This window comes from Prosthecobacter sp. (assembly GCF_044222345.1).
Taxonomy (GTDB): domain Bacteria; phylum Verrucomicrobiota; class Verrucomicrobiia; order Verrucomicrobiales; family Verrucomicrobiaceae; genus Prosthecobacter.
Genome location: NZ_JBGANL010000024.1, coordinates 1 through 57,671, shown reverse-complemented (window position 1 = coordinate 57,671; position 57,671 = coordinate 1). Strand labels below are relative to the sequence as shown.

Here is a 57,671-nt window from a genome sequence, read left to right as displayed (position 1 = left end):
GCAACCACTCACGCAGACGTGCGGCACAGGTGGCTTGATCGGAAAAATGTTCGGATGCCACGGCCTTCGAGGCTTCGGTGATCCATGCGGCTTCGTGGCCGCCCACACTGAAAACAGCGTCCAGCTTGAGCGAACCGGCAAACTCGCCCACACGGCGGTGCTCCGCTTCCGCTATCGCCCCCAGCTCGCCCATGCGGCCCAGCACCGCCACCCGGCGGCTCGTGCCGCTTCCCAGCGTGCTGAGCGTGCGCAATCCGGCGATCATGCTGTCTGGATTTGCGTTGTAGGAATCATCAATGAACTGGACACCTTTCACCACCTTCGGCTCCACGCGCCCTCCAGTGAGTTTCGCCTGGTTCAGCGCATCGGCGATGTCCGCCGGCGCTATGCCCTGCCTCCAGCCCATGCAGGCTGCCAGCGCGGCATTGCCCACCATGTGCTCTCCGAGAATCGGCAGACGCGTTTCCACCTTCTCACCGCCAAAGTCGAGCGTGAAGGTCGTGCCGGTCGCATCCGCGCGCAGATTGGAGGCCGCCACATCGCCGCAGCCCACACCCGCCATCGAGACACTGCCCTGGCAGTGACGCGCGATGACCGCGCTGTACTTGTCATTTGCATTCAGCACCACCACACCGCCGGCGCGCACATTCGCTGCCAGCGTGCCCTTCTCCCAGGCGATCGCATCCTGCGTGCCCATGTATTCGATGTGCGCCATGCCGACGTTCGTGATGATCCCGGCATCCGGTTTGGCGATGTCTGTGAGCACTTTGATCTCACCCGCATGGTTCATGCCCATCTCCGTCACGCAGCATTGGTCCCCTTCGCGCAGCGAAAGCAGCGTCAGCGGCAGACCGATGTGATTGTTCAGATTGCCAAAGGTCGCACGCGTCTGGCATTTGCGCGCCATGATGACCGCCGTGAGGTCCTTGGTCGATGTCTTGCCGTTGCTGCCGGTCAGGCCGATGATCAGCGGCGCATGATGCTCACGGTAGCCGCGCGCCATGTTTTGCAGCGCCAGCAGGGTGTCTCCCGTTTCGATCACCGCGCAGGGCAGTCCCCCCCAGGCTGGATCAATCCTGCTGACCACCACGGCAGCCGCACCGGCCGCCGCCACCTGCGGGATGAAATCGTGCGCATCAAATCTGTCCCCCACCAGTGCCACAAAGACCTCTCCAGCGGTGATCTTGCGTGAGTCGGTGTTCACATTCGTCACCAGACGCGCACCAGCACCGCGCAGGGTCCCTGCGGCGAACTGGGCGAGCGTCTGGAGTGAAATGGGAATCATCGATTGAATCTGTCAGGTCGGTCAGGGCCAGGTCGATCGGGGCGGTCAAACCCGCCACGCATGGCCTCGCGTTCAGCCTCTTTTTCTTCGCGCTCGGCAGCACGTTCAGCTTTGAGCTGGTTAAGGAAGTAGCGGGCGATTTTGCGATCATCGAATGGATGCTTTTTACCCTGAATGTCCTGGTAGTCCTCGTGACCCTTGCCTGCAATCAGCACCAGATCGCCGTCCCACGCATTCTGCAGCGCAGTCTGGATCGCCTCACGGCGGTCCATAATGACGGCGTGTTTTTGCGGGCGGGCGAAGCCGGCCTTCGCATCGTTCAAAATTTGCTGCGGATCTTCAGTCCGCGGATTGTCGGAGGTCAGCACGCAGATATCGCTGCCGGCTTCTGCCGCGGCGGCCATCTTCGGGCGCTTCGAGCGGTCGCGGTCGCCTCCGCAGCCAAACACCGTGATCAAACGGCGCGGACGCAGCGCACGCGCGGTGCGCAGGGCATTCTCCAAACCGTCTGGCGTATGCGCGTAATCAACGAAGACCTGGAAGCGTGAATTTTCGGACACCCGCTCCATGCGCCCCGGCACCTGCGGTGCGTTCTGCAGGCTCTTGATGGCTTCCCGCAGGTTCAAACCGACACCCTGGGCCGCCGCAAGCGCACCGAGCGCGTTGTACACATTGAAGTCGCCGATGAGCGGCAGGCGCACCAGGAAACTGCGGCCTTTCGCTTCGAGTTCAAACGTCGTGCCGTTCATGTCGTAGCGCACATTGATGGCACGGTACTCACAACCAACCCCGAACCCGAACCGCACAACGCGGCCGGTGTGCTCGAAACGCTGCACAAGTTTGCGTCCCCACGAGTCGTCACCGTTGATGATCAGGGCCGAGCGCTTCGATGAATCCGCAGTGATTTGAAACAGCTTCACCTTGGCCTCGAAGTACTTCTCCATCGTCCCATGGTAGTCCAGATGGTCCTGCGTCAGGTTCGTGAAAATCGCAGCCGCAAACGGCAGGCCATGGATGCGGTCCTGATCCAGCGCGTGGGAGGACACCTCCATGACGCAGGCGCGACAGCCGTTGCCGCGCATCCCTGCCAGCAGTCCCTGGATTTCCAGTGATTCGGGCGTGGTGTGTGAGGCAGGCACGTGCTCACCGTCGCCAAGTTCGTAAAATACCGTGCCCAGCAATCCGCTGCGCATCTGCGCGGAATTGAACAGATGGTGCAGCAGAAACGCCGTGGTGGTCTTGCCATTCGTTCCTGTGATGCCGGCAATGGTGAGACCCTTGGCCGGGAAGCCGTTCAGCGTCGCAGCAGCCTGCGCAAGAGCGATGCGCGACTGCCGCACATGCACCCACGGCACCGTGCAGTCATCCGCCGGAGCCTGCTCGGCAATGATCGCCGCCGCGCCGAGTTCGATCGCCTTGCCAATGAAGGAATGACCATCCACATGCGTGCCACGAATCGCCACGAAGGCGATGCCCGGGCCGACCAGACGCGAGTCGTACGCGAAGCCGGTGATGTCAGTGTCGAGACTGCCGGAAACCGCCGGCTTGTCGAGATAGGGAATTATGTCGCGAAGTATCATTGAACGCCTCCTTTAGCTGCCACCTTTATGGGGCGTTCGTTGCGGATGGCCAGATGATCCAGCGTCTCCCGCACCACTTCAGAAAAAATGGGGGCCGCAACACGGCCGCCACGCACCATGGCGGAACTCTCGGCCTTCGGATCGTCAAGCATCACCAGGCAGACCAGCTTGGGGTTGTCGATCGGAGCCATGCCGACAAACGAAGTCAGGTAGGAGCCGTCAATGTAGCGCCTCTTTTCAGGGTCGTAACGGCGGGTGGTGCCCGTTTTACCCCCGACGCGCACCTCAGGCAGCGCCGCACGCTTGCCGGTGCCTTCGATGACGACGCCTTCCAGAAAATCGCGCAGGGTGGCGGCGGTCTTCGCCGTGCAAACCTGCCAGACCGGCTGCGGCGGCATGATTTCGGTGTCGCCATTCGGCTTGACGATGCGGTCGATGAGCCGCGGCTTCATGAGCACGCCGCCGTTGGCAATGGCTCCATAGGCCATGCACATCTGCAGCGGGGTGACTGATACTTCATATCCAATAGGCATGCGTGAATAGGTGGTGTTGCTCCACTTGCCGGTATTGAGGTAGCCGGCTTTTTCGCCGAGAAGACCGATGCCGGTGGGAGAACCAAATCCAAACCTTGTGGCATAATCGAGCATCATGTCCTGTCCAACACGTTTGCTGATTTTGTACATGCCGATGTTGCTCGAATGCACCAGCACTCCCTTGACTGTTTGCATCCCCAAAGGTTCGTCATCACTGAGTTTCACCTTCCGCACCGGATCTTCGTAATGCATGTTGCCGCAGTCGATCTTCTCGCCGGGCGAGATTTTGTGATTGTCGAGCCCCGCCGCCAGCGTGACCACCTTGAAAATCGAGCCCGGTTCATAAGGCTCCGCGATGACGTGATTGGTCCAGGTGCTGACATCCGGGTTGCTCAGATCACGATGCGGACGCGCCGCCATGGCCAGCACAGTACCCGTGGAGGGCTCCGTGACGACGATCACCACCCGGCGGGCGTTGTGCGCCTTCCAGGCCCGCTCGCAAATCGCCTCGACATTGTCCTGCAGCTGCATGTCGATGGTGAGATGCGCATCGCTACCATGCTGTGGATCAATGACTTGACTGCGATAGGAGGGCAGCTCGTGCCCCGACTTGTCACGCTCGATCAACTGCTCCCCGGCTACCCCGGTGAGCTTGGCATCCATGAGCTTTTCGACCCCCCAGCGGCCTTTGTTGCTGACGTCAGTGTCGCCCAGCACCAGCGAGAGCCGATCCTGCGCCGGAAAACGGCGTGCCACCATCGGGCGCGTGTAGATGCCGAAAATGTGCTTTTCCTTGAACAGAGTGGTCCACTGCTTCGCCGTTTCATCATCCACCAGCTTCGCGAGGACGACTTCCGGTTTGTCTGAGTCAATCTGGCTGCGGATTTCCTTCTCAGACTGCGGCAGGATGCCCGCCAGCACCTTGGCCACATGCTCATGGTAGGCGGCAATCGTTTCCGCGTCGCTCAGCTGTTCACGCAGTTCCACGACCTTCACTCCGCGGATCGCCGCCAGCTGATGCCGCACCGTGATCACCTCACGCAGATGCGTGCGGTCCGTGTACAACTCTTTCACGTCCTCATCATGCGCCAGGTATTCGCCGCTCAGATCCTTGATGGCTCCACGGTGCGCAGGCAGCACGATGTGCCGCTGGTATTTCCTCGCCGCCAGCACCACCAGACGCGGCGATTCCTTGATCTGGATGACCGCCAGCCGCCACGTCACCAGCGAAAAACCCGCCAGCAGCACAAACAGCAGCAGCAGCATGCGGCGGCACACCGGACGGTCCCGACGGAGCTGGATTTGATTTGGCAGGGGCTGACTCACGGGGCCTTGGGCATGTTTTGGGCGACAGACGGGTCCGCAGCCGGTGCCGCGACTTTCGCCGCCGGCTCAGGCAGGGGTTTGAGAAGAAGAATTCCGTGCTTCGTGATCGGCCGCAGCAGCGTCCCCGCATTGGTGAGGCGCGGCTGCACTCGGTCGCGGGTCAGCATCGTTTCAATGCGGTTGTTCAGGGCCAGAATCTCCGCATTCAGCAGCCGCATCTCGGCTTCCACCTTGCGCTGCTCCTCGCCGATCGCACGCACCCGGTTCTTGCTCACCACAATCCCCAGCCCCACCAGCGCGAGCGAGGCGACAACAATCAAGATCGCCGTGATCGTGGAAAGACCAAGGCTGTTGCGGTAGCGGTTGCGCGGGCGTGGTTTCATTCGGGCAGTCGTTCGGCGACGCGCAGCACCGCGCTGCGCGCACGTGGGTTCAGTTCGATCTCTTGCTCCGTGGCCTGCACGGGCTTCCGCGTGATCAGCTTCAGCACGCAGTCCGGGTTTTTGCGCGCCTCAGGCCACTCAGGCCGGTCAATGAACGGCGCTGAAAGGTGCTGCAGCGTCTGTTTGACGATGCGGTCCTCCAGCGAGTGAAAGGAAATAACAGCCAGCCGGCCGCCGGGCTTCAGCCAGCGCGGCGCTGCGGCAAGAAAATCGTGCAACGCAGCCAGCTCATCATTCACCGCGATGCGCAGCGCCTGAAACACCAGCGTCGCCGGATGCCGCTTCCCACGCTTCGGCGCCGCGATGGAGACGATCTCGGCCAGCTGGAAGGTCGTGCGGATGGGCTTTGCAGTACGCGCTTTGACGATCGCCCGTGCAATGCGCCGGGCGTTGGGCTCCTCGCCATATTCAAAGAAGAGGCGCACGAGTTCCGCCTCATCCTCGGTGTTCACCAGGTCTGCGGCCGTACGCGGAGATTCCGTGTCCATCCGCAGATCCAGCGGACCGTCTCTCATGAAAGAAAAACCACGTGCCGCATCATCCAGTTGATGGCTCGACACCCCAATATCCACCAGCATCCCGTCAAAACCGGATACCCCCGTCTCATCGACGATCTGCGGAAAGTTGCGGAAGTTACCGCGCAAGGCACAGAACTGCGCCGCATACGGTTTCAGCCGTTCAGTGGCATGTTTCAGCGCATTCAGATCCTGGTCCATCGCCACCACCCGCGCCCCATGCTGGAGCAGCGCCTCCGAATGCCCGCCACCACCGAGGGTGCCATCGAAAAATAGCTTGCCCGGTGCAGGCTGCAGCATGGCCACCACCTCCGCCAGCAGCACCGGCGCATGGTAAAAAGGCAGGTTTCTCATCGCAGCTTCAGATGGAGGAGGCTCTGGCGCATCCCCCCCACCCCCGGCACCCTGTCGTGTCACCAGCGTCCCGCGCCCCCACGGCATCAGATCATCCATTGCGTCGGTGGCACCAAACCAAGCCCACCCTCCCACCTGAGAAAATTCAATCAGTCTGGAAATCCCAGCAAACCATTCCCCCACGAACGACCGCTTCCGTCGGGCTGGCCGAGGGAAGAGTCGCCACAAAGGGAAACCTGTTGTTGAGAGCGCGTTCATCAAAGAAGCGGAATATCGGTGCTGTCGAATGTTCGAAGCGTGACAGAAAAGTCGTAAACCTAAAATTCTAACTAATCCTTATAATCGACAGACCTCATTCTTGGCAATCGTCTATTTTCAGAATTTTCACCTTCTGATAGAATGCTGAGAATACTGTTCATTCGATCAGCCAGAAGTTTTAGAGATACCCTTAATTGCACATTGCCCCTAGCTCAGTGCTTCTCAATGACAGACTTCACCAACCCCTGCGTTTCCGCTCTAGTCGAGGAAGCGCCTATCCTCGAAACCGTCTTAAACTTTTTTCGACATCTTAATATTTACGTCTTCGTCCCAAGAGGAATCTCGACAGAAGGGCCGCAGTATTGCTAGCCTCGCGGAAATTGAAACAATTCTGACCCACGAACCATTATGGCGAAAAAACCTGCTCCGAAGAAGGCCCCTGTTAAAAAGCCTGCAGCATCCAAAAAGTCGGCCGTGGCTAAGAAGAAGCCCGCACCGCTGAAAAAGGCAGTCCCGGCCAAGAAAAAAGCGGAAGCAGTGAAACCCAAGGCCGCCGCCAAACCAGCGCCAGCTCCCATCGTCAAAAAAGCTGAGCCAGCTCCCGTCTTTAAACCTGTCTTTGAAACACCTGCGCCGAAGCCCGCAGCCCCATCCCCTGCACCCGCTTCCAGGCTGGTCATGAAAACCGGCGCAGGCGGTGCTGTGGCCCTGACCATTGCAGCCCAGGCCTCCGCCGGTGCCGCCGCCAATGGCAATTCCCATCCCGCCAACATCCTCGTGCTCGTCAGCAGCAGTGGCTGGCCCGTCACCGATCTCACCAAAGATCACTTCACCTTGATGGAGTACTTCGAAGTTCCCGGCCAGCAGGCCCCCTTCAGCAACAACATCACCTCCTTTCGCAACGTCGGCACCGGCGCCTACCTCCTTCAGGTCAAGCCCATCAACGGCGCCCCCTGGCGCACCGGCCATCACCTCGCTCAAATCCTCGTCTCCTCCTCCGACGACCGCCAGGGCCAGGGTGCCGTAAAACTCATCATCCGCTAGCACCCCCGACGAGTAAATCCTACTCGTCCTCCTACTCCTACTCGTCCTCGATCAAAGCGCCGAGTTTCAAGTTTAAAGTCTCAAGCCACAAGCCGCCTCCGCACCCGCGCCAGCCACTTCGTTCGCAGTTCGGGATCGTAGCCAGTTCTGCATTCGACCTTCCTCGGCTTGGTTCTGAACCTCATCTCTGCGGTCTTCGAATCTCTCGCGGTGCTAAATCAGTGTTTCCCCATCGACAGCCCCCCCGCCTCCGCTAGCATGCCCCGCATGAACCGCCGCTCCTTCCTCGCGCAATCCCTCGCCGCCACCGCAGCCGCCTCCCTCTCCCAGGCAGCCACCGGCTCCAAACTTGCCCTCGGCCTCGATCATTTCGCCGTCCGCGCCACCGGCTGGAAAGCCGCGCAGTTCATCGATTACGCCGCGTCCCTGAAGCTCGACACCATGTTCATCTCCGAACTCCATGTGTTCGAAAACTTCGAAGAAGCCTATCTCAAAAGCCTCAAAGAACAGGCCGACCGCGCCGGACTCAAACTCTACGTCGGCACCGGCTGCGTCTGCAAAACCGCCAACCGCTGGAAGGACACTTACGGCACCCCGGAGGAGCATCTCGGTCTCACCATCCGCATCGCCAAGGCCCTCGGCTCGCCCGTCGCACGCTGCTACCTGGGCGATCAAAAGGATCGCAGCGGCGATGGCGGCATCCAGAAACACATCGAATCGATGGTTAAAACCATCAAAGCCTGCCAGTCCAAAGCCGAAGGCGAAGGCATCAAGATCGCCGTCGAAAATCACGCCGGCGACATGCAGTCCCACGAGCTCAAAGCCCTCATCGAAGCCGCAGGCAAAGGCTACGTCGGCGCCAACATCGATCCCGGCAACGCCGTCTGGGCCCTCGAAGAACCCCTCCTCCACCTCGAAACCCTCGGCCCCCTCACCATCTGCAGCAGCGTCCGCGACAGCATGCTCTGGGAAACCGAGGACGGCGCCATGGTCCAGTGGACCGCCGTCGGCGAAGGCCTCGTCGATTTCAAAGCCTACGCCCAGCGCTTCGCCCAGCTCGCCCCCGGCGTCCCCCTCCAGGTCGAAACCATCTCCGGCTTCGCCCGCCCCTTCGCCTGGAAGAAAGACGAATTCTGGAAAATCTTCCCCAATCACCGCGACACCCCCATGTTCAAAGCCTGGCTCGACATGGCCAAACGCGGCCACAAGATCGACACCTTCAAAGCCCCCGACGGCCCCGCCAAAAAAGACGCCGAGATCGCCTACCAAAAAGGCGAAGCCGAACGCAGCTTTGCCTGGCTCCGCGCCAATGCTTGATCAGCGTTGAATCAGAGCAGTCTTCTTCAGCCTCCTCTTCCTTTCTCGGCTTGGGTTTGAGGTCTTCACTGCGGTTTCCTAAACTCTGCGGTGCGCTGCCATGTTCAGCACTTCCTTGGGAGCATATAAAAAAACATCTCCGGGCAAGGCAGGTGTAAATCGCCTGCCTTGCCATGGAGATGAGGGGAAACGAAGCGCGGACCTTTCGAATTCCGATTACTTCTTGCCACTCGCCACGGCCGCTGCAGCGATGGCCTGTTGGGCTTTGAGCTGTTCGATCTGCGCATCCAGCACCTGGTGCTTGAGGCTGGTGCCGCTCTTCTTGGCGTACCACAGCACCAGCGGGGAGGCGATGAAGATGGAGGAGTAGGTGCCGAGCAGCACGCCGATGGTGATCGGCATGGCAAACTCAAGCATGGCGGGATTGCCGAGGAAGAGCAGCACGACCATCGGTGCCAGGGCTGTTGGGCCAGTGAGGAGCGTACGGGAGAGGGTCTTGCAGATGGCCTCGTTCATCATGTCGCGCATGCTGCCGCCCGTGCCCTTCTGAATGGTTTCACGGATACGGTCAAACACCACGATGGTGTCATTGATGGAGTAGCCGGCGATGGTGAGCAGCGCGCCCACGTGGATGATGCTGAGCTCCTGGCCAAACAGCACGCAGAGGCCGGGCACCATGAGCACGTCATGGAACAGGGCGACGATGGCGCCGATGGCGAAGGCCACTTCGTAGCGCATCAGAAGGTACACAAAGATCGCGATCAGCGCGGCGAACATGGCCCACATGGACTGCTTGGCGAGTTCGGAACCGATCACGGAACCCACGGTGGCAATGCTGGTTCCCGCCACGGTGTCCTTGTTCCATTTGCTGGTGATCGCATGCTGGATCACCGTCCCGCTGAGTTCTTCGCAGCGGATGCTCAGATTTTCCACGCCGCCGGCGCTTTTGCGCTGGATGTAGAAGCTGCCGAGGGGTTTGCCACCATCCTGTTTGAGTCCTGCGAACAGGTCCTCAAATTCCTTGTCAGTGATGTTCTTGTCCTTGGCCAGCGTCACGTCCACGCGGCTGCCGCCGCGGAAGTCGATGCCGAAACCTGCGCTGCCCTTGTAAGCCAGCGTGCCAAACGATATCGCCGTCACGACGAGCGAGGCAATGATGAACTTCGGAGCCGAAGACAGAATGTCGAAGACCTTGTCAGGGATGATTCTGGTCGTGTGAATCTTCTTCAGGATGTTCTTGTCCACCACCCACATGAAGATCACGCGGGTGACGATCAGCGCGCCGATCATCGAGGAAATCAGACCAATCATGAGCGTGACGGCGAAGCCTTTGACCAGACCACCGGAAATAATGAACAGGATCAGCGCTGAGATGAGCGTGGTGATGTTGGAGTCGGCAATGGCGGAAAAGGCCTTGTCATAAGCGGCTTCCAGCGCAGCAGCGAAGGTCTTGCCCGCTTCCATTTCTTCGCGCAGTCGCTCGTAGATCAGCACGTTCGCATCCACCGCCATGCCAATGGTCAGCACCACACCGGCGATGCCGGGCATGGTGAGCGTGAAGCCAAACAAGGCCATGGCGCCAAACAGGATCGCGATGTTGATGACCAGGCCGACAATCGCCACAAGACCGGCGAGGCGGTAGATGAACATCATGAAGCAGGTGGTGATGATGAGAGCTGCCACGCCGATCCACTTGCCCTGGTCAATCGAGGACTGGCCATAAGCCGATGACACCGAGCTCTCGGTCAGGATCTGCATCGGATTTTGCAGCGGGTTGCTCAGCAGGGTGGCCAGAGTGTCGGCCTCCTGCTGGGAAAAGCCCTTGCCGCCGCCGCCGGAGATTTCCGCCCTGCCGCCGTATTGCTTCGCCTGCAGCCGGGGGGCCGAGTGAATCTGGCCGTCCACAATGATGGCCATTTCCTTCTGGTAATGCACTGCGGCCAGCTCATCAAAGAGCTTGGCCCCTTCGCTGTTGAACTGCAGGGCCACTTTGTTGCCTTCGGCATCCACCGTGCGGAAGGCATTGGAGACGTATTTGCCTTCGATGTCAGCCGAATCACGGACGAGTTCGGACCGGTTGATGACCGTGCCATCCTTTGCGGTGGTGGGAGTATAAGGCATCTCGATCCAGCCTGGCTCCTTGATGCCGCCGCGCGCCTTGATCTGCTCCAGCTTCGCCTGGCTGTCCGGGTGCACCCGGCGGAACTCAAGGTGGGCCACGGTCACAATTGTATCCCGCACGGCTTTGATTTCCTCTTCGGTGATGCCTGGCATCTGAATCACGATCCGGTCCGCGCCTTCAGGCTGCAGGGTAAGATCTTTCGAAGCATCAGGATTGAGACGCCGTTCAAGGATCGCGATCGCCTGCTGCACGTCGCTGCTGGTCACTGCTTTGGGGCTGCCGTCATCATTCTTGCCCGGAGCAAGCTTGACGATGAACTCGCTGCCGCCCTGCAGGTCGATGCCCAGCTGGAGTTTCATCGCCTCGATCGTATAGATGGCCGAGAAGGCGGTGAGGATGATGAGGAGCGTGCCCACGCGCCGCTTGGTCGTATGCACGGCAGTGCCGACATAGACGAGCAGCATCATTAGCAGGGAGGCACCGACAAAAAAGGTGGCGAAGGGATTCATGGACAGGTTGGCAGGTAGGTTGGGAAAATCAAAAGGGCCGCTTACGCTTCGGTCGCTTCAACGACGTCGGACTTCTTCGTCACGGCGGCGATCTTGACGCGTTCAAACTCGACTTTGACGTTGTCGGCGATCTTGACCATGACGGTGCGGTCTTTCACGCTGGTGATGATGCCGTGCACGCCGCTTTCCATGATGACATGGTCGCTCACGCCCACGCTGGCGATCAGCTTCTGGTGCTCCTTCATGCGCTTCTGCTGCGGGCGAAAGATGACGAAATACATCACCACGATCATGAGGATCGGCAGCATCATCGGGCTGCCAAGGAGGCCGCCTTGAGGTGCGGCATCTGCAGCGAGAAATAGGGCGTGATTGAGAGATGTAGAGATCATGATTCGGGAGCTGCGGTGGTGGACTTGTATTTCGCGACGACCTCTGCCCGGAACTCGGCGAAACAACCCTGTTCGATCGCTTGACGTGCCCTGGACGTGAGGGACGCGTAGAAATGCAGGTTATGAAGAGAAATCAACCGCAAACCCAGAATCTCCTGTGCCTGAACCAAATGGCGGATGTACGCCCGTGAAAAGCCCTGGCAGAGCGGATGGGTGTCTTCGGAAATGGGGCGGAAATCCTTGGCGTAGCAGGCATTTCGCAGATTCATGAGGCCCTCGTGGGTGAAGGCGGCACCATTCCGCGCCAGGCGGGTGGGCAGCACGCAGTCAAACATGTCGATACCGCGTGCGATCAGCTCGATCACCTGCGGAGGTGTGCCCAGGCCCATGGCGTAGCGGGCCTGATTGGCGGGCAGGTGCGGCGTCGTCCATTCAGCGATGCGCATCATGTCCTCCTCCGGCTCTCCCACGCTGAGTCCGCCGATGGCATAGCCGTCAAAACCCATGGCCACCAGCTCCCGGGCGGATTTTTCACGCAGCTCTTTATAGACACTGCCTTGTACAATACCGAAGTGCTGCTGCGCCCCGCCACCGGTTTGTGGCCGGTGTTCATCAATCCAGGCGCGGCAGCGCTTGGCCCAGCGCAGAGTCAGATCCAGGCTCTTTTCAGCCTCCCTGGCCTCGCAGGGGTAGGGCGTGCATTCATCAAACAGCATCGCCACGTCCGAGCCCAGGGTCGCCTGAATCTCCATGGACGTTTCCGGGCCGATGAACATCGGTGTGCCATCGAGGTGGTTTTGGAAGTGGCAGCCCTCCTCTTTGATTTTCCGCAGTTTTGCCAGCGAGAAGACCTGGAAACCGCCGCTGTCCGTCAAAATCGGCCGGTCCCAGTTCGCGAACTTGTGCAGCCCGCCTGCCGCCTGCATGATTTCCATGCCAGGGCGTACAAAGAGATGGTAGGTGTTGCCCAGAATGATCTGCGAATTCAGCGCCCGCAGTTCCTCCGGATGCATGGCTTTCACCGTGCCCTGTGTGCCCACCGGCATGAAAACCGGCGTCTCCACCACGCCATGGGGCGTCGTCAGCCGCCCGCGGCGGGCGTGGGACGAAGGATCAGTGGCAAGAAGCTCAAAAGACATGGGAGACGGCAAAAAGGGCGCGGAGTCTCGCCGATGTGGCGGAAAGAGCAAGCATGCACACGATGTAGCGGATTCGAGCTTGACCAAATAGGCGCCTATTCATACAAAACCGCCCGCATGTTTTTAAATAAATCATTTATAGCCTGGCTTGCTGTGGCTGGCTGCAGTCTGGCAGGAGCCATTTCCACCATGGCACAAAGCCCCGCCGTGGATCGTTCTGTGGTGGACCAGACCATTCGTGAAGCCCTGCGCACCACGAAACGGGATACTCGCGACCAAAGGGCGGTCTCCCCCGCCAGTCAGGAGGAGCTCAACCTGCTTGACCGTGAGTTTGGCCAGCAAAGCATCAGCGGACTGGTGCGTTCGAAACCGAAACAGTTTCTCATGGCGCTGGAAGCCAGCGGTTTCTTCACCTCCAATGCCGCTCTGGCTCCAACTCCGGAAAGTTCAGACTGGGTGGGCCGCACGGGCCTGCGTGGCGCTTGGTTTCCTCAGCTGACCGACAAAATCAACCTGCTGGCGATGGCTTCCTACTCGCTCTGGCGCTATGCAAACCTGCAGCAGCTCGATTTCGACGATTTCGGCAGTCAGATCGGCGCGCAGTATCACCAAGGACGGGGTGAGCTTGCGGGCGGCATCTCCCGTTTGAATGTATGGGCACAGTATCGCTATCAACGGCTCACTTCCCCGTGGAACTGGGGCGACAGGCTCTATGAAAACCATTTCTTGGAGACAGGTCTGCGCAAAGGCTGGTTGCTCAGCCCCGATATCAGCGTCTGGCTGGGTGGCAATGCCGCGGTGAGTGTTGGGGGAGGACCCTCCGCCTTCCGTCGTCACGAATTCAGCACCCAGGCCGGGGCTGCGTGGCAGATCACGCCGAAGCTGGCGTTCACAACCTTGTATCGGTTCGCCTGGTTTGATTACGTCCAGGTCAGTCGGAATGACCTCAATCACCTGCTGTTTCTCGGCTTGGGCTATCAAGTGACCCATAACCTGACGGCGCAGGTCTACGTCAGCGGCATCTTCAACCACTCCGATGTCAACGCCTTCGACTACAAGGCCCTGAACACCGGCTTGGGACTGGCGCTGTCCCATGTATGGTGACATCAAAATGACATTCCCGCGGCTTTTTTGGCCACGTCTGCGCAAATGGCTTAAATCCACATCCTCTATGAAGCAAGCTTCCGCCCTCCTTCCCCTGATCGTTATGATGCAGACCACGGCTCTGACCGCAGGTTCCATCACCACCTCCAGCGGCAACGTGCAAACGACGGGCAATCAGGTGATCACAGGCAACAATGCCCGTGCTCAAGCCACAGTGGATCAGCGCGGCAGCGTCGTCCGGCTTGGCTCCAATACATCAGCTCAAGTCGGAGATCGTGGTGATGTTTCGCTCTCCAAAGGCGTTGCGCTGATCTCTTCCGGCGATGGTTTTTTGCGTCGTCCGGCCGTCCAGGTCACCACGCCGCAGGGGGATGTCACCGTGCGTGGCTCCGCCATCGTGGCCGTCTTGCCGGACGGCTCGGTGAAAATGACTTGTCTCGAAGGCAGCGTGCGGGGGGATCTGGGCGGGCAGAACACGACTCTGAACCCTGGCCACCTGATCGTGCAGCGTCCTGAAGGCACGCGGGACACCGTGCAGGTAAATCTCAACACCCTCACGCATTCCAGCACGCTGCTCGACAGCGCCAGTTTCAAGCAGCCACTGCCCGCCGCGCCAGAAATTCGTCAGGAAGTGGCACTGCAGGCCCAGTCGCTCGGTGCCACTTTAACGCTGGCGCGCAATGATGGTGCCGGCACTCAGAAGCTCACTCTTGGAAACGCAGCCGAGCTCAAGACGGCTGAGGTGAAAAGCACCGGCCCTGGTCTGCTCACACGCATTTTCGGCATGAGCGTCTCAAACAGCAGGACAGATGCCAGTTCCAATGCCAGCGGGACCACGATGAACGTGTCTGGCGGGAGTCCATCGCAGGCACCAAACACCACCCTTATATCGTCCTCCGGATCCAGCATGGTGAAGGTTTCCGGCGAAGTTTCCGGCAGCAATGTTTTTCTCGCCAGCACGGGCACGGCAGGCGTCATATCCACGAATGCTTCCATCGCATCAGGGTCTGAGGGCCAGACACAGCGGGTCCTGACACTGACTCCCAACGCGACTACCGCCCTCTCCAGCTCCAGTACGCAACTGGTTCTGGCCAACGGCACCACGCAGCAGATCGTCAATCAGGGCAGCCTGACCTTGGCCAGCAATGTGAATGCGATGCCGGGAGCCTCCCTGGTCAAATCCGGCTCCGGCATGCTCACGATCAGCAGTGCGCAGAATTTGCAGACCACCGGGGTCACCGTCAACAGTGGCACCCTTGTGTTGCAAGGCGCGGCCGCCCAGCAGTTCACCAATGGCACTTTGAGCGTCACCGGCCCGGGCGGCGCAACGCTCACGCCCATTGCCGGCACCGGTGGGGTGCTCACCTTTCAGCCGACCGCTGGCGGTACCGCCCCGGCCAGCGCGCCTTGATTTCAGTCGCGATCACAGAACCGGGCTTGCGCTGGCGTGGCATACCGCTAATCTCGCCGCCCTTATGCTCAGAGCCGGTATTGTAGGCCTTCCTAACGTTGGCAAATCCACCCTTTTTAACGCTGTCACCCGCACCCGCAAGGCGGAGGCAGCCAACTATCCATTCTGCACCATCGAGCCGAACACCGGCGTCGTCACCGTGCCGGATGAGCGGCTCGCCGTGCTTTCGAAGATCTCCGGGTCCTCGAAACTGGTCCCCGCCGCCATCGAGTTCGTCGATATCGCCGGTCTCGTCAAAGGCGCGAGCCAGGGTGAAGGCTTGGGCAACAAATTCCTCAGCCACATCCGTGAGGTGGACGCCATCGTGCACGTGGTGCGCTGCTTTGAAGACGGTGACATCACTCATGTCAGCGGCACGATTGACCCCGTGCGCGACATCGAAGTCATCAACACCGAGCTGATCCTCGCCGACATGGACGCCATCCAGCGCCGGAAGGACAAGGCCGAAAAGAATGCGAAAAGAGGCGAAAAAGAGGCGAAGGCCGAACTCGCTATCTGCGAAAGGCTGATCCCGCATTTCGATGCCGGAAAGCCCGCCGTGACGCTCGAAATGACCGAGGAAGAGCGCAAGCTGGTGAAATCCTTCTTCCTGCTCAGCTCGAAGCCCTGCATCTTCGCCTGCAACGTCGCCGAGAACGATCTCGCGACAGCTTCCAATGATCCTGACAACCATCCCTTCGTGGGCAAGGTGCGTGAATACGTAAAGCATGCCCACGAGGCCAGCGCCGTCGTCGTCAGCGCTGCCATCGAAAGCGAGTTGATCGACCTCAGCGACGAAGAAGCCAAAGCCTACCTCTCCGACATCGGTGTGACGGACAGCGGCGTCTCTCGCCTGATCAAGGGCGTCTATGACCTTCTCGGCCTTCAGACCTACCTGACCACCGGCGAGAAAGAAACCCGCGCCTGGACCATCACGAAGGGTATGAAGGCCCCGCAGGCCGCGGGCGTCATCCATGGCGACTTCGAACGCGGCTTCATCGCCGGCGAAATCGTCCATTTCAACGACCTCGTCGAGCTCGGCTCCAATGCGAAGGCAAAGGAAAAGGGCAAATGGCGCATCGAAGGCAAGGAATACGTCATGCGCGACGGCGACGTCGTCGAATGGCGCTTCAATGTTTGATGTGGAGCGGGCGCTCCAACCCGCAGCATGAGTTTCTTGGCGGGCAAGAGCGCCCGCTGTACCTCACTCTCTCCAAATCCGGCCCTGGCCCGTTTCAAACGCGCGTTGCAGACTGCCAAAGAGCAAATTGAGCTTGGCCTCTTCCTTGATGACAAACTCGACCGTATGCGCATGCGTGGACGCCGGATAGTTTTTCACCACTTTCGGGTTGGTCAGATCTGGTGAAACTCGGTTGGCAGCCTGTTCGAACAGACCCTTGGCCCTGTCCATGGCTTGAGTGCCGGCACCCACGGTGTTGCTGCCAGTCTCCGGCTTGTAAGGCTCAAGATAGTAAAAACGCACGACCATGGCGGAGTTGAGCGTCAGGTTCACCTCCACCACACGGGCCACGCCATCGGATATGTACTCATGCTTGGAAAGCGCGATGATGGCGTTGCAGCGCACGATGTAGTTGCCTCCGTTGAATTTCCCCTGCCACAGACCGTCCAGCGTGACAGCATCCTGAGGTGTGGTCTGGCCGCTGGGCGCGGCGGTTTGCGCTTGAAGTGAAATGGTAAGAAACAACGAGAGGATGATGAGAAGAGCTTTCATGGGAAGGTTAGGAGGTAAGACTAGCACGACAGAGGCATAAAAGAACAACCCTTTATTCGCTGGAATGTTTCCGGCTAAAGAATCCGGGGGGCCGGAAAGGCCCATCTTCGAAAGCGGCATCATCCATTCAGTTTCAGCTTCGGACTGCGTATTAGTAAACAGTTCAACCCCCACGCGCACCATGTTCAAGTTCTCCGGTCAAGGCTCCATCACCAATTGCGACGGCATCTCGCGTCGTGATTTCCTGCAGGCAGGCGCCCTCGGCGCGATCGGGCTGACGATGCCCGGCTTCGCCAAATTGAAGGCCGAGGGCAAGGTGGACTCCAAAAAGAGCAACAAGGCCTGCATCATGATCTTCAACCTCGGCGCGCCGAGCCAGCAGGATCTGTGGGACATGAAGCCCGATGCGCCGAGCGAGATTCGCGGCCCGTTCAAGCCCATCCGCACCAAAAGCAATGCCTTCGAGATCTCCGAAATCCTGCCGCTGCACGCCAAGATCGCCGACAAGTTCAGCCTCGTCCGCTCCTGCTACCACACTGCCGCCGCTGTGCATGACACGGGGCATCAGATGATGCAGACGGGCCGCCTTTTCACCGGCGGGGTCAATACTCCCCACGTCGGCAGCGCCCTTGAGTTCCTGCAAGGCCGCCGCAGCGACTTGCCCGCGCATGTCATTCTGCCGGAATCCATGGGGCCTACCGGTGGCAACATGCCGCATGGCCAGGACGCCGGATTCCTCGGCAAAGCCTACGATCCCTTCGTGTTGAATGCCGATCCTGCCGTCAAAGACTTCAAAGTGCCCGATCTCCTGCCGCCAAAGGAAATCGGCGAAGTGCGCCTCGAACGCCGCCGCGAACTGCGTGAACTGGTGGACAGCAGCGTACGCAATTTCGAGTACAGCGAGCAGGCGAAACTCATGGACTCGAACTTCGAGTCCGCCTACCGCATCATGACCAGCACGCAGGCCCGCGAGGCCTTCGACCTCACCAAGGAGCCGCTGAAGGTCCGCGAACGCTACGGCCTGAACCGTTTCGGCCAGAGCTGCCTGCTCGCACGCCGCCTCGTCGAGCGCGGCGTCCGTTTCGTCACCGTGAACACCTTCATCACCGTGTTTGGTGAGATCACCTGGGACATCCACGGCTCGAAGCCGTTCACCAGCATCGAAGGCATGCGCGACATCGTCGCCCCCATGTATGACCAGGGCTACAGCGCCCTCATCGAGGACCTGTTCCAGCGCGGCATGCTGGACGACACCATGGTCACCTGCCTCGCCGAATTCGGCCGCACGCCCAAGATCAATCCCGCCGGTGGTCGCGACCACTGGCCCAACTGCTGGACCATCAATTTTGCCGGCGGCGGCATCAAAGGCGGCGAAGTCATCGGCAAATCCGACGACATCGGCGGCTATCCCACCGAGCGCCCCGTCGCCCCGAAAGAAATCGTCGCCACCATCTACCAGGCCCTCGGCATCGATCTCACCACCGAACTCCCTGGCCCGCAGGGGAGGCCGTATCCCGTTGTCGATTTCGGCACGCAGGCCATCAAAGAGCTGTTTGCGTAGAACGAGTGTCGCCTCCCGCCACCCCTCATCGCGTGTCATTCATGATGTTTCGTTCCTTCATCGCCCTCGCGGCTCTCACTTCGGCATCCGCCGCTGAAGCCCCATCCTTCCGCAACACCATCCAGCCCATCCTCACGCGCTACGGCTGCGCCATGGGCGCGTGTCACGGTGCCGCCGCAGGACAGGGAGGATTTCGTCTCTCTTTGCGTGGGTTCGATGACGAGGGTGACTGGATCTCCGTCACGCGCAGCGCAAACGGTCGCCGCCTCACCATGGAAGATCCGGCGCGCAGCTTGTTGTTGCTCAAGGCCGTCAAAGCGGTGCCGCACAAGGGAGACAAACGCTTTGAGGTGGATTCGCCGGAATACAAGGCCATCGCCGACTGGATCGCCGCCGGTGCTCCGGGGCCGAAGGCGAGCGATCCGCTCATCGTCGCTCTTGATGTGGAGCCGAAGCAGGTGGTGACGAAGCCCGGGGTCACGCTGCCGCTCAAAGTCACCGCGAAATTCAGCGACGGCCACAGCGAGGATGTGACGCGCTGGGCCAAATACAACGGCGTGAACGCCAGCGTCGCCACCGTGGATGAGCAGGGTGTCATCAAAACGACCGGACGCGGTGAGACGGTCATCAGCGCATGGTATCTCAGCCGCCTCGCTGTTTCCACCCTGGTGGTGCCGAGCGATGCTGCCGTTGATCAGGCGGCATTTGCCCAGATGAAGCCGCGCAATTTCATCGACGAGCATGTGCTGACCAAGCTGCGCGCGCTGAACATCCCGCCTTCCGGACCTGCGGAAGATCACGAATTCCTGCGCCGTGCCTTTCTCGACACCATCGGCGTTTTGCCCTCCCTGGAGGAAACCCGCTCCTTCCTCGCGAACAAAGCAACCGACAAACGCGACCGCCTCATCGAGTCACTGCTTCAACGTCCCGAGTTCGTCGATTACTGGTCACACCGCTGGAGCGATCTGCTGCTCGTCAATGGCGACAAACTCATGCCCCAGGCCATGTGGTCCTACTATAACTGGATCCGCCGCAACGTCGCTGCGAACACTCCATGGGACGTCATGGTGCGTGAGCTCCTCACTGCCACCGGCAGCACGCTGGAAAACGGCGCGGGCAATTTCTTCATCCTGAACGACGAGCCCACCAAATGCGCCGAAACCATCAGCGTCGCCTTCCTCGGCACCTCCATCGCCTGCGCCAAGTGCCACAACCACCCGATGGAAAAGTGGACGAACAACGAGTACTTCGCCTTTGCCAACATGCTCTCCCGCGTTCGCACGAAAAACGGCGCACAGGCGGATGAACGCGTCCTGTTCTCCGCCGCCGATGGCGAACTCGTGCAGCCGCTCACCGGCAAGCCGCAAGCACCTCACCCGCTGGATGTCACCACGGCTGTCTCGATGACCTCCACCGAAGACCGTCGCGTACCACTCGCGAAATGGCTCACTAGCGCCGACAATAAGCTCTTCCAGCGCGCCATCGTAAACCGCGTGTGGGCGAACTTCTTTGGCTCCGGCCTCGTCGAAGCGGTGGATGACCTCCGTGTCACCAATCCCGCCAGCAATGAGCCTCTCTTCGCCGTCGCCTGCGAGCATTTGGTGAAACAGAAGTTCGATCTGAAGGCCCTCATGCGCACCATCCTGCAAAGCGAGACCTACCAGCGCAGCAGCATCACCCTGCCCGAAAACATCACCGACCTCCGCTACGGCTCGCACTACGTGCCACGCCGCTTGAAAGCCGAAGTTCTGCTCGACACCGTGTCCCAGGTCACCGCTGCACCCACCACCTTCAAGATCGACCGCCGCAATGCCAATCGCGGCACTGCCGACAGCTACCCCATGGGCTTCCGCGCTTTGCAACTGCCGGACAGCAACATCGCCAGCTACTTCTTGAAGAGTTTCGGCCGTGCCGACCGCGTCGCCACCTGCGAATGCGAACGCACCAATGAACCCAGCATGGCCCAGGCCCTGCACATCGCCAATGGCGACACGCTCAACCAGAAGCTCGCCCAAAAAGACAACCGCCTCGATGCGCTGCTCGCCAGCAAGCTCGGCAATGAGAAGATCATCGAGGAGGCCTACCTCATCGCACTCGCCCGCCTCCCCACCGAACGCGAAACCACCAAGGCCGCCGCGATGCTAGCCACCGCCAGACCCGAAGATCGCCGCACCACCCTGGAGGACATCTTCTGGGGCCTGATGAGCTCGAAGGAGTTTTTGTTCAATCACTAACAAGGAACACTGCATGATCCCTTTCCGTTCCATCCTTCTCCTCGCTTTTTTCTCGGTCGTCACCCACGCCCAGACCGTGGACTACACGAAGCAGATCGTCCCACTGTGGGACACCTACTGCATCGACTGCCATGACGACACCGATGCGGATGGTGAGTTCCGTTTGGACACCTTTGCGAACCTGATGAAGGGCGGTAAGGAGGGCGTGGCCATCATCGCAGGCAAAGCGAATGAGTCGATGCTGGTGAAGTTCCTCGAAGGTCATTCGGGGCGTGGCGGGAAGAACGAATTCATGCCGCCGGGCAAGCGCGAGAAGCTGAAGCCCGAGGAGATCGCCCTGATCAAAACCTGGATCGACACCGGGGCGAAAGGGCCGGCGATGGCTGAGGCCAAGCCGATGCCGCGCGAGGTCATCACGCCGAAAATCATGCCGACGGTGCCGCCGAAGCATGCGATCCAGGCAGTGGCGTTTTCGCCGAAAGTGCAGCTTATCGCGGTAGGCCGTTACGGCGAGGTCGAGCTGCTCAATCCGGTCACGCGCGCCTTGGTGCGCAAGCTCACCGGCTTCAAGGGCAAGGCCAATGCGGTCGCGTTTTCACCCGATGGCGCTACCGTGTATGCCGCCGGTGGCGAGGCAGGAATCGTGGGCATTGTGCAGAACTGGAAAACCAGCGATGGCACACTGCTGCATTCGTTTGAAGGTCATCTCGATGCCGCCTATGCGCTCGCTGTTTCACCCGATGGCAAAATGATCGCCACAGGAGCCTACGATCAAAAAATCCGCTTGTGGGATACAGCCACAGGCAAGGAACTCGCTCTGCTCAAAGGTCACAACGGCGCTGTGAACGCCCTTTCATTCCGCCCAGATGGCAAAGTGCTCGCAAGCGCCAGCGCCGACCGCACGGTGAAGCTCTGGAGCATTCCGGCAGGCCAGCGGCTCGACACGCTTTCCCAGCCGACGAAGGAGCAAACCAGTGTCGTCTTCAGCGCCGATGGCAGGCACCTCTTCGCCGCCGGTGGCGATAACCGCATCCGCCAATGGCAGATCAGCGCCGATGCCAAGGAGGGCACCAACAAGATCATCACCAGCCGCTTCGCCCATGAAGGTGGCATCCTGAATCTTGCGCTGTCTGGCGACGGCCGGTTGCTCGCCTCCACCTCGACCGATAAATCGCTCAAGATATGGAACACCGCCGATCTCACGGAAAAGATCCCGCTGGAAAAACAGCCCGACTGGTCCTCCGCCCTCGCCTTCACTGATAAAGCCCAGCTTGTCGCGGGTCGCGTGGATGGCAGCCTCAGCGTCTATGATTCGACCACCGGCAAGACCGTGATGGCTCCTGCGCCTGCGAAGCCTGCCATGGTCGCAAAGCCCGAACTCACACGCATTACGCCGCGTGCCGCACACATCGGCGGCGAGCTGATGGTGACCCTCACCGGCAAGGGCCTCACCGCAGACACTCAGGTTCTGGCTTCGCATCCTGGCTTGAAAGTGCAGCTCGCCAAGAGCTCGGTCAAACCCACCACGGCACGCCTGAAAATCACCGCTGCAGCTGATGTGCCACGTGGTGCCTACGAGGTCTGGCTCAAGAGCACCGCCGGAGAATCTGCACGGATGAAGATCTATGCCGATGATCTTGCGCCTACCCTTACCCAGGCGGCTGATTTTAAAGTAGCCCCTGTCAGCATCCCGTCTTTGCCCGCCAGCCTCTGGGGCACCCTCACCGAGATCGGCCAGCACGACGCATATCGTTTCAAAGCCAAAGCGGGCGAGGAACTCGTGTTCGATCTCGCCGTCGCGCAGGTCGGCAGCACGGCGAAATCGCCCACGCTGGAGATCATGGACACAAACCGCACGGTGCTCGCGGTGAATCGCGGACTCGACAGCGGCAGCGATCCCTTCCTTGCCTGGAAAGCGCCTGCGGACGGTGACTACATCGTGCTCGTGAGCAACACCACCATGGATGGCAGCGCGGATCATGCTTATCGTCTTACCCTTGGCGCAGTGCCTTATGTCACCGCATGGTCGCCGCTCTTTGCCCAGATCGGCAAAGAGACGAAAGTCACCCTCATCGGCCATCATCTCGGCGACAAAGCTGCGGTGATGCTGAAGCCCGAGAAGGAAGGCATGATCAACGTGCCACTGGATGCCAAAGTCTTGCGCTTCCGTTCCATGCCCGCGCTGCGCGTCAGCGGATTGGTGCAAACCGAAGAAGTGGAAAACAACGACGACATCGCCAAGGCGCAAAACGTCACCGTGCCCGCCACGGTGAATGCCCTTCTCGCCAAAGCCGGCGACACCGATTGCTTCGCCTTCGATGCCAAAAAAGGGCAGTCATGGATCATCGAAACACTCGCCGATCTGGCAGGCTCCCCTGCCGACACCAAGATCGAAGTCCTGCATGCCGATGGCAAACCCGTGCAGCGCATGCTGCTCCAAGCCGTGCGCGACAGCTACAACAACTTCCGCAGCGTGGATGCCAACAATCCCGACATCCGCCTGCAAAACTGGGAGGAGATGGAGCTCAACGAGTTCGCCTATTTCAATGGCGACGTGATGAAGATCATCCGCATGCCACGCGGCCCGGATGGCGGCTGCTTCTTCTACACCTCTGGTGGCAAACGGCGCGCCTACTTTGACACCACGGCGAATTCACACTCGCTCGACGAACCCTGCTACATCGTCGAGCCTAAGCCCATCGGCAGCCACATCGTGCCGAATGGTCTGCCCGTCTTCACCCTGAACTACACCAACGACGACAGCGGAGATCGCAAGCTCGGCAGCGACTCGCGCCTCACCTTCGCTGCACCCACAGATGGTCGTTACATCATCAGAGTCACCGACACCCGTGCCTGGGGTGGCGAACGCTACGTTTACGCGCTTTCCATTCGTCAGCCGATGCCCGACTTCAGCGTCAAGCTCGCCGGCATGAACCCCACGGTCATGCCCGGTGCGTCCATCGGCTTTTCCTTCCGTGCAGAGCGGGTGGATGGTTTTGATGATCCCATCCAGATCGACATCGCCGGCCTTCCCGCCGGTTATTACGCCTCCTCACCGATCCTCATCGAAGCCGGGCATGATCTCATCAGCGGCAGCCTGCATGCAGCCCCGGATGCCGCTGCAAATGCCGACTGGAGCAAGCTCAAGATCACCGCGAAATCCAAAGCCCTCGTGCATGACGCCGGAAGCTTCGGCAAAGTCACGCTCGGTGCCGCGCCGAAGTTCATCATCGTCATGGAGCCGGATGCTGGAGGCAAACCGGTGATGCGGGAAATCAAAGACGAGACCAAGCCCCTCGAAATCACCCTCGTGCCAGGTCAGACCGTGAAGGCCTGGATCCGCGCCGTGCGCATGGGCAACGAAGGCATCCTCAACCTCGACGTGCATGGCCTGCCCCACGGCGTCATCGTCGATGACATCGGCCTCAACGGCGTGCAGATCCGTGAGAAGGAAAACGAGCGCCCCATTTTCTTCCGCGCCGCCAACTGGGTCAAAGACCAGGACAAACTCATCCACGCCGCTCTCAGTTCCGCGCGCAACGAACACGACAGCGCCGGACTACAGACCAGCTTTCCGATCCTGATGAAGATCCGCAAGCCGGCAGGTGTGGCGGAGAGGTGAGGCTGGATGAGCGCGAGAGCGTCCTGGAACCGGAGCACAGCGAATCAATGCGCCGGTCCTCCAGCGCTGCTGACAGAGTGCCATCTGTATTCACGTTCCTACCTCTTATGAACCGCCGCCATTTTCTCAAGCAATCCCTCGCCGCCACAGCCTCCCTTTCCGCTCCCGCCATTCTGAGCGCGCGTTCCCCGAATTCGATGTTTCAGGTCGCATCGATTGGTGTGGGTGGCATGGGCGGAAACACGATGATGAGCGTCCTGCAGCACTCCAAAGTCCGGCTGGTCGGCATGTGTGATGTGGATGCGAAAACGCTGGAGCTCGCCCGTGGTGGCAATGCGACACGACGCAAGGAACTGCAGGACCCCGATGCAGCCAAGCGGCTGGAGGACGCGGCTCCGTTTCGTGATTACCGCGAGATGATTGCCAAACTCGGCGACAGCATCGACGCGGTGACGATCGGCACGCCGGACCACATGCATGCCGCCATGGCGGTGACGGCGCTGCGGGCGAAGAAGCACGTTTACCTGCAGAAGCCCCTGACGCACCACATCCATGAGGCACGAATTCTGGGCGCGGAGGCGGCCAAGGCCGGAGTGACCACCCAGATGGGTACACAGGGGCATTCCACCATCGAGACCCTGCTGGCGGTCGATCTCATCAAGAGTGGCGCCATTGGCAAGGTGAAGGAGGTCATCTGCTGGGAGAACAAAAAGGCAAACTGGTGGCCCAAGGTGACCGAGCGCAAGACTCAGGCTGATCCGGTGCCTGAGAATCTGGACTGGAACCTGTGGCTGGGAGTCGCCAATGAAGTGCCGTTTTTAAACGGGGCCTATCATCCTTCCATGTGGCGCTCCTGGGTGGATTTTGGCGTGGGCATGCTGGGTGACATGGGCTGCCATTATTTCGATGTCGTTTCCTCCTGTCTCGGTCTCATGGCGCCCTCGCGTGTGCGGTGCCTGGATGAGGGCAGCAAAGGGGATCTGTATGCGCAGAAGCGGCATCTTGAATTTGAATTTCCCGGCACGGCTCTGACATCGGGCGACAAAATCAAGATGACCTGGACCGACGGCGGCTATCCGTATGACTCTCGTGTGATCAAGCCTTCCGTCCTCACCAAGGACACGCCCAGCGGCATCTTTTTCATCGGCGAAAACGGCGGCATCTTCAAACCGCACAGCCAGCGCCCCTGGCTGGTGCCGGAGGAAAAGTTCACCGGCTTCGCCTATCCGAAGACCCGCATCGCCAACCACTACACCGACTGGGTGGACGCCTGCATGAAGGGGGAGAAGGCCGCCGCCGACCTGCCCACCTACGGCTGCCCGCTGACGGAGGCCGTGCTCCTCGGGGTGCTGGCGGAGCGCAATCCGGGTGGCTGGATCGAGTGGGACGCTGCAGCAGGCCAGGTGACCAACCGTCCGGAACTGAACGCCCAGCTGGTGCGCAAATACCGCGATGGCTGGAGCGTGCCAGGGCTGGGCTGAAAAGTGCCAGGCGCCTGCAACGCAAGCACAAAAAAGGATGTAAGTTGTTTATCAGCGGCGTTGCACTCGTCCAATGTCGTCGTAGCATCGTATCCAAGATTTAATGAGCGCGCACGATCACAAACCAGACTCCCGCCTGAAACAGGCTGAGAAGATCGCCACGCATCCGGAGCAGTACAAGGTCTGTGAAGGGTGCGGCTCCATCGTGGTCACGCGCGCCATCACCTGCCCCAGCTGCCATGCCTACCTCTTTGACGCCACCTCCGTGCGCGTGATCGCGCAGGCCAAGGAGCTCGCGCTGCGTGCCGCGAATTCGGTGCTGGCCTCGGACTTGTCGTAAGCCGCCTCAGCGCTTGGGCATTGCCTCCCCTGTCTCACCACGTAGCAGTTTGCCCAGCATTCCAGTGAGCCAGAGATAGTGATCGTTCGGCAGATCCGGTTCAGCAAGGAAGCGGCTCTCACCCACGGGCGGATGATTGTCGGTTTTGAAAATGGCCGTTCCTTCATCCAATTCGTCAAACATGGCCACGTAGAGCATTTGCGCCCCCGCCCGCTTGGCTGCGGTCGCCTGTGACCAAAGGAACTGACCGCCAAGACGTGGGATCGCGTCAAACTTCGCCTCCTGGTTGCGTGATTTCGAGAGGTTCGTCCAGCTAAAGCCGGGGAAGAGGACGGGCAGGTAATCCACCTTGTGTTCGGTACACCACGCGATGTCCGGCTTCAAAATTTTCTCCCTGCGGCTGGCGGCATCCTGCGGCGTACCGAGCCGTCCCACCGCCCATGGGCTCACAATGTCCGCACGGGCAATGAGCGCATGCAGCTGAGGATCTTGGATGCAGTCATGGTCCAGTGTGCGCCAGTAATAGGGCACTCCCAGCATGATGGTACAGCCGCCGAATTCGGGATCGTCACGCAGAAAGGTGATCAGGCGCGACCACTCGTCGAGCATCGGCGCGCGGTCGTTGAATCCCAGCCCCCACAGGGCCACAAGCGGTTTGCCGTGATGTTTGAAATAAGCAGGGCCTGCGCGGTCCAGACGTCTCTCGGTGACAAGGCGCTTCCAGTCATCGATCACCAGTTGAATGCCGTCCTCCTTGATGCCGCTGAGATCATACATCAGCGTCAGTCCGCGCCCGTTGGCGGTGGCGGCGGCCTGGCAGTGGGCCAGCACCTGATCCATCGGCTCCCGGAAACGTTTGTCCCGCGTGGTGGCAGCAAAGCGCTGCACAAAGACTCCGTCGATGCCATGGTCGCGCATCCATTTGAAATGAAGCTGCACCACGGCTGGATGGACCGAGCTGAAGACTTCAGCCGTGCGGCCATCGGCATGCTTGAACGGCGTCGTCACTCGTGCCTCCTTCGGCAGTTCGCTCACATCCGGCCACAGCTCGATGTGCGAGTGCCCCGGCTCGAAGGTTTTCCCTGCGGCGTAATGGTGCCAGCCATTGTTGCTGCCATCTCCCTCACAACGGAACCACCCCTGGTAGCCGCAGACGACTTTGCCTGTGAGCGTGCTGGTATCCACGGTCTGGGCATGGGCGCTGAGGGCGAAAAAGGCAGTCAGAATGAGAAGCCGGAGCATCGGGGATGTTTTCATTGACGGCGGCGAAGCGTCAAGGTGTGATGTCAGCCGCATGAAACGACGCGCCTTTGTGAGTTCGCTGGCCGCATGGCCCATGGCTGCTGCTGCGGCACCCACATCCCCGGAGGGAAAGATCCGCGCCATCGCCGAAGCATTTCTGCGTGAGCATGGCATCCAGGGCATGAGCATCGCCTATGGCAGAGAGGGCAAGATCGACTTCGAGGCCGGCTATGGCTTTGCCGATGCAGATGGCACTGAGGTCGTCACCCCGCAGCACTGCTTTCGCATCGCCAGCATCTCCAAACCGATCACAGCCACAGCGGTGATGATGTGCATCGAGAAAGGACTGCTACAGCCCGACAGCAAGGTCTTCGGCCCTCAGAGCATTCTGGGCGGAGATTACAGCGGAGACGTAGCGGCCATCACCGTGGATCACCTGCTCACCCACACCAGCGGCGGCTGGGCGAACGACAAGGACGACCCCATGTTTAAAAATCCACGGATGAATCACGCGGAGCTCATCGCTTGGGCGCTGACGAACCAAAAACAAAGCCACAAGCCCGGAGCTCACTTCGCCTATTCAAATTTCGGCTACTGCGTACTGGGCCGGGTGCTGGAAAAGGTGCTGAAGCTGCCTTACGAAAAACTGATCACGCAGCAGGTGCTGTCAAAATGCGGCATCACCAGCATGCAGATCGCAGGCAATACCCTGGCTGAACGTCAGCCGCAGGAGGTGATGTATCTCACCGCCAAAGCGGGTGCCGCTTACAGCATGAATGTCACCCGCATGGACTCGCACGGCGGTTGGATCGCCACCGCCAGCGATCTGGTGCGCTTCGCCTCCCAGCTCCCTCTGTTGCTCAGCCCTGATTCCATTCATGCCATGACCACGCATGGAATCAGCGAGGGTTACGCACGCGGCTGGAACGTGAACAAAGTTCCCAACTGGTGGCACACCGGATCGCTGCCAGGCACCACCACCATCATGGTCCACACCGCGAGGGGCTTCTGTTGGGCCGGTTTGCTCAATGGTCGCAGCGAAGGCCTGGGTCTCGCCTTGGACAAACTGATGTGGCAGATGGGCGGAGTGCTGAAGGCTTGAGGGGCGTGATTTCAAGTGTTTGCCAGTTTTCGTTTTCCCAGTTCGTATTTTGCGTTCACTTCTCACCTCCACCATGACACCCCAGCAAAAAGCAGAATCCCTCGGCCTCGTTTTCACCAAGCAGCCTCCCGCCTACCTGAACCTCTGCATCCGCAGTGGCAATCAGCTCCTCACCTCCGGCCACGTCAGCGACCTGAAGGGCAAGCTCGGCGCCGGTGTTTCCACGGAAGACGGCTACAAGGCCGCCAAGAATTGTGCGGAAAAGGTGCTGCGCTCGGTCTGGGACACCCACGGCACGCTGGACGGCCTCAAAGTCCTCAAAGTCCTCGGCTGCGTAAACTCCACCCTGGAATACACCGACCAGCATCTCGTCATCAACGGCTGCTCCGACCTGCTCCATGAGATTTTCGGCAAGGAAGGCGACGGCTACCACGCCCGCAGCGCCTTGGGCTTCGCCCAGCTCCCCACCGGCGCAGCCGTGGAAGTCGAGGCGATCTTTGAGATCAAGGCCTGACCCGGCATGGCCAAAGCGCCTTGAGGTTGTCTTTTGGCCGGGGCTGGGTATTCTCCCAGCCCCCCAATGCCACGCGTCCACATCAAAACCTACGGCTGCCAGATGAACGAACGCGACACCGAACAGGTGTCGCAGATGTTCGTCGAGCGCGGCTACACCATGACAGCGCGGGATGAAGACGCGGACGTGGTGCTCATCAACACCTGCTCCGTGCGTGATCAGGCGGAGCAGAAGGCCCTGGGCAAAATGGGAATGGTGCGGCGGCGGCGCACACCTCTTGTCACCGGCTTCATGGGCTGCATGGCGCAGAGCCGCGGCAGCGAGCTGGTGAACAAGGCGAACGTGGACCTCGTCGTCGGCACGCAGAAGTACCATCGCGTGGTGGACTACGTGGACGAGATCATCCGCGCCAAAGAAGCGAAGCAGATGGACGATGAGCGCTTCTCCATCGTCGACGTGGAAGAAGAAGACGCCTCCCAAAACACCATCCGTGACCACACGCTGAAGGAAAAGCAGGCCAGCGCCTTCGTTAGCATCATGCAGGGCTGCAACATGAAATGCACCTTCTGCATCGTGCCCTACACCCGTGGCGGCGAGCGCGGCAGGCCCATCGCAGACATCGTCGAAGAGGTGAAACGCCTCGCAGATCGTGGCGTGAAAGAAGTCACACTCCTCGGCCAGATCGTGAATCTCTACGGCAGGCATGAATTCCCGGCCGTGGATGGCAAAAGCCCCTTCGTGCAGCTGCTGGAGGCCGTGCATGAGGTCCCCGGCATCAAGCGCATCCGCTTCACCAGCCCGCATCCCATTGGCTACAAGAAGGATCTCATCGAAGCCTTCACCTATCTGCCGAAACTCGCCGAGCACGTGCATCTGCCCGTGCAAAGCGGCAGCGATGCCATCCTGAAGCGCATGCACCGCCCTTACACGGCGGCCAAGTTCACCGAACTCGTCCAGCGCATCCGTGAGGCGCGCTCAGATATCGCCGTGACGACGGATGTGATCGTGGGTTTCCCCGGTGAAACCGAAGAGAACTATCTGGAAACACGGCAGATGTTTGAAACCATCGGCTTCGACAACGCCTTCGTGTTTCGTTATTCCAAACGCCGTGGCACACCCGCAGCAGAAATGGAAGAGGCCATCCAGGTGCCGGAACGCGTCAAAGAAGAGCGCAATCAGGACCTGCTCTCGTTGGTCAACCGCATCGCCCTGCCGATGTATGACAAGCTCGTGGGCAAAGAGGTCGAAATCCTCTGCGAAGGTCCCAGCAAGACGAACGATCAACGACTCACCGGCCGCACAGGCTCAAACCGCATCGTGGTTTTCGACGGCAATCCCGAGCGTCACACAGGCGAAATCTTCAAGGTGCGCGTCGCTGAAGCCGGACACTTCACTTTGTTTGGCGATCCCGTGCTGCATGCATGAGCTCAGCGCTGCAAATCGGGTTGCGCCTGCTCACTCGTGAGCAGGCGCCCGCGTTTTGCCAGCTGGTCATAGCCTTGGCGGAGTTTGAAAAGCTCCCACCTCCCGACGAGACCGCTCAGGCACGTTTGGTCGAGGATGCGCTGGGCGCAAAACCGCGCATCGAAGTCTGGCTCGCGTTTGTCAACGAAGACACGTCTCCCTGCGGCTACATGATTCTCGTTGAGACGTATTCGAGTTTTCTCGCGCTGCCGACCCTCTATCTCGAAGACCTCTTTGTCCTCCCCGAGCGTCGCAAAGCCGGCGTTGGCGGCACCTTGCTCAAAAAGGTCGTAAGTCTCGCCCACGAGCGCGGCTGCGGCCGCGTGGAATGGACGGCGCTCGACTGGAATGTGAACGCCCAGCAAGTCTATGAGCAGCGCATCGGTGCCAAACGCATGAGCGAGTGGCTGCTCTACCGCATGACGCGCAATGACATGCAGCGCCTCCTCGACCGCGACGCGTCCTAGAAAGACATCGTCGGCACGTCTTTCAGCGAATAGACCTCGACAGGATCAGGCTGCCCTTTCACCGGATGAATGCCGGCGTTTTGGTAGAGTTGCAGACCTTCCGGCCAGCCATTCAGAAACGGCGCACCAGCCAGCACCGGCACCTGCAGCTTGCGGGTCAGGCTCTCGATACGGAAGGTCACGTTCACTGCTTCACCCACGGCGGTGTTCACTCCACGGCCCATGGCACCCAGAGCGACGTCACCAATGTTCAGGCCGATGTGGCAGTGAACTTCCAGGTTCATGTTTTCCTTCAGCCATTTGCGCTTCGGAGATTCACTGGAATCAGGACTGCTGAGAATTTTGGCGGCCTCGGTGGCCTTGATGCGGGAGCTTATGTCATCTCCCGGCCAGTAGGCAAAAACACCGTCGCCGATGAATTTGTCGATGATGGCATCGCGGGTTTTCAGAACTTTTTCGCACTGCGCATACCACTCACGCAGCATCGCAGCCACCTCCTCCGCGCTGAGCTGGGAGGATATGGTCGTGAAGTTGCGCAAATCGCCCACGAGCAGGGTGGTGCGCACCGTCTTGACCGGCAGCGCGATCGTATGCAGCGACTGCGTGCTCACGTTGCCAGACTCGCTCGGCGGCCGTTCTTCGTCCTGGCTGTCAAAAATAAAGGTGCTGGTGCCAAACTGTACCCGATCCCCATGCCGCAGCGCCCGCGCCGTGGTCACAGCCACGTCGTTGACGAAACTGCCGTTCGCGCTGCCAAGATCGGAAACCCAGAACAGCTGCCCGTCCCGCCGGATCGTGGCGTGCTGGCGCGACACCCCCCCGTCCACCAGCCTGATGCTGGCATCAGGACTGCGACCAACCAGATTGAAGTCCTCGAGAGTGATCTCGAGTTCTTTCTCCAGTGATTTCAGTGTGGCGCCCATGGGAGTGGTTAAAAAGGAATGCTCTTTTGAAGCAATTTACACGCCGCAAGTCAAGCGCGGTCGTCTTCTTGCTACAAGGTTTTTCGCAGGTTCTTTCGAAAGGGTTGCGGCCTCCTGAAAATCAACTCTTAAATTCTGTCGGGTTTATTGCTTGGCCCGACGATATATTTGCCATTGCCGCAGGCACCTCCACCATGGCTGATGCATCGGTTTTTTAGCAGACGAATCATCGGCGTCTTCCTGACTTTTTTGGCGGTCGCCGGCCTCGTGCGTGCGCACGTGGTGCCTAACATGACTGTCGAGGCCGAATTCGACTCCGCAGGCGGCTACACGCTGCGCATCAATGTCGATCCCCGCACCTTTCTCGCCTCAGATCCCACCTCCCTGCCGCCCGTCCCGGCCTCATGGTACCTGCAGCAGACTCCCCAGCAGGTCGCCGCGACGCATGAAAAGGCGCAGCAATACCTCGCCAGTTCGCTTGGGTTGCTGTTCGATGGAAACAAAACCAGCCTGCCAGCCTGCAAAATTCAGGCCATGGACGGCGCTGACAACACCCCCCTCAAGGCAGACACCCAGGAAGTCCACCTGCTCGCCGCCGCCAGTGGCCGGTTGCCGACAAATTCCACCACCTTCCAGGTCGATTTTGCCAAAGATGCCAACACCAGCCTGATTCTGCTGCATTCCATGGCGGGAAAAACAGAACTTCGTCCCCGTGTGGTCTTTCCAGGAGAGACCAGCCCCCCTTTTCAACTCCAGTTGGTCGCCCCAGCAGCTCCCCCAGCGGAAACCCAGGCACCCAGGACCAGCAACATCTATCTGATCATCGCACTCTCCGTGGCTTGCATCGTGATCATCACCGGCTGGCTGCTGCTCAGCCACTACCGCCACCACCACCGCGCGCATCGAAAGCCCGGTGCTGGAAAAATGTGAAAAACTACCTCTTTCATGCCTTCGAAGCGGGGTTAATCCTGTCCCCCGCCGCATGTCAGATTCCTTCGTCCATCTCCATCTTCACACCGAATACTCGCTGCTAGACGGCGCTGTGCGCATTGATGCGCTCATGAAACGCGTGAAGGAGCTGAACATGCCCGCCGTGGCCATGACCGACCACGGCAATCTCTACGGCGCCATCGACTTCTACATGGCCGCCAAGAAGGCCAAGGTGAAGAGCATCATTGGCTGCGAGGCCTACCTCGCTCCCGGCTCCATGATGGACAAAAACGAAGTGCCGGGCCGCAAGCGCTCCTCGCACCTCACCCTGCTCGCCTCCAGCAACGAAGGCTTCGAAAACCTCTCCAAGCTGATCACCAAGGGCCACCTCGACGGCCAGTGGTACAAGCCCCGCGTGGACAAGGACGCCCTGCGCGAGCATGCGAAAGGCCTCATCTGCCTCAGCGGCTGCATCAACGGCGAAATCAACGAGTTCCTCCTCTCCGACCGCAAGGACGAGGCGGAAAAAAGCCTGCTGGAGTTCCGCGACATCTTCGGCCCTGAAAATTTCTACCTCGAAATCCAGGACCACAACATGGAGGCCCAGCGCAAAAGCGCCCGGCAGATGATCGAGTGGGGCAAGCAGTACGATCTGAAGACCGTCGCCACCAACGACGTCCATTTCCTCAATCGCAGCGATCACGAGTCCCACGACATCATGATCTGCATCGGCACCGGTGCCAGCATCTACGATCAGAACCGCATGACCTACTCCCCGGAGGTCTATTTCAAGACCGCCGAGGAAATGCGCGCCCTGTTCTCCGAGGTGCCTGAAGCCTGTGATGCCACCCTCGAAATCGCCGAACGCTGCGATCTGAAGATCCACCTCGATTCCACCAGCATCGACCGCTACCCGCAGTACCCCATGCCGGACGGCGGAGACCGCAATGAGTACCTGCGCAAACTCACCATGGACGGCCTCGAGAACCGCTACGGCCGCAGCCGCGCGCTCAATGACGAGGTGCTGCACCATCGCATGGAGGTGGAGCTCGCCCTGCTGAAGGAAAAAAACTTCACCAGCTACTTCCTCATCGTCTGGGACTTCATCAACTGGGCCCGCGAGCACGACATCCCCGTCGGCCCTGGCCGTGGTTCTGCCGCCGGATCGCTCGTCGCCTTCTGCCTTGGCATCACGGACATCGATCCGCTCCGCTTCGAACTCGTGTTCGAACGATTCCTCAATCCCGAGCGTGTCAGCCCTCCCGATATCGATATCGACTTCTGCCAGACGCGCCGTCCGGAGGTCATTCAGTACGTCCGCGAAAAGTACGGTGACCTCAGCGTCTGCCATATCATCACCTTCGGCACCATGGGGGCCAAGTCGGTCATCCGTGACGTCGGCCGCGTCATGGGCTGGAGCTACGGCGACAGCGACGCGCTGTCGAAGATGATTCCGAATGAGTTAAACATCGATCTGGAGGAGTCGGTGAAGAAAAACCCCGATCTCGCCGCGAAGCTCGAGGCCGATGGCAATGCCCAGGAGCTCTGGCGGCATGCCACCTTCCTCGAAGGACTCACCCGCGGCACGGGTGTGCACGCAGCCGGTGTCGTCATCGGTGATCGCCGGCTCGACAACTTCATCGCCCTCACGCGAGACAAGGAAGACGCCATCCTCTCGCAGTATGCCATGAAGCCGCTCACCGAGCTGGGCATGCTCAAGATGGACTTCCTCGGTCTCAAGACGCTGACAGTGATCCATGAAGCCGAGCACTGGATTCACAAGCGCATCCACGGCTTCCGAGTGTCCGAGGCCCCCCTCGAAGACAAGAAGACCTTCGATCTCATCAAACGCGGCGAAACGGTCGCCGTCTTCCAGATGGAATCTGGTGGCATGGTCAACACCTGCAAGCAGCTCGGCCCCGACACCATCGAGGAAATCATCGCTATTCTGGCCCTCTATCGTCCCGGCCCGATGCAGTTTATTCCCGACTACATCAAGCGTAAGAAGGGCGAGGAGAAGGTGGACTACCCGCACCCCCTTCTGGAAAAAATCTCCAAAGAGACCTACGGCATTCTGGTCTATCAGGAGCAGGTCATGCAGGCCGCAAACTTGCTCGCCGGATTCTCCCTCGGACAAGCCGACTTGCTCCGCCGTGCGATGGGTAAAAAGGACGCCGCCGAGATGGCCCGCCAGCGACTCATCTTCGTGGAAGGCTGCCTCAAGACGAACGACATCCAGGCCAAGCTTGCGAACTCCATCTTCGATTTGCTCGAAAAATTCGCGCAATACGGCTTCAACAAATCCCACTCCGCCGCCTACGGGATCGTCACGTATCGCACCGCCTATTTGAAGGCAAATTTCCCCGTCGAGTTCATGGCGGCGGTGCTCAGCTTTGAAATCAGCAATCCCGACAAGATTGCCAATTTCGTCAGCGAGTGCTTTGAAATGGGCATCAAGGTGCTGCCCCCGGACGTCAACAAATCGTCGCTCAAATTCGCCCCCGAGTTCAGCAAAGAAGCCATCGCTGCCGACTATGAAACCCCGGCATCGGGCTACGACTTGCCCAACTCCATTCGCTACGGTCTCAGCGCCATCAAAAACGTCGGTGAAGGCGCCATGGAGGCGGCCATCGCGGAGCGTGAAAAAAACGGCCCCTTCACCAGCCTCGAAGATTTCGCCGCCCGTCTCGACAACCGCGCGGTGAACAAGAAGCTCATGGAGTCCCTCGTCAAAGCGGGTGCCTTTGACTTCACCAAAGAGCCGCGCGCCGTGATGTTCGCCAAGCTTGAGCAGGTGCTCGCGTCTGCGGCCTCCATGCAGAAGGACAAAAAAGCAGGCCAGGGCGGTCTCTTTGATGACTTCGAGCTCACGAAGCCCAAATCCAAAAAGAACGAAGCCTCGGCCCCCTCCATCGTCTGGAGCACGGATGAAGTTCTCGCCTTCGAAAAAGAACTGCTCGGCTTCTACGTCAGCGGCCATCCGCTGGACAGCTATCGCGGCCATTTCGATTCGTCCAAGATCATCAAAATCGCTTCCATTGCGGACATCGACACCAAGGAAAAAGCCAGCTCGCACTCCATCGCCGGGATTCTCAGCCAGCTCGAAGTGCGCTACTCCAAACGCGACAACCGTCCCTTCGCCACCTTCAAGTTTGAAGACTTCACCGGCCAGATCGAGATGATGTGCTGGAGCGACGACTATGAGAAGGTCAAGGACGTGCTGGCCAATGGCGCCGTGCTCGGTCTCCGCATTCGTGTCAGCAAAGATCAAAAGACCGACGGCAACCGCGTCACCATGAACAGTGCCACGCCGCTCAAGCCCAAGGCGGCGAAACCGCGCAATGCCGCCGATCCCGATCCTTCCGAGCCACCGCCGCCGAAACCGCCTGCGCCTCCGAAACCGGTCGTCTTGAGGCTCAATACCAAGCAGCACGACGAAACCGACCTCGAACGCATTCAGGAGGTGCTGCTCGCCTACCCCGGCACGCTTCCCGTCTTCCTCGAAATCTCCCAGAACGGCCACAAAGCCCGGCTAGAGCTCGATGAAAGTTATCGCGTCACTCCCGGTCCCGATTTGCGTCGTGCGCTGACAGTCTGGCTATGACTCACTCCAGCGGCACGGCCACCTTTTCGCCGAGAAACCTCGGCCTCGTGCCGAGCACGTTCACATCCAGCACCGCTTTGACGCAGGCCAGCTTCTCCCGCAGAAAAGTCTTCACGGACAGTGCCACCGGCACGTCCTTGGCATCCATGCCGTAAGCCTCGATTCCAAACGCCTGCGCCAGATAAATGGCGCGCGCATTGTGAAATCGCTGTGAAACAAAAATCATGCGCTGCTGCCCAAACACCTCTTTGGCCCGCACCACCGAGTCCAGCGTGCGGAATCCCGCATAGTCGCACACCACCTTCTCCGCCGACACCCCCATCTGCATCAGCACTCGCTTCATGTCCGTAGGCTCATCGTAGCCTTGCGTGCCGTTGTCACCGCTCACGATCAGCGCCTTCACCTTTCCTGCTTTGAAGAGCGCCGCCGCAGCCTCCATGCGTGGGAGAAAGAAGAGATTGGCCCTGCCGTCAGCAAGTCTTGCTGAGGTGCCCAGCACCACCGCCACAGGAGCCTCAGGCACCTCTTTGACCGCATCGTAGCACCGGCCTTCCGCGCTTCGCTCGACCCATCCCTCGCAGCCAAAGACGAAGCCCAGCCCCGCCACGGCCAAAACCGCGATCCACACCCACCGGCGCTTGAGGATTGTCTTCATGCCAGACCCCTCCCGCCAGTTCACACAGCCTGCAAGCCGCCGCTTCTATCATTTTGCCAAAACCCCATTCACGGCACACTGTCAGGAAACACATGCGCCCCAACCGTCCCGAACAACCCACCACCGCCCGCCAGAACCGCCACTCCCGTTCTGACAACCACGTGCGTGTCTATGAAGAAGGAGACATCCCCGCCATTCTCGAAGGCAAGACCAGCCCGCTCGTCCTCATCCTCGACTGCGTGCAGGACCCGCACAATCTCGGTGCCTGCCTGCGCACCGCCGATGCCGCAGGCGTCTGCGCCGTGATCATGCCCAAGGACAAAACCGCGCCCATCACCGAGACCGTCGTCCGCGTGGCCTGTGGCGGTGCGGAAAACATCCCCCTCATCCGCGTCACCAATCTGGTCCGCGCCATGGACAAGCTCAAAGAACTTGGCATCTGGCTCGTCGGCACTGCCGATGAGGCCACCAAGAGCCTCTACGATCTCGATCTCAAAGGCGGCATCGGCATCGTCATGGGCGCCGAAGGCCCCGGCATGCGCCGCCTCACCGGCGAGCATTGCGACTTCCTCGTCAAGATTCCCATGGGCGGCAAAGTCGAATGCCTCAATGTCTCCGTCGCCACCGGCGTTTGTTTGTTTGAATGCGTCCGGCAGCGGCAGCCGAAAAAATGAGTGCGGAGCGAAACATCGTCGTACTCACCGGCGCGGGCATGTCCGCCGAATCCGGCGTGCCGACGTTTCGCGGTGAAGACGGCCTCTGGGAGGGGCACCACATCGAGATGGTAGCCTCGCCGGAAGGTTTTGCCCGTGATCCTAAACTGGTGCAGCGTTTCTACAATTTGCGCCGGGCCGCGTTGAAAACAGTGGAGCCAAATGCGGGGCACTTCGCGCTGGCTCGTCTCGAGCGTGAATGGCGCGGCAACTTCCTGCTGGTCACTCAAAACGTGGACGATCTGCACGAACGTGCAGGTAGCGAGAAGCTTCTCCACATGCACGGTGAACTGCTCAAGGCGCGCTGCACAAACTGTGGTGAAGTTTGTTCGTGGAGCGAAGACTTGTCGTCCGACACGCGTTGCGCTGCCTGTGGAAAAACCGGCGAAATGCGCCCGCACATCGTCTGGTTTGGTGAAGTGCCCTTTGAGTTGGAGACCATCACGAACGCTTTGAAGAGCGCAGATATTTTTCTCTGCATCGGCACCTCCGGAGTGGTGTATCCCGCCGCCGGCTTTGCCCGGACAGCTGCGCAAAACCCGTCGTGCCGTCTCGTCGAATTCAACATCGAAAGCACCGAGATCTCACGCCAGTTCCGTGAGCGTGTCATCGGCCCGGTGTCCGTGGAGCTGCCCAAGTTCGTTGAGCAGCTTCTGTCAGACACGCACAGGCAGGCCTGGTTAGAACGGTGATGGTCCCAAGACCAGGTCTTGGAGGTTCTGCTCATTCAATGCCGCACTGTCACGTCGGCGCGGAGGTGATCCGCCCGGACCTCCGGGACCACGACCACGTTGATCAGGCTCTTCCGGCGTGTGACCAATCACAATATCCCAGGTGGCGGCGAGCTCTTTGCTCCCGGCGCTCATGGATTTGAATTCGCGAATGACCGAGAGACGCTGCTGCTCCGTGCCCATGCTGCGCAGGATGCCGTCGCGGTCATTCTGCGGTATGCCCGCGATGAAGAGCTGCGTGGTCAGCATGCTTTTTTCGTTCTGCTTCACACGGATGTGGTAGTGCAGCGTGCGGCCCGTGTACAGTCCGGGCAGGATCGTACGGAAGCGATATTCCCCCTTGGGATTGGTTTCGATTTTGCCATAACCCTGGAACTGCGGGTCACGCTCCTTGCCTTGCTGCGTGCCCCGGCTGTGGATGTAGCAGCCGTTGTTGTCAGACTGCCAGAGCTCGATCACCGCATCTTGAATCGGCTTGCCATCCACATTCAGCAGCCGTCCACCGAACTCCGTCACCACCCCGTTCGCAGGGGCTTTCCCGCCTAGGATCATGGTCAGGTCATTGTCCTGATCCAGCGGCAAGTGGTCAGGATAATACGGCCCTTCCGTCGCCCGGGGCGTCAACGCGAGCGCCTCGGCATACACACTGCTGGTGATGATGCCGCCGGTCGTCAGGAGCAGACTGTGCAGCAGTTTGCGACGGCTGAGCGGGATGTGAAATGGATGGATGAGGGTGCTCATGGGGGACGAAGGAGATGCCACTCAAACCACCCACATCAGAATTGGTTGCTGCCTCAGCGCATTGTTTTTTCAAAGGCTCACCGCTGCACGCGAAAGCTCTGCATCACCGGCTCCGCCGTTTGCAATTTCGGCTCAATGCTGCGGCCCCATTGCCAGGCCACCACGGTGATCTCCACAGGTCTCTTCGCGCGTGCTGGCAGCGGCGTAAGGCGCAGCTCATCTCCCACAATCTCCGCCGGACCTTCGCGCACATAGAAGCGCACCTTCTCACCCGCACTGGATCGCGCACGCAGCTTCAGGTCCGCACCGATCGGCTCAAACTCGATGCTCTGCGCTTTGCCCTCGGCATTGCGCAGCGGGAAGCGCAGCACGGCCTGTTGCACCGCCCGTTTAAAGCGCGCGTCGCCGGGGTGCTCGGCCTGAAGCCAGATTTCATAGCCACGTGCGATATTGTCAAAACCTTGGCGGTCAAATCGCAGTACAAAGGTGCCGGCGCTGATCTTTTCCACCGGCCCGCAAATCGGCGAAATCGTGAAAAGATCGCTGCTGTTCGGATGTGACACAGCGTCGCCTGCCTTGAGTTTCGTCCAGCGTTCGGGCCGGCCCGCAGGCACGGCGTCGAGGTATGTACCCTCGAGTTTGAAGGTTATGCCATCGCCCTCAGGCAGCCATTGCAGCGTCACCTGCTGGTGCGTACCATTCACCTGCTCTACGATCCGGCCGTTTTGTTTGTAGCCGAGAAGCTGCGCCTCCTTGCCTGCATAGGCACCCTGCAGCCGCTCCGTGGCCCGGGCCTGCTCTTCATCAAAGCACCAGAAGGTGTCTGTGGGGTTTTGGCGCGGTGCCTTGTCCATGCGCCAGCGATCCACCAGCACGCCCTCACGCGTCGCATCTACCGGCCGCTTGGGATGTCGCACAGCCGCACGGATGTAGTCCGCCATGAAGCGGATCATGGACGCATGATGGTCAAAGTGCCCGCCACCCGCATCGGCCAGCATCGACAGCGGCGCCGCCGGGTATTTCTTCCGAAACGCCTGCGCCTTGCCCGCACGTCCGTCCGCCCATTCATACTCGCCGCTCACCAGCAGCAGCGGCACGCCAGACGCGGCAAATGCTTCAATCCATGGCTGCTTCTCCGGCCACGAGCCCTTCAAAGAAATCGCCGCCAGCGTGCGCTGCGGAAGCTGTGCCGCAAACAGATACGGAAACTCCGCCATGGCCGAATGCCCCATCGGCACCACAGGCACCGCCGCCAGTTCATCGTAGCCCGATTTCCCCGCCAGATCCCGCAGCATGGTCTCAAAACCGGCCACATCCGCGTCATCCAGCCTGGCACTGCCACCGAAAGGCGGCGTGATCCACACAATGGCAAAGTTAAGCTCCGCCATTGCCTTGCGAAACAAGGCGCTCTCAAACACCGGTATTTCCAGCATGTTATGCTGGGCCAGCACCACGCCACGCACCCGCTCGCACGTCGGCGGGATCCACAGGAAAGCACGCGGCGGTCCCTGCGTCTCCTTGCTGATCACCGAAGGCATCGGCACGGACCATTGATACTCTGCGCCGGCCAGCGGGCACACGAGCAGCAGACTGAAAAGAAGAGCAATGCGGTTCATGCGGTGGTCAGTTGGCCTGGATGACAATGTCCTTGCCCTTGTTTTCCTGCACCGGTCCCTGCGTGAAAATCTGGCACTTCTCCGCCTTCGCGCCAATGACCACGGGCATGGTCGTTTCGTTGTGCAGTATCAGGCCTTTTGCTGTCCGCTCGCTTCCTGCCGTTGCGTTCTCACCCATGCTGGGCGGTGTGAAGCCCACGAGAATCGGCAGCGCATGCACACGCCGGCCTTTCGCGGTGATCGTCACCTCGTTGTCGCTGCCGTAGATGGAGGCGATGTTGTGCACGTTCACCTTGTCCGCCTCGGTGGGCAGCAGTTGCACCTCCACCTTCGCCTTGTCTCCCTCCACATACAGCAGCGGGCCAAACTGCGCGTCTCCCTTGCACTTCACGAGCACCGCGCCGGTTGAAACCCAAAAGCCGCGTTCACAGCCCGTGGCACTGCAATTTTCCAGCTTGGGTGCCGTCTTGGTGCGCAGCTCAAACCCACCGCGCATGTTCTTCGCGCTGCAGTTCCGAAAGACCAGGCCGCGATGCGTGGTGTAGGTGCGGAAGGCGTCCTCGCTGAGTGCCTTCATATACCTTGGCTGGATGCGCTTGGTGCCGCTACGGTTCATCACCTCGCTCATGAATTTGCGGTCAAAGGCCATGCCGGAGGTTTCCGCCAGCATCTCGTCTGTGCGCCGCATCACTCCTTCGACTTGGCAGTTATCAAACACTACATCATCGCAGTTTTCCTGAAGGTAGAAGCCGTGGCCAAAGGCCTTCTGAAAAACCTTGCAGCCGATGAAGTGCGAGCGGCTGCCGGTGATGTGCACCCCGCAGTGCTTGCGCCCGCCTTTGCCAAACAGATCGCCATATCCATGGGGTGCCGAGCCCTCCACGTGGATCGTGCAATCGCGCAGCGTATTCCCCTGGCCTGTGATGCCGAGCACCGCCCCGGCAAACGCGGTGCCTTTGCCCAGGCTCGTGATCGTCAGGCCCTTGAGTGTGTTGTTCTTTCCGCTGATCAAAAATTCATCCGTGTGAATGGGCGAATGCAGCTTCTCACGCAGCGCCGTGTCCAGCTCGATGACGACACCTTCAAGGTCAAACGTGTTGTCATTGCCGCTGAAGGTGATGAACTGCCACTGCTCCTTTTTCCGCCGCTCAGGAAGGGAGGTCGCCGGAATGAAATCCGCCAGCCGGTACGTGCCCGGCTTCATCTTAACCTGCTGCCCGCTCTGCGTGGCGGCCTGGGCCAGCTCGGCAAGGCTGGAAATGTCAGCCGCAGCCGTGCCGATAACAGTGAGAAAAATAAAAAGGGATCGAAAAATCATGCGCAGAAATTATTGCACCGCAGATCACCCGATGCCGAGCTGTTTTTCGATGTCTTCTAGCGGCACGCCTTTCGTCTCCGGCACCCTGAGCCGGACCCACACAAGCTGCAGCACCATCATTCCGCAGAAAAACACAAAGATCCACCCTGGTGGGAACGCAGACACCATCTTCGGAAAAAACGTCGTCAGCAGCGCCGCAAAAATCCAGTGCGTGAAGCTCCCCAGCGACTGACCTTCGGCCCGATGCTGATCCGGGAAGATCTCCGCAATGAACACCCAGATGACCGCTCCCTGGCCGATGGCATGCGCGGCGATGAAGGTGAAGATGCACACCGGCACGATGGCAAAATGCTCCGTAAAAAACGCCCACGCGCACAATCCCAGGGAGCCGATGTAGCCCAACGAGCCGACATACAGCAGCGTGCGCCGCCCAAGGCGGTCAATGAGCCACAGACCCACGAAGGTGAAGACCAGGTTGGTGACACCGATGCCGATGGACTGCAGCAGCGCCGCCTTGGCGCCGAGGCCGGTCAGTTCAAAGATGCGCGGCGCAAAGTAAAGGATGGCATTGATGCCGGAGAGCTGATTGAAAAAAGCGACGAAGAACGCCAGCAGAATGGGCGCTCGCAGTCTTCGGCTCCAAAAGCCGTGAGTGCTTTGATTGCCCGCTGCTGATGCGGCCACGATGTGATCCGCGGTGGCTTGGATTTGATCTTCACTCGCACCGGACTGGATCAGTTTTAGCACCGCGACACCTCGTGCCCGATCTTTTTTCCGCATGAGCAGCCAGCGCGGGCTCTCCGGAATGCTAAAGCAGAGAAGTGTGTAAAGCAGCGCAGGGATCGCCTCCACACCGAGCATCCAGCGCCAGGCATTGGCACCGATGCCACCCAGCAGATAGTTCGACAGGAAAGCGACGAGAATACCCAGGACGATGTTGAATTGAAACATGCCCGCAAGCCGCCCACGGCGGTCTGGCGGTGAAATCTCGGCGATATAAAGAGGTGCGGCGACGGTGGAAATACCGACGCCGAGTCCACCGATGAAACGCGCGATGATGAGCGACCAAACTTCAGGCGCCAGTCCGGACCACGCTGCCGAAACGGAGTAGAGCACACCCACCCAGATGAGCGTCACCCTGCGTCCCCAGCGATCCGTCGGCCAGCCGCCGATGACTGAGCCGATCACGGTTCCATACAGCGCCGATGCCATCGTGACTCCATGCAGCGTATCGCTCAGTCCCCACAGCGTCTGGATGGTCTTCTCCGCACCCGAAATGACCACCGTGTCGAAGCCAAATAAAAAGCCGGCCAGTGAGGAGACCAGCGACCAGAAGAAGATGTGTGAGGTGTTCGATTTCATGGCCGGTGAAGTGATGCGGGAAGGAACGCCACGAAGCAAGGCCCGATCTTCACCAGTCCGGCCTGGCAATCACCGGCTTGTGGCCAGTCGCCTGCACATCATACCAGCCCGGAAACCCGCGCCATGTCACCCTGCCCTTGGCATTCGTTTTCAAAGTGACTTCCGTATGCCACCTGCGGCCAATCCATTCTTCCAGCACCTCGCCGCGCTTGCGGATGCTCCAGTCCTTGTTCCAGGAAGCTGCCTCGGGTTTCCAGTGTGAGCCTTCCCAAAAGCCCCACAGCAGAAAGCTGGTGTAAGCCGGATGGCTGAACACCGCGATGAGCACATCGCGCGTGTAGTCTGCCGCCAGCTCCTCATCCTCCGTGGTCACGATGTCATACTCGGTGATGCACTGATGCGGCACCACCTCGGCAAAACGACCCGTCACCGCCAGCAGATGCTCCGGTGAAGGCAGGTAACTCTCGTCAAAGTGCGCCTGATTGCCGAGTCCATGCACGGTGAGACCCGCTTTATTCAATGCCTCAATGTAAGTGAGCGTGTCATCACATTGCGGGCCGGGGCGGAACACCTGGTCCTCGTTCACGCAGAAAGGCAGTTTGGTCAGTGATCTTGCCAGCTTGAAAACGTCCCGGTCCAGCTGCTCCAGACCAGGTCGCTTGTTCAGCATGTCCGCCCCGTTCCAAGCGATGGGGTGGTTGATCACATCCCACTCAATCACGCGATCTTTCGCAAACTCCAGCCGCTCTTTCACACTGGCGAGCGTCCTCTCGCGTATTACCGCGCTGTCTTTGATGTCGTGCAGATTGAACGGCGTGGCCACCTGCATCAGGTAATGCCCCCGCAAGGAATGTGGCGCTCCGCCAGCCACGCAAAAGCTTGGTCCAGTTCTGCATTCCTCTGAGCTTTGCGATTCTCATCAAAATCCGGCGACCAGCTGCCATCCTTCAAATCATTCTCAAACACCACGATGCTGAAAAGACGGTCAATGATTTCGCGATACCGCTTGTCGTCCTCGCTTTCGCCGCTGAATCGTTTGGCCACCACAGCGGAGCCAAACCCGAAGTCATGACGATGCAGGATGAGCTTCACCTCGGTGTTGGCCGCCGGCTTGCCGTCATCCCCGGTGACAGTCATGGACAGGTTTGTCTTGCGATGCTGCTCAATGCGTTCCAGCGCCGCCTTGCGCCAGGGCGCATCTGGTTCGCGGCCCGGGTAGCTTCGCTTGGTCATCTTGGCCCTCGGGAAACGACTGACATCCGTGCTGGTCGGATACTTGAGCACGCGAATGCTTTCGACCTCGATGCTCTGCTCCTTCTGTCCGCACAGCAGCACGACGGACGCCTTCCTGGCAGCAATGGAATCGCTGGCGACGAAGGTCACCGGTTGCTCCGTCCACTCAGGATGGATGTCCACGCGGACACTGTCTCCAAACGAAGTGTATGGCGCAGTGCTCATCTGCAGTTTCGCCACGACCTCGCCTGCTGCCGCACTGCCGACGACCCGCGCCTTGATGATCGCCAGCACCCGCTCGTTCTTCGCGATGCCCTCCGCCACCTGTGCCATGAATTGCGCTAAGTAGGCCGTGCCAGCATCTGCCCGCGTGATGGTGATGCGTCTCCCGAACGCCAGGTCTTCTGCCTTCCCGACAGCCTTGGATGCCCATGCTTCCAAGGTCGCCTCCCCACCCACATCCGTACCTCCAGGCGGTATCTCCAACGCATGCAGTCGACAGACCGTGGTGATTAAGAGGACCGTGAGGAAGCTCAGGCGTTTCATGGTGGAGGCGCACCTACCTCCGATTGTGCGCTATTCAAGCCGGGAGCCGTCTGTCGTGTCCACCGGCTACTTTTTGGATTTCTTATGCTCCGGTGTCATGGCGCCCTCTTTGCCATCCGGCCAGCTGGCGCCTTCGGTGATCCATTGGCGGATGAGGTTCACTTCATCTTTCGGAATGCGGTGGCCGGTGGCGGGCATGGCCTTCTTGTCTTTCGGCGGCAGCGTCAGCACGAGATACAGCAAGCTTTTCTCCGCATTCTTCGGCACGATCACCGGCCCCGTCTTGCGTTTGCCGAATGCGAGCGCCCGCGTTTGCAGGTTGAGCTCGCCCAGCAGCGTCTCCGAATTGTGACACTCGACACAGCGATCCGCGAGGATCGGTTTGATTTGTTTCACGAAATCCACGGGAGAATCTCCGGCGGCTCGAAGGGTGGTGCAGGCGGCGAAGCAGACGAAGAGCGCAAGTTGGCGGTGAATATTCATAAATATAAGCATCTACAATCTACGTCGCGCTGTCCAGCACGTCTTGCGACTGAATGAGCGCTTCTTGTGCTCCTGCCTGACAGTTCAGCAGCCATGTTCATGGCTGAGCGCCCTCATCCGAAACTTTGATGGAGTCAAAGGTTCCCGGATTGTTTTCGCGCAGGGCCATCAGCGCCTGCTTCCAGGCTTCCTTCTTGGAGGCGGGACCGCTCTTGCTTTTCGATCTGTTCATAAACTCGCTGGCGCAGACACGGAGGTAAAGATCCTCAGGCACGGTGGAAGTCACATCCCCTTTAAGGAAATAGCAGTTCACAAGAGCTGAATGCACTGCATAGCCTGTCTTCGCTGCGCCTCCCTCTTTCGGGCGGAAGGTGAACTTCAAAAGCCACATGTCACACCTCTGGCGGGACGGAGGCCAGAACAGATCCTTGTGGTCATAGATATCAATGCTAAGGGGCGGCTCTCCCAGAAAGGACGTGTTAGCGAGGGTGAGCGCGACCTTGGATTTGGTGATGAAGCTCGGATCCCTGACCTCGAGAGGAATCTCGTCTTCCAGCAGAAGGTTTTTAAGCAGGTCCTGTGCAGCGACGGACTGCTGTACGTCCACGCAGGCTTTTTTGAGCAGCGGGACCCCGTGGGTGCCGCCGCTTTTGGCATCCGCCCAGGCGGCAGGGAGCCTCACGGATGCCTCTGGATGCTGCAGCGCCATCGGGATCAGGACTTCACGGAATTCCGGCTTGAGATATGCAGCCGTCCTTGCCGCCTGAGAGGCGAGGAGGAAGCGCTCTGAATTCCTGCTTTCCAACCAAGATTTCAGGACGGCCAGACCTTGGGTCGAGTTGTAAGGGTGGTCTCCTTCCCATCCCATTTGCATCATCATATTGATGTGGGTCAGCACCACGCTGCCCCCTCTGCCTGCCGGCGGGTCGGCGGCCAGATGACGCACCAGATGCGGTGTAAGCGGAGAGCGAATGTCGTAGATGCTGTAAATCTTGTACCACTCGAGCGAGTCCGGCTGCATGCCTCTCTGTAAAACGGCCGCGGTAAGTTCGGCTCCTGCGAAGTTGGTTGGTATTCCTCCGTGCACAACCATGATGGCAAAGATGCAGGCTTCCTCCGCCTTGGTCATTTCGGCCGGGAGTTTGACCCGCTGGAGCGCCCATTCGCTGAGCTTGGGGGCAATCACTGAATCATAGATCCGCCAGAGCTGAAGATCCCGGATCTTATTACGCAGGTCCGACAGCTTTGACACAGCAGCGAAAGCCTTTGGAGTGTAGTCTTTCTGCTCTATGAGGTTTTCCATGGCGTTGCGAAGGATCGTCAGATCCTCCTCCTTCAACCCGGGAGCAATATACGGATGCATTTCGGTTTTTGCGATGACCGATGAGAGGCCATAGCTGTCTTGACTCTGAACGGGAAGCTTTCTCTGGCTGGCCTTGAACACCAGCGTCTGGAAGTTTTCCGTCAGCTCATTCGTCGTGAACCTGATCTCCTCATTGGCGGCAATCTTTTCCGCGATGAGGTAGGTGAGGGGGGCGACGATGTCAAAATGGGTGCCTCTAAGCTGGAAGGCCTGGAAGTGTGAGCCCGCACGCTGCTGCATCCGACGGGCCGCATCCTGTTCGAACGAGCCATTGGCTTCAAAATAAAACACCGGCCTCCGAATGAACGAGGCATAGCGCAGCGGGCTTCTCAGCCAGAACTCCTGGGATGCTTCAGGATTGAAAGGAAGCTGGCTTCGCGGCAGCCTCTTCATCATGGCAACGCCGTCCAGCATGCCACCCAAAACAAATGCCGCTTGAAACTGATCCGAGGCGCAGGCGGTCAGAAGCGTGAGCGTACCTCCCGTGTCGTGTCCGCCGATGTAAACCCGGTTTGGATCGACATAGGGCAGCTTTTTCACATGTTTGATTGCCGATAGAAAGTCGTCCACTTCCCCATAGTGTAATTCGATGCGGCCCGGGTTCTCGTTTTCGCCCCGCCATGAGGGGCACATCATGACGATTCCCTTGTCGCGAAATGAACGGGCGGTGAGATCATGTCCGTCCTGATCATGCTGCCAGAACGTGCTGCCAATTCCTCCGGAAAAACTATGAGCCCAGACGATGGCGGGGTGTCTTTTGCCATCTTGGGGATCAGGCGTCAGATAGGCCGACAGCTCTCCGGCTGGTGAGTGATAACGGATCGACAGAAAGCTTTTGCTGTTGGGCTGCTCCACGGGCCCGGCGGACTTGAGGCTGGAATTCTGCCATTGTACTTCGTGGCCTGATCGCTCCTCCTGCAATGGCAGGTAGGCCGTTTCTGCGGTTCCTTTTTTCAAATAGGAATATGCGCCGTACCCAATCAGCGCACCTATCCCTCCTAGGACGACAAGTCCGGTCAGCGTCATCCCCAGCCACGACATGGAGCGCGCCTCCGGAGGCTGGAGTGCTGGTGCAACTTTGGCCTGGACCAGCGGCGGGGCCACCTTGGGCGGCAAAGGCGGCAGAAATTCATTCAGTGGCCGCCACTCCTTCATGCCCGGTCTCCAGCCTGACTGCTCAGGCATGATTTTGCCCATCTCGATCATCTCGTGCAACTCATCCTGCGTAAAGGGGCCGGCCTGCTGCGCGTGGTGGATGATGTAATAAGCGACGGGTTCCATGTGCAAAAAAAGTACTGACGCCTTCGAAAATTTTCCTGTCAAGCAACTCGCAATTCATCTGCAATTGATTGCCCTCTAAGAAATGCGTCTCATCATGCTGCATGAGCATCGAACAAATCACCGTCCGTATCTGTGCGTTTCGTGACGCCCGGGACTGGATGCAGTTTCACAGCCCGAAGGAACTCGCCGTCGCCATCACGGCAGAGGCCGGGGAGCTATTGCAGCACTTTGTCTGGCAGCAGCCAGAGCAGGTCGAGCAGCGGGTGAAGGAGAAAATGCCGGAACTGAAGGACGAAATGGCCGATGTGGGCATCCTGCTCTTTGAACTCGCGCACAATCTTGGCGTCGATCTCGGTCAGGCGATGCTCGACAAGATTGAGCGCAATGAAACACGCTATCCCGTGGCGAAGGCACGCGGATCGAACGCCAAATACAACGAGCTGTGAGCGAAGCCGAAGTTCCAACACCGCACCGCCGTCGTCCGCGTTATTCTGGCAAGAATCCGCGACGTTTTGAAGACAAGTATAAGGAGCTGAATCCTGAGCGCTATGCCGAGACCATTGCCAAGGTGCGTGCCTCCGGGAAAACGCCTGCAGGTCAGCATGTGCCCATCCTGCTGAACGAGATCATGCGCATCCTTGCACCCCAGCCCGGCGAACGCGCCGTGGACTGCACACTGGGCTACGGCGGCCATGCCGGTGCTTTGCTCAAGGCTTTGCAACCGGGAGGCACCCTCCTTGCTCTCGATCAAGATCCTTTGGAAATTGTACGCACTGAGGCGCGCTTGCGTGCCAGCGGTTGCGAAGAATCGGCTCTTGTCGTGAAGCGCATGAACTTTGCCGGGCTGCCACGCGCTCTTGGCGAACTTGGCTGGAGCGATGGCGCGGATGTGCTGCTTGCCGATCTGGGCTGCTCCTCCATGCAGTTCGACAATCCCGCCCGTGGGTTCAGCTTCAAGCACGACGGCCCGCTCGACATGCGCATGAATCCGCAACGCGGTGTTTCTGCGCGCGAGTTTTTGCAAAAACTCAGCGCTGAAAAATTAACCGCCATCCTCAACGATAATGCGGATGAGCCGCACGCGAAATTGCTGGCCCAGGCGCTGGCTGAAACGGATCAGGCCACCACGCGCTCACTGGCCGAAGCGGTGCGCCGCGCGCTGCCTCACCGGGTGAATGAGGAGGATCGGGACGCCACCGTGCGCCGCGTTTTCCAGGCCCTGCGCATCGCCGTGAATGAGGAGTTTACCGCGCTTGACACTTTTTTGCGTCAATTGCCCGCCTGTTTGCGAAACGGTGCACGTGTATGCATCCTCACCTTCCACTCGGGTGAAGACCGCCGCGTGAAGCATCTTTTCCGTGAGGGGCTGCGCAGCGGCTTGTTCAGCGCCACAAACGATGAAGTGATTCGTCCCACTTCGCAGGAGACCCGTGATAATCCGCGTGCAGCTCCGGCGAAACTGAGGTGGGCGGTGAAGGCGTGAATTGAACTGCGCTCGTTGTGCGTATGAGTGAGCCATGTTCCAATCCGTTCGCTTTTATATCCTGTTAGGACTTTGCTTTCCATGGGTTGCGCATTCTGCGCTGCAGGAAACGTGGGAGACAGGTTACGTCAAAGAAGACGCCACGGGACCCCATGTGCTGGGATATTGGAAATTTGATGAAGAGTCCAAGGACGTGACGCTGCATGGGGCAGTCTTGAATCCGAAGGGAAAATTCGGCGGGGCTTTGGAGTCGTTCCCGGGGTTTCCGATTGAGGATCAACGACATGCGGCGGTGGTGGCGGTGAAGCCGGTAAAGGGGGCTTTCACGCTGGAGATGTGGATCAAGCCGAAGGCGGCGTTTGAACCGAGGCTGCGCTGCTTCCTGCTGGACAAGAAGTATGTCGATCACACGGACTACCAGTGGCAGATCGGTGATGCAGATAAAGGCGGATTGAGGCGAATGTGGCTAACGCTTGGATTTGGGGCGGAATCGAAGACGATTTATTCGCTGCCGTTCAAGCTGGAGACGGAGGTGTGGCAGCATGTGGCGTTTACGTATGATGGGGCGGGAGAGGGGAAGTTTTACCGGAACGGGGTGGCAGCGGGTGGTTCCATTTTGGCAGGATATGGCAATGTGACGCAGGGAATGAAGCCGCTGAGCATTGGGGACCGGCTGGGGAGCAATTATGGCGGGTTTCCGGGGCTGATTGATGAGGTGCGGGTTTGCGAGGGGGTGCTGAGCTTTGAACGCATCGCGATGCAGATTGTGGCAGGACGCAGTGTGTGGAGACGCATGGAGACGGCGAAGCCGGTGGAGATTGTTTGCACCAATTTGCGACGGGAGGTGCTGAAAGGAGCGAGGCTCAAGGTGAGTCTTGGTGGGACAAACGAGGAGTTTCTTGTGTCGGATCTGGCAATGGGGAAGAGTTTCACGGCCAGATATGTGTTTAACACGGCGCTCAAGGCGGACGACTATGAATTGCGGGCGCGGTTTGAGACGGGTGATTATGCGACCGAGCAAGCGGCCACGCTGAAACTGGTGGCGCGGGTGCCGGAGCGGATGCCGGTGATCATGTGGGGGGGCGGTGGTGAGGAGATGGAGCGGATGAAGGATCTTGGCTTCACGCACTTTATCGGGCTGGGCGCCGATTACTCGGAGATGTGGCATCAGAAGAAGATCGTGCCGCCGGCGAAGCCGGAGGTGATCGCGAAGAACCGGGCGATGCTGGATCAGGCGCTGGCGAACGGGCTGGGGGTCGTTGCGAGTTTGTCTCCGGCTGCGGCGCTGGAGAAGGAGGACAAAAATCTGCGGGTGGGGCGCGATGGGAAGGCTTACGCGCGGCAGGACATCTGTGCGTCGCTGCCGGACTTTGCTTCGTTTTTTCAAGTGGTGGGCATGAGCGTGGCAAAGGCGTATGGGGATCATCCTGCATTCACGACGGCGTTGATTGATTCGGAGGTGAGGGACAACACGCAGGTGAGTTTTAATTCGGTGGATGTGGAGGCGTACAAGAAGTTCGCTGGCACGGAGATTCCTGCGGAGGTGTCGGCGAAGTGGGGTGTGGACTGGACGAAGATGAAGGATTTTCCGGCAGATCGGGTGATCGCGGATGATCATCCGGTATTGAAATATTTGCGCTGGTTCTGGACGGCGGGGGATGGCTGGAACGGACTGCATACGGCGCTGCACAAGGGGGTGAAGAACAGCCGGGTGTGGACGTTCTTTGATCCGGCGGTGCGGCAGCCGAGCATCAGTGGCGCAGGTGGTGGTGTGGATGTGATCTCGCACTGGACTTACACTTATCCTGATCCGCTGAAGATCGGGATGTGTGCGGACCAGCTTTTCGCGATGAGTGCGGCCACGGGGAGGAATCAACGGGTGATGAAGATGACGCAGCTGATCTGGTATCGCTCCCAGACGGCACCGATTGGCAGCAAGGTGCCGGGCGAGGTGGTGGCGTGGCAGGATCATGATCCGGAGGCGGCGTATATCACCATTGCGCCGATGCATTTGAAGGAGGCGCTGTGGACGAAGATCTCGCGACCGATTCAGGGCATCATGTATCACGGCTGGCAGTCGCTGGTGCAGACGGACAGCCCTGGAGGGTATCGTTTCACAAATTCAAACACGGCGCCGGTGCTCAAGCAGCTGCTGCATGAGGTGATCGAGCCGCTGGGGCCGTCGCTGATGGCGATTCCGGATGAACGGAGTGAGGTGGCTTTCCTGGAGAGTTTTACTTCGCAGATGTTTGCGCATCGCGGGAGTTACGGGAACAACACGGACTGGGCGGCGGATGTGTGGCTGGCGCTGCAGCATGCACATGTGCAGACAGACATGCTGTATGAGGAGACGCTGCTCAAGAACGGGCTGAGCGGTCGCAGGGTGCTGGTCATGCCCTATTGCGATGTGCTGACGAAGGCGGTGGTGACGCGGATTCAGGACTGGCAGAAGAAGGGCGGCAAGATCGTGGCGGATGAGTTTCTGTGCCCGGCGCTGAAGGCGGATTTCCTATTGCCAAGTTTCAAGCGGGTGAAGAAGGCGGATGTGGACAAGGCGAAGGTGCTGGAAATGGCGAAGACGGTGGGCGGCTTTGCGCTGCCGCAGAAGGCGATGTGCGACAATCCGGAGATGATCGTGCGCACGCGGAAATTTGGGGATGCGACGTATGTGTTTGTGGTGAACGACAAGCGCGAGTTTGGCAACTACGTGGGCCAGCATGGGCTGGTGATGGAGAACGGGGTGCCATCGAGCGGGGTGGTGAGCCTGAAGGTGGAATCGGCGAATGTGTATGAGCTGACGGGGACACAGTTCATCGTGCCGAAGCGCAGCGCCGATGGGGTGATGAGCTGGCCGGTGGATCTGGGGCCGTGCGACGGTCGCATCTTCATGGTGCTGCCGAAGCCGCTGCTGGGGTTGAAGCTGGAGGTGCCGGAGAACGCCGTGGTGGGGAACAGCGCGAAGATTGCCGTGAGCATCAGCACCACGCAGGACGCGCCGACGAAGGCGGTGATTCCTGTGCGCGTGGATGTTCGTGATGCGAGCGGGAAAGCGGCGGAAGGCAGCGGATTTTATGCGGCGGAGAATGGCATCGTGGAAATCAAACTGGACCTGGCTCCGAATGAAGATCCCGGCAGCTGGGAAGTGCGGGTGAAGGAGCTGGCGAGCGGGATGGAGGCGCGGAAGTGGATGCGGGTGGGACGGAAATGACGAATGAGTAAGCCCGAATGACGAATGGCCAGGGGGGTTGGGGGAAGTCCTGAACCGACGTACCGCAGATGGGAAAGCCGCAGAGGTTGTTTAGAAACGATTTGTGGGGCGGTCCTGCCTTGCGGTGTTACATCTGGGGGGGGCTCAGGAGATGTGCATGAATCACCGTGTGTTGTTCATGATGGGCATCTCGTTAGATGCGGTTTCTTCAGTCTGGGCCTCGTTGAGGCGGAAGATGGTGCGCGGAGAGGGATTCGAACCCCCGACCAACTCGGTGTAAACGAGCCGCTCTACCACTGAGCTATCCACGCATTGATATTGATCCTGAGCCGTTTATGGCGAAAAAAGAGGCGCTGTCAAATCTTGTTGATACTGCTTTTGTATACTCGTAACCTCCACGGCATGACGGCAGTGGGGAAAAGAGATCAAAAAGGAGAATGGATTCGGGTAGCACCATGCTTGTATCGCTATCGAGGCAGCGGGGTCTATTATGCCGTTGTGCGTCGCTCTGGCAAGCTGATCCGCAGGAGCCTTGAAGTCGACAAGCTAGAAGTCGCCAAGCGTGAACTGAGGGATTTTCTGGCCAGACAAGAAAATACCGCTGCTGATGCACACAAAACTCATTTTGACGACCATATGCGCGAGTTCTTGGAAAGCCGCACAGGGGCATCCAAGACGCTGAAACGCTACCGCCAATTGATGGAGCATGTAAACGCAAACTGGCCAGGTGGAGCTCATCAAATTCTGTCTAAGGTGGACCATGGCCAATGCACAAAATGGTTGAGCTTTTGGAATGGCAAGGTGGCGGCTTACAATCATGCACGGCAATGGCTGCTTTCCTTTTTTGATTTTGCCGTCGCCAACCGCAAAATTCCGCGCTCGCCTCTGGACAAGCGTTTGGTCAAGGCCGTGCGCCGTCCAAAGGTCATTCGTAATGCTCCAACGCCTGAGGAATTTGAAGCCATTCTGACCGAAGTCCGTTCGCAGCCCTTCACAGATCATGGGGATGATTCAGCAGATGTGTTGGAGTTTATGGGCAGAGCAGGTGTCGGACAGGCAGAGACCTCGGGGCTTAAACACGAGCACGTCAGTTTGGAGGCAGGGACCATCAAACTGTTCCGAGTAAAAACGCAGACATCCTTTCAGATTCCCATTTTCCCCAAGCTTCGCCCATTGCTGGAAAAATTGAAGACCGCAAATCCTGACGTATTGCCATCAGAAAAAGTCTTCAAGATTTCTGATCCCAAGAAGGCACTGGCCACAGCCTGCAAGCGCCTCAAGCTGCCAAGTTTTTCTCAGCGCGCACTTCGGCGAATGTTCATCATTAACGCACTCAAGCGTGGTGTGGCGGTGAAAACGATCAGCAAATGGCAGGGGCATCAAGATGGCGGAGTCCTCATCTTGAAGACGTACTCAGAGATCATCGAAAACGATGTTCACCAAGAGGCGGCGAACCTCCTCGGATGAGCGCACTAGCACTTTAGATCCCAACGAAGAGTCTCAAGCCTTCTTTGACTTCGCCCACCGTTTCCTCTGTGCAGCCGCGATCTTCTCACGTGCTTCAGGAGACATGACACGCTTCGTTTTCCTGGCTTTCGGTGCCTTGGGCTCCTTTGCAGCTTTGGCCGGCTTTGATGAACCTCCAAGAATTGCGGCGAGTTCGGCTTCGAGAGCATCAAGCTTTTCGCTGATGATGACGGCTTTTTTGAGTTGGGCTGTGCTGGGCATGGCGGAGATGGTAACCGGAAGGGTTTTGGATCACAAGAGGAACAATTAACGCCCAAGGGCAGGTCATTGGATAATTTTATGGTCGAGTCTTCTCCAAAAATCGCTTCAAATGCAGGATCGTCCATCGCTCGCAATCGCAGGGTTTTGTTTATCGCGGCCATGCACGCTTCAATGCTCGCCTACTTTGGGGATACTATTTCTTGGCCAAATATAAGGCAACAATGGAAGCGAACTTCAAATTAATGTGATTGTTCTTCTTCTGGGTGGTATCCTGCATTTGATACCGACTTTGTTTTTGAGGTGTCCCGCTAGACATGAACGCTTCATAATCCATAACAAACTCTCCGAGACCAAAATTCCAATCTGCTACAAATTCGATGGTCTGGCCATTTGCGAGATAGATTTTTACGGCTTGATCAAAACTCGGGCCGATGGCCTTGGGATCAGATGGATTGTTTAGATTTTTCGTTTTTGCGGTTTTCATGGGAGATGAAAGAGCAGAATGCCCGCTGTTCTTATTGTAAGTTGCCAAAAGTTGATGAGCAAAATTAAATTGTGGACGAATCTATGGAATGAACAGACCAAGGCCAGCACAAGTTAAGAGTATCTGTTCTCTTAAGCATGCAAGATGTTCAGTTATAGGCCCCCGCCAGTTTTGTTCCGGATTGTCTTTGGTTCGGCATGATTGTTAAACAGGAAAACGATTCAGGGTGATTAGCACCCACCGTAGCAACAACAATCGAGTTTGTATCAGTTTGGTTTTATTGGCGACATTGATCCATCTAAAGCACACCTCGTTTTTGAGCATGGCGGTGGGGGTGGTAACTTTTCAGCAAAAAACCACATGCCATTTTCACAGAGAGGAGGTCCAGAATGCTCATTTTCAGAGGATTTTGACCGGTTTAGCCCTCAGGTTGGTCCATTGAGGAGGTGGAATGGGTCGGAGGATAAGCAGAACGACGTTTCTTCAAGGCCGCAGGGGTGCGCCAGGAAACAGGACGAAGGATGCTTGCCTCACTTTCTCTTTTTCCATCGCCTCTCAACCTCAGTGATCAGTGACGCATAAGGGACATTCAAACCGTCTGCGAGCATCTGGCCAATCAGAATTGAAATATTTCGTTTTGCTGCCTCCAGATTGACGATGCCTGTTCTCCCAACACCAGACACTTCAGCGAGCTTCTTTTGAGAGATGCCGGCACGCTCTCTGGCCTCCTTGAACACAGCTCCAAGGATTTCCAAATATTCATCTGAGGGCGCTTTTGCCACCCTCCGATATTATGACTTGAAAATGGCCCTAGGTATGTCCGTATTAGGACACTTGGCATTCTTTCCATGAGCACTGCATCATTAATTCTCTCGCTTGGATCACATGAATTTCCTCTCTCGGCCTCAGAGCTAAAGATCGGCCGGGATCCACAGAATGAGGTGGTGCTGGCTGATGATTCTGTGTCGGTTTTTCATTCCGTCTTTGCCCCTTCCCCTCATGGGGTCGTGCTCAAAGACCTGGACACGACAAACGGAACATTTGTGAATGGACGACGAATCAAGGAAACGTTTATCGAGTTGGGGGATCAAATTCGTTTCGGCAGCGTTGAAGGCCTGATTGCTGCACCACAACAACCAGCCGTAAAAGATGGGTTGTGCCCTCACTGCGGAGCCGATGTTGCCGCTGAGTCCAAATTTTGCAGCGCTTGTGGGATAGGGATGGTGAATCAGCCCGAAGAAGTGGTGGAAAAGGACACGGTAAAACCAGCCTTCAGTTGGTGGCCATCAAACCAACTGGGTGCATCAGTGCTGACGGCGCTTTTCGTGCTTATTTTCTCAAGCTGGACCTATCAGCCTCTTGGAACCATTTTCATGCTGGCTGTCGTGTTTGGTGTCTCGATCGTGATTCGCTATGCATATCACCGCCTGAGTGCTAAAAATATGGATCGGCAAAGCACTGAGCACAATGTTCCAGCCGCACTTTGGAAAAGATGGCCTGTTCGCGTTGGTTTGTTTTTCCTGATCCTTGAAGTTCCGCTCTTGAATTTTGATGAGCAATCACAGGGACATCTTCGGTCTGAATACACCGCCAAAATGTATGCCATTGAACAGGAGGCCAGTTTGCACGGAGAGAGCATTGATTCCTGGAAAAATGAAGATCCCTTCAAATCTCTGGCACTTTTGGTAAGAAGAGATGGCAATGATCATGATTTTGGACAGAGCACATGGGTGCCGGCAAACCCTCAGCAGCAATATTTTGAATGGGCAGGCAGACGTAAGGTTGCAATCCAAGGGCAAACCGCTGCTCATCAGGGGTTTGTGATGATCAGCATCGCTCTGTTGTTCATGTTTGGGTATTTGCTTTACGATGGCCTAGAAGCTCAAGAACACCGGTTTACAAAATCACAAAAAGTGAGTGCGTTGTTATTGTCGTTGGGATTGGTTGTAATTCTTCTCTATTTCAAGGAGACAAAAGCGGGGATGAATTCGCAAGATAATAATTTGGCGCTTCGCTAAACAGGATGGGTAAACGCTGAAGGGATATTGAGGTTGAGGTCTCCAGCCATCCAATAGCAGATGGCTTTGAGATTGTTGAAGTTGCGGAAGCCGCGGGCTCGGCGGCGTGCGGTTTGGATGATGC

The 57,671-nt window shown here is 58.9% G+C and carries 47 protein-coding genes and 1 tRNA gene (1 of these 48 running past the window's edge); 23 read left to right on the top strand and 25 right to left on the bottom strand.

All coding sequences use genetic code 11. The features are described 5' to 3' along the window. The 6 genes from murF to ACILSL_RS14280 all read right to left on the bottom strand — a co-directional run. Positions 1–1,285, bottom strand: partial view of a UDP-N-acetylmuramoyl-tripeptide--D-alanyl-D-alanine ligase gene (gene murF, locus ACILSL_RS14305; protein WP_395732721.1) — the 5' portion only. 80 nt of this gene lie to the left of the window's left edge; only the first 1,285 of its 1,365 coding nucleotides appear in the window; its start codon is at positions 1,283–1,285; its stop codon lies beyond the left edge, outside the window. Further along, positions 1,282–2,865 (bottom strand): UDP-N-acetylmuramoyl-L-alanyl-D-glutamate--2,6-diaminopimelate ligase, encoded by a 1,584-nt coding sequence (locus tag ACILSL_RS14300; RefSeq protein WP_395732720.1) that lies wholly within the window; start codon positions 2,863–2,865, stop codon positions 1,282–1,284. The genes murF and ACILSL_RS14300 overlap by 4 nt, the downstream gene beginning before the upstream one ends. Further along, a complete protein-coding gene (locus tag ACILSL_RS14295; RefSeq protein ID WP_395732719.1) occupies positions 2,862–4,724 on the bottom strand; it encodes a peptidoglycan D,D-transpeptidase FtsI family protein in 1,863 nt (620 codons plus the stop codon). The genes ACILSL_RS14300 and ACILSL_RS14295 overlap by 4 nt, the downstream gene beginning before the upstream one ends. After that, positions 4,721–5,107: a hypothetical protein gene (locus tag ACILSL_RS14290; protein ID WP_395732718.1), complete on the bottom strand. Its 387-nt coding sequence runs from the start codon at positions 5,105–5,107 to the stop codon at positions 4,721–4,723. The genes ACILSL_RS14295 and ACILSL_RS14290 overlap by 4 nt, the downstream gene beginning before the upstream one ends. Beyond that, a complete protein-coding gene (rsmH, locus tag ACILSL_RS14285; RefSeq protein WP_395732717.1) occupies positions 5,104–6,036 on the bottom strand; it encodes a 16S rRNA (cytosine(1402)-N(4))-methyltransferase RsmH in 933 nt (310 codons plus the stop codon). The genes ACILSL_RS14290 and rsmH (ACILSL_RS14285) overlap by 4 nt, the downstream gene beginning before the upstream one ends. Positions 6,037–6,659: 623 nt before the next feature. Then, complete coding sequence (locus tag ACILSL_RS14280; protein ID WP_395732716.1) at positions 6,660–6,974, bottom strand: hypothetical protein; 315 nt, start codon at positions 6,972–6,974, stop codon at positions 6,660–6,662. Here ACILSL_RS14280 and ACILSL_RS14275 point away from each other — a divergent pair. After that, entirely contained in the window at positions 6,973–7,338 is a 366-nt protein-coding gene (locus tag ACILSL_RS14275; RefSeq protein WP_395732715.1) for a hypothetical protein, read from the top strand. The genes ACILSL_RS14280 and ACILSL_RS14275 overlap by 2 nt on opposite strands. Before the next feature lie 267 nt (positions 7,339–7,605). Continuing rightward, a complete protein-coding gene (locus tag ACILSL_RS14270; RefSeq protein WP_395732714.1) occupies positions 7,606–8,655 on the top strand; it encodes a sugar phosphate isomerase/epimerase family protein in 1,050 nt (349 codons plus the stop codon). Between the two features lie 216 nt (positions 8,656–8,871). Here the strand turns inward: ACILSL_RS14270 and secD are convergent, their stop codons facing one another. Genes secD through tgt form a run of 3 tightly spaced genes read right to left on the bottom strand, consistent with a single transcriptional unit; the run spans position 8,872 to position 12,814 of the window. Further along, positions 8,872–11,286, bottom strand: coding sequence for a protein translocase subunit SecD (gene secD, locus ACILSL_RS14265; protein ID WP_395732713.1), 2,415 nt, complete (start codon positions 11,284–11,286; stop codon positions 8,872–8,874). Positions 11,287–11,327: 41 nt separating this feature from the next. Continuing rightward, on the bottom strand, positions 11,328–11,675 hold the full coding sequence (gene yajC, locus ACILSL_RS14260) for a preprotein translocase subunit YajC (protein ID WP_395732712.1): 348 nt from the start codon (positions 11,673–11,675) through the stop codon (positions 11,328–11,330). Beyond that, positions 11,672–12,814 (bottom strand): tRNA guanosine(34) transglycosylase Tgt, encoded by a 1,143-nt coding sequence (gene tgt, locus ACILSL_RS14255; protein WP_395732711.1) that lies wholly within the window; start codon positions 12,812–12,814, stop codon positions 11,672–11,674. Before tgt ends, yajC begins: the two co-directional genes overlap by 4 nt. Positions 12,815–13,036: 222 nt before the next feature. Here tgt and ACILSL_RS14250 point away from each other — a divergent pair, with 222 nt between their 5' ends. From ACILSL_RS14250 to ychF, 3 genes are all read left to right on the top strand, one after another. Continuing rightward, positions 13,037–13,918 carry a hypothetical protein gene (locus ACILSL_RS14250; protein ID WP_395732710.1) on the top strand — a complete coding sequence of 294 codons (882 nt, stop codon included), beginning with the start codon at positions 13,037–13,039 and terminating at the stop codon, positions 13,916–13,918. A gap of 67 nt (positions 13,919–13,985) precedes the next feature. Further along, complete coding sequence (locus ACILSL_RS14245; RefSeq protein ID WP_395732709.1) at positions 13,986–15,329, top strand: FecR domain-containing protein; 1,344 nt, start codon at positions 13,986–13,988, stop codon at positions 15,327–15,329. A 64-nt stretch (positions 15,330–15,393) separates the two neighbouring features. Beyond that, entirely contained in the window at positions 15,394–16,509 is a 1,116-nt protein-coding gene (ychF, locus tag ACILSL_RS14240; protein ID WP_395732708.1) for a redox-regulated ATPase YchF, read from the top strand. Positions 16,510–16,572: 63 nt separating this feature from the next. Here ychF and ACILSL_RS14235 read toward each other — a convergent pair whose 3' ends face one another. Further along, positions 16,573–17,289, bottom strand: a complete 717-nt coding sequence (locus ACILSL_RS14235) for a hypothetical protein (protein WP_395732707.1) — start codon at positions 17,287–17,289, stop codon at positions 16,573–16,575. On the opposite strand from ACILSL_RS14235, the gene ACILSL_RS14230 reads away from it, so the two are divergent. The 5 genes from ACILSL_RS14230 (at position 17,282) to ACILSL_RS14210 (ending at position 26,338) form a co-directional block, all read left to right on the top strand. Then, complete coding sequence (locus ACILSL_RS14230) at positions 17,282–18,661, top strand: DUF1501 domain-containing protein (RefSeq protein ID WP_395732706.1); 1,380 nt, start codon at positions 17,282–17,284, stop codon at positions 18,659–18,661. The two genes, ACILSL_RS14235 and ACILSL_RS14230, sit on opposite strands and share 8 nt — an antisense overlap. A gap of 41 nt (positions 18,662–18,702) precedes the next feature. Then, entirely contained in the window at positions 18,703–20,895 is a 2,193-nt protein-coding gene (locus tag ACILSL_RS14225; RefSeq protein WP_395732705.1) for a DUF1549 domain-containing protein, read from the top strand. Positions 20,896–20,908: 13 nt separating this feature from the next. Next, positions 20,909–24,517 (top strand): c-type cytochrome domain-containing protein, encoded by a 3,609-nt coding sequence (locus ACILSL_RS14220; RefSeq protein WP_395732704.1) that lies wholly within the window; start codon positions 20,909–20,911, stop codon positions 24,515–24,517. Between the two features lie 107 nt (positions 24,518–24,624). Beyond that, entirely contained in the window at positions 24,625–25,998 is a 1,374-nt protein-coding gene (locus ACILSL_RS14215; protein WP_395732703.1) for a Gfo/Idh/MocA family protein, read from the top strand. Between the two features lie 103 nt (positions 25,999–26,101). Beyond that, positions 26,102–26,338, top strand: a complete 237-nt coding sequence (locus ACILSL_RS14210; protein ID WP_395732702.1) for a hypothetical protein — start codon at positions 26,102–26,104, stop codon at positions 26,336–26,338. A gap of 6 nt (positions 26,339–26,344) precedes the next feature. Here ACILSL_RS14210 and ACILSL_RS14205 read toward each other — a convergent pair whose 3' ends face one another. Next, positions 26,345–27,595 carry a glycoside hydrolase family 71/99-like protein gene (locus tag ACILSL_RS14205; RefSeq protein ID WP_395732701.1) on the bottom strand — a complete coding sequence of 417 codons (1,251 nt, stop codon included), beginning with the start codon at positions 27,593–27,595 and terminating at the stop codon, positions 26,345–26,347. Between the two features lie 37 nt (positions 27,596–27,632). Here ACILSL_RS14205 and ACILSL_RS14200 point away from each other — a divergent pair, with 37 nt between their 5' ends. The 4 genes from ACILSL_RS14200 to ACILSL_RS14185 all read left to right on the top strand — a co-directional run bounded on the left by ACILSL_RS14200 (position 27,633) and on the right by ACILSL_RS14185 (position 31,127). Next, positions 27,633–28,682 (top strand): serine hydrolase domain-containing protein, encoded by a 1,050-nt coding sequence (locus ACILSL_RS14200; RefSeq protein WP_395732700.1) that lies wholly within the window; start codon positions 27,633–27,635, stop codon positions 28,680–28,682. A gap of 73 nt (positions 28,683–28,755) precedes the next feature. Beyond that, positions 28,756–29,196 carry a RidA family protein gene (locus ACILSL_RS14195; RefSeq protein ID WP_294398867.1) on the top strand — a complete coding sequence of 147 codons (441 nt, stop codon included), beginning with the start codon at positions 28,756–28,758 and terminating at the stop codon, positions 29,194–29,196. Between the two features lie 66 nt (positions 29,197–29,262). Then, positions 29,263–30,621: a tRNA (N6-isopentenyl adenosine(37)-C2)-methylthiotransferase MiaB gene (gene miaB / locus ACILSL_RS14190; protein ID WP_395732699.1), complete on the top strand. Its 1,359-nt coding sequence runs from the start codon at positions 29,263–29,265 to the stop codon at positions 30,619–30,621. Next, entirely contained in the window at positions 30,618–31,127 is a 510-nt protein-coding gene (locus ACILSL_RS14185; RefSeq protein WP_395732698.1) for a GNAT family N-acetyltransferase, read from the top strand. The genes miaB and ACILSL_RS14185 overlap by 4 nt, the downstream gene beginning before the upstream one ends. Here the strand turns inward: ACILSL_RS14185 and ACILSL_RS14180 are convergent. Further along, complete coding sequence (locus ACILSL_RS14180) at positions 31,124–32,050, bottom strand: FHA domain-containing protein (RefSeq protein WP_395732697.1); 927 nt, start codon at positions 32,048–32,050, stop codon at positions 31,124–31,126. The two genes, ACILSL_RS14185 and ACILSL_RS14180, sit on opposite strands and share 4 nt — an antisense overlap. 201 nt (positions 32,051–32,251) lie before the next feature. Between ACILSL_RS14180 and ACILSL_RS14175 the strand changes: the two genes are divergently transcribed. After that, positions 32,252–32,980 (top strand): hypothetical protein, encoded by a 729-nt coding sequence (locus ACILSL_RS14175; RefSeq protein WP_395732696.1) that lies wholly within the window; start codon positions 32,252–32,254, stop codon positions 32,978–32,980. Positions 32,981–33,032: 52 nt separating this feature from the next. Further along, positions 33,033–36,584 (top strand): DNA polymerase III subunit alpha, encoded by a 3,552-nt coding sequence (gene dnaE, locus ACILSL_RS14170; RefSeq protein ID WP_395732695.1) that lies wholly within the window; start codon positions 33,033–33,035, stop codon positions 36,582–36,584. Position 36,585: 1 nt separating this feature from the next. Here dnaE and ACILSL_RS14165 read toward each other — a convergent pair whose 3' ends face one another. Continuing rightward, positions 36,586–37,239, bottom strand: a complete 654-nt coding sequence (locus ACILSL_RS14165; RefSeq protein ID WP_395732694.1) for a vancomycin high temperature exclusion protein — start codon at positions 37,237–37,239, stop codon at positions 36,586–36,588. Positions 37,240–37,331: 92 nt separating this feature from the next. Between ACILSL_RS14165 and rlmB the strand changes: the two genes are divergently transcribed. Both rlmB and ACILSL_RS14155 read left to right on the top strand, forming a co-directional pair. After that, complete coding sequence (rlmB, locus tag ACILSL_RS14160; RefSeq protein WP_395732693.1) at positions 37,332–37,913, top strand: 23S rRNA (guanosine(2251)-2'-O)-methyltransferase RlmB; 582 nt, start codon at positions 37,332–37,334, stop codon at positions 37,911–37,913. Then, entirely contained in the window at positions 37,910–38,644 is a 735-nt protein-coding gene (locus ACILSL_RS14155; protein WP_395732692.1) for an NAD-dependent deacylase, read from the top strand. Before rlmB ends, ACILSL_RS14155 begins: the two co-directional genes overlap by 4 nt. Here ACILSL_RS14155 and ACILSL_RS14150 read toward each other — a convergent pair. The 8 genes from ACILSL_RS14150 to ACILSL_RS14115 all read right to left on the bottom strand — a co-directional run bounded on the left by ACILSL_RS14150 (position 38,633) and on the right by ACILSL_RS14115 (position 48,626). After that, entirely contained in the window at positions 38,633–39,424 is a 792-nt protein-coding gene (locus tag ACILSL_RS14150) for an intradiol ring-cleavage dioxygenase (RefSeq protein WP_395732691.1), read from the bottom strand. The two genes, ACILSL_RS14155 and ACILSL_RS14150, sit on opposite strands and share 12 nt — an antisense overlap. Positions 39,425–39,501: 77 nt before the next feature. Next, positions 39,502–41,040: a hypothetical protein gene (locus ACILSL_RS14145; protein ID WP_395732690.1), complete on the bottom strand. Its 1,539-nt coding sequence runs from the start codon at positions 41,038–41,040 to the stop codon at positions 39,502–39,504. 7 nt (positions 41,041–41,047) lie between these two features. After that, positions 41,048–42,358 carry a right-handed parallel beta-helix repeat-containing protein gene (locus tag ACILSL_RS14140; protein ID WP_395732689.1) on the bottom strand — a complete coding sequence of 437 codons (1,311 nt, stop codon included), beginning with the start codon at positions 42,356–42,358 and terminating at the stop codon, positions 41,048–41,050. A 24-nt stretch (positions 42,359–42,382) separates the two neighbouring features. Next, a complete protein-coding gene (locus tag ACILSL_RS14135; RefSeq protein WP_395732688.1) occupies positions 42,383–43,720 on the bottom strand; it encodes a sugar porter family MFS transporter in 1,338 nt (445 codons plus the stop codon). A 49-nt stretch (positions 43,721–43,769) separates the two neighbouring features. Further along, positions 43,770–44,543, bottom strand: coding sequence for an endo-1,4-beta-xylanase (locus ACILSL_RS14130; RefSeq protein WP_395732687.1), 774 nt, complete (start codon positions 44,541–44,543; stop codon positions 43,770–43,772). Between the two features lie 5 nt (positions 44,544–44,548). Then, on the bottom strand, positions 44,549–45,499 hold the full coding sequence (locus ACILSL_RS14125; protein ID WP_395732686.1) for a hypothetical protein: 951 nt from the start codon (positions 45,497–45,499) through the stop codon (positions 44,549–44,551). Positions 45,500–45,565: 66 nt separating this feature from the next. Then, complete coding sequence (locus tag ACILSL_RS14120) at positions 45,566–45,982, bottom strand: c-type cytochrome domain-containing protein (RefSeq protein WP_395732685.1); 417 nt, start codon at positions 45,980–45,982, stop codon at positions 45,566–45,568. 97 nt (positions 45,983–46,079) lie between these two features. Next, positions 46,080–48,626: an alpha/beta fold hydrolase gene (locus ACILSL_RS14115; RefSeq protein WP_395732684.1), complete on the bottom strand. Its 2,547-nt coding sequence runs from the start codon at positions 48,624–48,626 to the stop codon at positions 46,080–46,082. A gap of 101 nt (positions 48,627–48,727) precedes the next feature. Here ACILSL_RS14115 and ACILSL_RS14110 point away from each other — a divergent pair, with 101 nt between their 5' ends. From ACILSL_RS14110 to ACILSL_RS14100, 3 genes are read left to right on the top strand one after another with little or no spacing between them, the layout of a single operon-like run. Continuing rightward, the gene (locus ACILSL_RS14110) at positions 48,728–49,072 is read left to right on the top strand and encodes a nucleotide pyrophosphohydrolase (protein ID WP_395732683.1); all 345 of its coding nucleotides are present in this window, start codon (positions 48,728–48,730) and stop codon (positions 49,070–49,072) included. Then, positions 49,069–50,109, top strand: coding sequence for a 16S rRNA (cytosine(1402)-N(4))-methyltransferase RsmH (gene rsmH, locus ACILSL_RS14105; protein WP_395732682.1), 1,041 nt, complete (start codon positions 49,069–49,071; stop codon positions 50,107–50,109). The genes ACILSL_RS14110 and rsmH (ACILSL_RS14105) overlap by 4 nt, the downstream gene beginning before the upstream one ends. Before the next feature lie 34 nt (positions 50,110–50,143). Further along, positions 50,144–53,317 (top strand): LamG-like jellyroll fold domain-containing protein, encoded by a 3,174-nt coding sequence (locus ACILSL_RS14100; protein WP_395732681.1) that lies wholly within the window; start codon positions 50,144–50,146, stop codon positions 53,315–53,317. A gap of 236 nt (positions 53,318–53,553) precedes the next feature. Here the strand turns inward: ACILSL_RS14100 and ACILSL_RS14095 are convergent. After that, positions 53,554–53,628: transfer RNA gene (locus tag ACILSL_RS14095), tRNA-Val, on the bottom strand. A gap of 52 nt (positions 53,629–53,680) precedes the next feature. On the opposite strand from ACILSL_RS14095, the gene ACILSL_RS14090 reads away from it, so the two are divergent. After that, entirely contained in the window at positions 53,681–54,784 is a 1,104-nt protein-coding gene (locus ACILSL_RS14090; RefSeq protein ID WP_395732680.1) for a tyrosine-type recombinase/integrase, read from the top strand. Positions 54,785–54,817: 33 nt separating this feature from the next. On the opposite strand, the gene ACILSL_RS14085 is transcribed toward ACILSL_RS14090, so the two are convergent. The 3 genes from ACILSL_RS14085 to ACILSL_RS14075 all read right to left on the bottom strand — a co-directional run bounded on the left by ACILSL_RS14085 (position 54,818) and on the right by ACILSL_RS14075 (position 56,311). After that, positions 54,818–55,045 (bottom strand): hypothetical protein, encoded by a 228-nt coding sequence (locus tag ACILSL_RS14085; protein ID WP_395732679.1) that lies wholly within the window; start codon positions 55,043–55,045, stop codon positions 54,818–54,820. 193 nt (positions 55,046–55,238) lie between these two features. Then, positions 55,239–55,529 (bottom strand): hypothetical protein, encoded by a 291-nt coding sequence (locus ACILSL_RS14080; protein WP_395732678.1) that lies wholly within the window; start codon positions 55,527–55,529, stop codon positions 55,239–55,241. 530 nt (positions 55,530–56,059) lie between these two features. Next, a complete protein-coding gene (locus ACILSL_RS14075) occupies positions 56,060–56,311 on the bottom strand; it encodes a helix-turn-helix domain-containing protein (protein WP_395732677.1) in 252 nt (83 codons plus the stop codon). Between the two features lie 66 nt (positions 56,312–56,377). Between ACILSL_RS14075 and ACILSL_RS14070 the strand changes: the two genes are divergently transcribed. After that, positions 56,378–57,547, top strand: coding sequence for an FHA domain-containing protein (locus tag ACILSL_RS14070; protein ID WP_395732676.1), 1,170 nt, complete (start codon positions 56,378–56,380; stop codon positions 57,545–57,547). Positions 57,548–57,671 lie beyond the last annotated feature (124 nt).

Coding starts and splice junctions, on each gene's coding strand:
- ACILSL_RS14245 (WP_395732709.1), top strand. CDS start 13,986: ATGAAGCAAGCTTCCGCCCTCCTTCCCCTGATCGTTATGATGCAGACC.
- ACILSL_RS14280 (WP_395732716.1), bottom strand. CDS start 6,974: ATGACCAGCCTGGAAGCGGGTGCAGGGGATGGGGCTGCGGGCTTCGGC.
- ACILSL_RS14270 (WP_395732714.1), top strand. CDS start 7,606: ATGAACCGCCGCTCCTTCCTCGCGCAATCCCTCGCCGCCACCGCAGCC.
- ACILSL_RS14300 (WP_395732720.1), bottom strand. CDS start 2,865: ATGATACTTCGCGACATAATTCCCTATCTCGACAAGCCGGCGGTTTCC.
- ACILSL_RS14155 (WP_395732692.1), top strand. CDS start 37,910: ATGAGTGCGGAGCGAAACATCGTCGTACTCACCGGCGCGGGCATGTCC.
- miaB (WP_395732699.1), top strand. CDS start 29,263: ATGCCACGCGTCCACATCAAAACCTACGGCTGCCAGATGAACGAACGC.
- ACILSL_RS14180 (WP_395732697.1), bottom strand. CDS start 32,050: ATGGGCGCCACACTGAAATCACTGGAGAAAGAACTCGAGATCACTCTC.
- tgt (WP_395732711.1), bottom strand. CDS start 12,814: ATGTCTTTTGAGCTTCTTGCCACTGATCCTTCGTCCCACGCCCGCCGC.
- ACILSL_RS14275 (WP_395732715.1), top strand. CDS start 6,973: ATGAAAACCGGCGCAGGCGGTGCTGTGGCCCTGACCATTGCAGCCCAG.
- ACILSL_RS14230 (WP_395732706.1), top strand. CDS start 17,282: ATGTTCAAGTTCTCCGGTCAAGGCTCCATCACCAATTGCGACGGCATC.
- ACILSL_RS14165 (WP_395732694.1), bottom strand. CDS start 37,239: ATGAAGACAATCCTCAAGCGCCGGTGGGTGTGGATCGCGGTTTTGGCC.
- secD (WP_395732713.1), bottom strand. CDS start 11,286: ATGAATCCCTTCGCCACCTTTTTTGTCGGTGCCTCCCTGCTAATGATG.
- ACILSL_RS14205 (WP_395732701.1), bottom strand. CDS start 27,595: ATGAAAACATCCCCGATGCTCCGGCTTCTCATTCTGACTGCCTTTTTC.
- ACILSL_RS14225 (WP_395732705.1), top strand. CDS start 18,703: ATGATGTTTCGTTCCTTCATCGCCCTCGCGGCTCTCACTTCGGCATCC.
- ychF (WP_395732708.1), top strand. CDS start 15,394: ATGCTCAGAGCCGGTATTGTAGGCCTTCCTAACGTTGGCAAATCCACC.
- ACILSL_RS14080 (WP_395732678.1), bottom strand. CDS start 55,529: ATGAAAACCGCAAAAACGAAAAATCTAAACAATCCATCTGATCCCAAG.
- ACILSL_RS14115 (WP_395732684.1), bottom strand. CDS start 48,626: ATGGAACCCGTCGCTTATTACATCATCCACCACGCGCAGCAGGCCGGC.
- ACILSL_RS14175 (WP_395732696.1), top strand. CDS start 32,252: ATGCATCGGTTTTTTAGCAGACGAATCATCGGCGTCTTCCTGACTTTT.
- rsmH (WP_395732717.1), bottom strand. CDS start 6,036: ATGAGAAACCTGCCTTTTTACCATGCGCCGGTGCTGCTGGCGGAGGTG.
- dnaE (WP_395732695.1), top strand. CDS start 33,033: ATGTCAGATTCCTTCGTCCATCTCCATCTTCACACCGAATACTCGCTG.
- ACILSL_RS14290 (WP_395732718.1), bottom strand. CDS start 5,107: ATGAAACCACGCCCGCGCAACCGCTACCGCAACAGCCTTGGTCTTTCC.
- yajC (WP_395732712.1), bottom strand. CDS start 11,675: ATGATCTCTACATCTCTCAATCACGCCCTATTTCTCGCTGCAGATGCC.
- ACILSL_RS14100 (WP_395732681.1), top strand. CDS start 50,144: ATGTTCCAATCCGTTCGCTTTTATATCCTGTTAGGACTTTGCTTTCCA.
- ACILSL_RS14195 (WP_294398867.1), top strand. CDS start 28,756: ATGACACCCCAGCAAAAAGCAGAATCCCTCGGCCTCGTTTTCACCAAG.
- ACILSL_RS14135 (WP_395732688.1), bottom strand. CDS start 43,720: ATGAAATCGAACACCTCACACATCTTCTTCTGGTCGCTGGTCTCCTCA.
- ACILSL_RS14210 (WP_395732702.1), top strand. CDS start 26,102: ATGAGCGCGCACGATCACAAACCAGACTCCCGCCTGAAACAGGCTGAG.
- ACILSL_RS14120 (WP_395732685.1), bottom strand. CDS start 45,982: ATGAATATTCACCGCCAACTTGCGCTCTTCGTCTGCTTCGCCGCCTGC.
- ACILSL_RS14070 (WP_395732676.1), top strand. CDS start 56,378: ATGAGCACTGCATCATTAATTCTCTCGCTTGGATCACATGAATTTCCT.
- ACILSL_RS14140 (WP_395732689.1), bottom strand. CDS start 42,358: ATGATTTTTCGATCCCTTTTTATTTTTCTCACTGTTATCGGCACGGCT.
- ACILSL_RS14125 (WP_395732686.1), bottom strand. CDS start 45,499: ATGAAACGCCTGAGCTTCCTCACGGTCCTCTTAATCACCACGGTCTGT.
- ACILSL_RS14145 (WP_395732690.1), bottom strand. CDS start 41,040: ATGAACCGCATTGCTCTTCTTTTCAGTCTGCTGCTCGTGTGCCCGCTG.
- rlmB (WP_395732693.1), top strand. CDS start 37,332: ATGCGCCCCAACCGTCCCGAACAACCCACCACCGCCCGCCAGAACCGC.
- ACILSL_RS14150 (WP_395732691.1), bottom strand. CDS start 39,424: ATGAGCACCCTCATCCATCCATTTCACATCCCGCTCAGCCGTCGCAAA.
- ACILSL_RS14200 (WP_395732700.1), top strand. CDS start 27,633: ATGAAACGACGCGCCTTTGTGAGTTCGCTGGCCGCATGGCCCATGGCT.
- ACILSL_RS14085 (WP_395732679.1), bottom strand. CDS start 55,045: ATGCCCAGCACAGCCCAACTCAAAAAAGCCGTCATCATCAGCGAAAAG.
- ACILSL_RS14215 (WP_395732703.1), top strand. CDS start 24,625: ATGAACCGCCGCCATTTTCTCAAGCAATCCCTCGCCGCCACAGCCTCC.
- ACILSL_RS14185 (WP_395732698.1), top strand. CDS start 30,618: ATGAGCTCAGCGCTGCAAATCGGGTTGCGCCTGCTCACTCGTGAGCAG.
- ACILSL_RS14220 (WP_395732704.1), top strand. CDS start 20,909: ATGATCCCTTTCCGTTCCATCCTTCTCCTCGCTTTTTTCTCGGTCGTC.
- ACILSL_RS14110 (WP_395732683.1), top strand. CDS start 48,728: ATGAGCATCGAACAAATCACCGTCCGTATCTGTGCGTTTCGTGACGCC.